The organism is Larkinella terrae (genome assembly GCF_009668025.1).
Lineage (GTDB): Bacteria > Bacteroidota > Bacteroidia > Cytophagales > Spirosomataceae > Larkinella > Larkinella terrae.
On sequence record NZ_WJXZ01000013.1, the window covers coordinates 173,015 to 230,685 of the forward strand.

At 51.0% G+C, this 57,671-nt stretch carries 51 protein-coding genes (2 of these 51 running past the window's edge); 28 read left to right on the top strand and 23 right to left on the bottom strand.

Annotated elements, in window-relative coordinates:
* Positions 1-75: the 5' end (the start) of a mandelate racemase/muconate lactonizing enzyme family protein gene (locus GJJ30_RS21230; RefSeq protein ID WP_154177199.1), read on the bottom strand. The gene continues 1,167 nt to the left of window position 1, outside the view; 75 of the gene's 1,242 nt are visible here — the first part of the coding sequence; its start codon is at positions 73-75; its stop codon lies beyond the left edge, outside the window.
* A gap of 68 nt (positions 76-143) precedes the next feature.
* A complete protein-coding gene (locus GJJ30_RS21235) occupies positions 144-1,181 on the bottom strand; it encodes a LacI family DNA-binding transcriptional regulator (protein WP_154177200.1) in 1,038 nt (345 codons plus the stop codon).
* A gap of 184 nt (positions 1,182-1,365) precedes the next feature.
* Between GJJ30_RS21235 and GJJ30_RS21240 the strand changes: the two genes are divergently transcribed.
* The 4 genes from GJJ30_RS21240 to GJJ30_RS21255 all read left to right on the top strand — a co-directional run bounded on the left by GJJ30_RS21240 (position 1,366) and on the right by GJJ30_RS21255 (position 6,192).
* A complete protein-coding gene (locus tag GJJ30_RS21240; RefSeq protein ID WP_154177201.1) occupies positions 1,366-1,995 on the top strand; it encodes a (2Fe-2S)-binding protein in 630 nt (209 codons plus the stop codon).
* Positions 1,992-2,990, top strand: a complete 999-nt coding sequence (locus GJJ30_RS21245; protein WP_154177202.1) for an FAD binding domain-containing protein — start codon at positions 1,992-1,994, stop codon at positions 2,988-2,990. Before GJJ30_RS21240 ends, GJJ30_RS21245 begins: the two co-directional genes overlap by 4 nt.
* Before the next feature lie 12 nt (positions 2,991-3,002).
* Positions 3,003-5,240 carry a xanthine dehydrogenase family protein molybdopterin-binding subunit gene (locus tag GJJ30_RS21250; RefSeq protein ID WP_154177203.1) on the top strand — a complete coding sequence of 746 codons (2,238 nt, stop codon included), beginning with the start codon at positions 3,003-3,005 and terminating at the stop codon, positions 5,238-5,240.
* Between the two features lie 112 nt (positions 5,241-5,352).
* The gene (locus tag GJJ30_RS21255) at positions 5,353-6,192 is read left to right on the top strand and encodes a hypothetical protein (protein ID WP_154177204.1); all 840 of its coding nucleotides are present in this window, start codon (positions 5,353-5,355) and stop codon (positions 6,190-6,192) included.
* Between the two features lie 236 nt (positions 6,193-6,428).
* Here the strand turns inward: GJJ30_RS21255 and GJJ30_RS21260 are convergent, their stop codons facing one another.
* From GJJ30_RS21260 to GJJ30_RS21270, 3 genes are all read right to left on the bottom strand, one after another.
* Positions 6,429-8,180 (bottom strand): alpha-L-rhamnosidase-related protein, encoded by a 1,752-nt coding sequence (locus GJJ30_RS21260; RefSeq protein ID WP_154177205.1) that lies wholly within the window; start codon positions 8,178-8,180, stop codon positions 6,429-6,431.
* Between the two features lie 137 nt (positions 8,181-8,317).
* Positions 8,318-10,396, bottom strand: coding sequence for a CehA/McbA family metallohydrolase domain-containing protein (locus GJJ30_RS21265; protein ID WP_154177206.1), 2,079 nt, complete (start codon positions 10,394-10,396; stop codon positions 8,318-8,320).
* A 34-nt stretch (positions 10,397-10,430) separates the two neighbouring features.
* Positions 10,431-11,045: an HAD family hydrolase gene (locus GJJ30_RS21270; RefSeq protein WP_154177207.1), complete on the bottom strand. Its 615-nt coding sequence runs from the start codon at positions 11,043-11,045 to the stop codon at positions 10,431-10,433.
* A gap of 191 nt (positions 11,046-11,236) precedes the next feature.
* Here GJJ30_RS21270 and GJJ30_RS21275 point away from each other — a divergent pair, with 191 nt between their 5' ends.
* The 4 genes from GJJ30_RS21275 to GJJ30_RS21290 all read left to right on the top strand — a co-directional run bounded on the left by GJJ30_RS21275 (position 11,237) and on the right by GJJ30_RS21290 (position 15,148).
* Entirely contained in the window at positions 11,237-12,148 is a 912-nt protein-coding gene (locus tag GJJ30_RS21275) for an NAD(P)/FAD-dependent oxidoreductase (RefSeq protein WP_154177208.1), read from the top strand.
* A 107-nt stretch (positions 12,149-12,255) separates the two neighbouring features.
* Positions 12,256-13,122: a hypothetical protein gene (locus GJJ30_RS21280; protein WP_154177209.1), complete on the top strand. Its 867-nt coding sequence runs from the start codon at positions 12,256-12,258 to the stop codon at positions 13,120-13,122.
* 59 nt (positions 13,123-13,181) lie between these two features.
* Entirely contained in the window at positions 13,182-13,853 is a 672-nt protein-coding gene (locus GJJ30_RS21285) for a response regulator transcription factor (protein ID WP_154177210.1), read from the top strand.
* Positions 13,850-15,148: a sensor histidine kinase gene (locus tag GJJ30_RS21290; RefSeq protein WP_154177211.1), complete on the top strand. Its 1,299-nt coding sequence runs from the start codon at positions 13,850-13,852 to the stop codon at positions 15,146-15,148. Before GJJ30_RS21285 ends, GJJ30_RS21290 begins: the two co-directional genes overlap by 4 nt.
* Before the next feature lie 3 nt (positions 15,149-15,151).
* On the opposite strand, the gene GJJ30_RS21295 is transcribed toward GJJ30_RS21290, so the two are convergent.
* The gene (locus tag GJJ30_RS21295) at positions 15,152-17,122 is read right to left on the bottom strand and encodes a glycoside hydrolase family 127 protein (RefSeq protein ID WP_154177212.1); all 1,971 of its coding nucleotides are present in this window, start codon (positions 17,120-17,122) and stop codon (positions 15,152-15,154) included.
* 181 nt (positions 17,123-17,303) lie between these two features.
* Between GJJ30_RS21295 and GJJ30_RS21300 the strand changes: the two genes are divergently transcribed.
* Together GJJ30_RS21300 and GJJ30_RS21305 are read left to right on the top strand one after the other, a co-directional pair.
* Entirely contained in the window at positions 17,304-18,038 is a 735-nt protein-coding gene (locus GJJ30_RS21300) for a glycoside hydrolase family 19 protein (protein ID WP_154177213.1), read from the top strand.
* Between the two features lie 255 nt (positions 18,039-18,293).
* Complete coding sequence (locus GJJ30_RS21305; protein WP_154177214.1) at positions 18,294-19,796, top strand: ATP-binding cassette domain-containing protein; 1,503 nt, start codon at positions 18,294-18,296, stop codon at positions 19,794-19,796.
* 107 nt (positions 19,797-19,903) lie between these two features.
* Here the strand turns inward: GJJ30_RS21305 and GJJ30_RS21310 are convergent, their stop codons facing one another.
* Complete coding sequence (locus GJJ30_RS21310) at positions 19,904-20,995, bottom strand: glycoside hydrolase family 130 protein (RefSeq protein WP_154177215.1); 1,092 nt, start codon at positions 20,993-20,995, stop codon at positions 19,904-19,906.
* A 182-nt stretch (positions 20,996-21,177) separates the two neighbouring features.
* Here GJJ30_RS21310 and GJJ30_RS21315 point away from each other — a divergent pair, with 182 nt between their 5' ends.
* Together GJJ30_RS21315 and GJJ30_RS21320 are read left to right on the top strand one after the other, a co-directional pair.
* The gene (locus GJJ30_RS21315; protein WP_170299241.1) at positions 21,178-21,924 is read left to right on the top strand and encodes a head GIN domain-containing protein; all 747 of its coding nucleotides are present in this window, start codon (positions 21,178-21,180) and stop codon (positions 21,922-21,924) included.
* A gap of 278 nt (positions 21,925-22,202) precedes the next feature.
* Positions 22,203-23,825: an ABC-F family ATP-binding cassette domain-containing protein gene (locus tag GJJ30_RS21320; protein ID WP_154177217.1), complete on the top strand. Its 1,623-nt coding sequence runs from the start codon at positions 22,203-22,205 to the stop codon at positions 23,823-23,825.
* A 122-nt stretch (positions 23,826-23,947) separates the two neighbouring features.
* Here the strand turns inward: GJJ30_RS21320 and GJJ30_RS21325 are convergent, their stop codons facing one another.
* The gene (locus GJJ30_RS21325) at positions 23,948-26,392 is read right to left on the bottom strand and encodes a TonB-dependent receptor (protein WP_170299242.1); all 2,445 of its coding nucleotides are present in this window, start codon (positions 26,390-26,392) and stop codon (positions 23,948-23,950) included.
* A gap of 628 nt (positions 26,393-27,020) precedes the next feature.
* On the opposite strand from GJJ30_RS21325, the gene GJJ30_RS32070 reads away from it, so the two are divergent.
* Positions 27,021-27,680 carry a sensor histidine kinase gene (locus GJJ30_RS32070; RefSeq protein ID WP_170299243.1) on the top strand — a complete coding sequence of 220 codons (660 nt, stop codon included), beginning with the start codon at positions 27,021-27,023 and terminating at the stop codon, positions 27,678-27,680.
* Positions 27,677-28,387, top strand: coding sequence for a LytR/AlgR family response regulator transcription factor (locus GJJ30_RS21335; RefSeq protein ID WP_154177220.1), 711 nt, complete (start codon positions 27,677-27,679; stop codon positions 28,385-28,387). The genes GJJ30_RS32070 and GJJ30_RS21335 overlap by 4 nt, the downstream gene beginning before the upstream one ends.
* Here GJJ30_RS21335 and GJJ30_RS21340 read toward each other — a convergent pair.
* The 4 genes from GJJ30_RS21340 to GJJ30_RS21355 all read right to left on the bottom strand — a co-directional run bounded on the left by GJJ30_RS21340 (position 28,351) and on the right by GJJ30_RS21355 (position 31,973).
* Complete coding sequence (locus GJJ30_RS21340; RefSeq protein ID WP_154177221.1) at positions 28,351-29,370, bottom strand: NAD-dependent epimerase/dehydratase family protein; 1,020 nt, start codon at positions 29,368-29,370, stop codon at positions 28,351-28,353. The two genes, GJJ30_RS21335 and GJJ30_RS21340, sit on opposite strands and share 37 nt — an antisense overlap.
* A complete protein-coding gene (locus GJJ30_RS21345) occupies positions 29,367-30,161 on the bottom strand; it encodes an SDR family NAD(P)-dependent oxidoreductase (RefSeq protein ID WP_154177222.1) in 795 nt (264 codons plus the stop codon). Before GJJ30_RS21345 ends, GJJ30_RS21340 begins: the two co-directional genes overlap by 4 nt.
* Positions 30,162-30,202: 41 nt before the next feature.
* Entirely contained in the window at positions 30,203-31,030 is an 828-nt protein-coding gene (locus GJJ30_RS21350; RefSeq protein WP_154177223.1) for a sterol desaturase family protein, read from the bottom strand.
* 151 nt (positions 31,031-31,181) lie between these two features.
* Positions 31,182-31,973 (bottom strand): SRPBCC family protein, encoded by a 792-nt coding sequence (locus GJJ30_RS21355; RefSeq protein ID WP_154177224.1) that lies wholly within the window; start codon positions 31,971-31,973, stop codon positions 31,182-31,184.
* A 206-nt stretch (positions 31,974-32,179) separates the two neighbouring features.
* Here GJJ30_RS21355 and GJJ30_RS21360 point away from each other — a divergent pair, with 206 nt between their 5' ends.
* From GJJ30_RS21360 to GJJ30_RS21375, 4 genes are all read left to right on the top strand, one after another.
* Complete coding sequence (locus GJJ30_RS21360) at positions 32,180-32,296, top strand: 30S ribosomal protein THX (protein ID WP_154177225.1); 117 nt, start codon at positions 32,180-32,182, stop codon at positions 32,294-32,296.
* 90 nt (positions 32,297-32,386) lie between these two features.
* Positions 32,387-34,351 (top strand): tetratricopeptide repeat protein, encoded by a 1,965-nt coding sequence (locus tag GJJ30_RS21365; protein WP_154177226.1) that lies wholly within the window; start codon positions 32,387-32,389, stop codon positions 34,349-34,351.
* A 44-nt stretch (positions 34,352-34,395) separates the two neighbouring features.
* Positions 34,396-34,977 carry a Uma2 family endonuclease gene (locus tag GJJ30_RS21370; RefSeq protein WP_154177227.1) on the top strand — a complete coding sequence of 194 codons (582 nt, stop codon included), beginning with the start codon at positions 34,396-34,398 and terminating at the stop codon, positions 34,975-34,977.
* Positions 34,978-34,997: 20 nt separating this feature from the next.
* A complete protein-coding gene (locus GJJ30_RS21375; RefSeq protein WP_154177228.1) occupies positions 34,998-35,570 on the top strand; it encodes a pyridoxamine 5'-phosphate oxidase family protein in 573 nt (190 codons plus the stop codon).
* Here the strand turns inward: GJJ30_RS21375 and GJJ30_RS21380 are convergent.
* From GJJ30_RS21380 to GJJ30_RS21410, 7 genes are all read right to left on the bottom strand, one after another.
* Entirely contained in the window at positions 35,559-36,740 is a 1,182-nt protein-coding gene (locus GJJ30_RS21380) for a T9SS type B sorting domain-containing protein (RefSeq protein WP_154177229.1), read from the bottom strand. The two genes, GJJ30_RS21375 and GJJ30_RS21380, sit on opposite strands and share 12 nt — an antisense overlap.
* 17 nt (positions 36,741-36,757) lie before the next feature.
* Positions 36,758-37,849 carry a Gfo/Idh/MocA family protein gene (locus tag GJJ30_RS21385; protein WP_154177230.1) on the bottom strand — a complete coding sequence of 364 codons (1,092 nt, stop codon included), beginning with the start codon at positions 37,847-37,849 and terminating at the stop codon, positions 36,758-36,760.
* A 90-nt stretch (positions 37,850-37,939) separates the two neighbouring features.
* Positions 37,940-38,566, bottom strand: a complete 627-nt coding sequence (locus GJJ30_RS21390) for a gluconate 2-dehydrogenase subunit 3 family protein (protein ID WP_154177231.1) — start codon at positions 38,564-38,566, stop codon at positions 37,940-37,942.
* A gap of 110 nt (positions 38,567-38,676) precedes the next feature.
* Positions 38,677-40,419: a GMC oxidoreductase gene (locus GJJ30_RS21395; RefSeq protein ID WP_154177232.1), complete on the bottom strand. Its 1,743-nt coding sequence runs from the start codon at positions 40,417-40,419 to the stop codon at positions 38,677-38,679.
* 144 nt (positions 40,420-40,563) lie between these two features.
* Positions 40,564-41,802 (bottom strand): RNA polymerase sigma factor, encoded by a 1,239-nt coding sequence (locus GJJ30_RS21400; protein ID WP_154177233.1) that lies wholly within the window; start codon positions 41,800-41,802, stop codon positions 40,564-40,566.
* Between the two features lie 87 nt (positions 41,803-41,889).
* On the bottom strand, positions 41,890-42,243 hold the full coding sequence (locus GJJ30_RS21405) for a YciI family protein (protein WP_154177234.1): 354 nt from the start codon (positions 42,241-42,243) through the stop codon (positions 41,890-41,892).
* 187 nt (positions 42,244-42,430) lie between these two features.
* Positions 42,431-43,006 carry a hypothetical protein gene (locus GJJ30_RS21410; protein WP_154177235.1) on the bottom strand — a complete coding sequence of 192 codons (576 nt, stop codon included), beginning with the start codon at positions 43,004-43,006 and terminating at the stop codon, positions 42,431-42,433.
* Between the two features lie 206 nt (positions 43,007-43,212).
* On the opposite strand from GJJ30_RS21410, the gene GJJ30_RS21415 reads away from it, so the two are divergent.
* Complete coding sequence (locus GJJ30_RS21415) at positions 43,213-44,172, top strand: L-threonylcarbamoyladenylate synthase (RefSeq protein WP_154177236.1); 960 nt, start codon at positions 43,213-43,215, stop codon at positions 44,170-44,172.
* A 61-nt stretch (positions 44,173-44,233) separates the two neighbouring features.
* Here GJJ30_RS21415 and GJJ30_RS21420 read toward each other — a convergent pair whose 3' ends face one another.
* Complete coding sequence (locus GJJ30_RS21420) at positions 44,234-46,378, bottom strand: M56 family metallopeptidase (protein WP_154177237.1); 2,145 nt, start codon at positions 46,376-46,378, stop codon at positions 44,234-44,236.
* A gap of 4 nt (positions 46,379-46,382) precedes the next feature.
* Entirely contained in the window at positions 46,383-46,754 is a 372-nt protein-coding gene (locus GJJ30_RS21425) for a BlaI/MecI/CopY family transcriptional regulator (RefSeq protein WP_154177238.1), read from the bottom strand.
* Positions 46,755-46,985: 231 nt separating this feature from the next.
* Here GJJ30_RS21425 and GJJ30_RS21430 point away from each other — a divergent pair, with 231 nt between their 5' ends.
* The gene (locus GJJ30_RS21430) at positions 46,986-48,449 is read left to right on the top strand and encodes a leucine-rich repeat domain-containing protein (RefSeq protein ID WP_154177239.1); all 1,464 of its coding nucleotides are present in this window, start codon (positions 46,986-46,988) and stop codon (positions 48,447-48,449) included.
* A gap of 47 nt (positions 48,450-48,496) precedes the next feature.
* On the opposite strand, the gene GJJ30_RS21435 is transcribed toward GJJ30_RS21430, so the two are convergent.
* The gene (locus GJJ30_RS21435; protein ID WP_154177240.1) at positions 48,497-49,030 is read right to left on the bottom strand and encodes an acyl-CoA thioesterase; all 534 of its coding nucleotides are present in this window, start codon (positions 49,028-49,030) and stop codon (positions 48,497-48,499) included.
* Between the two features lie 155 nt (positions 49,031-49,185).
* On the opposite strand from GJJ30_RS21435, the gene GJJ30_RS21440 reads away from it, so the two are divergent.
* From GJJ30_RS21440 to GJJ30_RS21460, 5 genes are all read left to right on the top strand, one after another.
* Positions 49,186-49,635, top strand: a complete 450-nt coding sequence (locus tag GJJ30_RS21440) for a DUF2147 domain-containing protein (protein ID WP_154177241.1) — start codon at positions 49,186-49,188, stop codon at positions 49,633-49,635.
* A 121-nt stretch (positions 49,636-49,756) separates the two neighbouring features.
* A complete protein-coding gene (locus tag GJJ30_RS21445) occupies positions 49,757-49,942 on the top strand; it encodes a CsbD family protein (protein WP_154177242.1) in 186 nt (61 codons plus the stop codon).
* Positions 49,943-50,258: 316 nt separating this feature from the next.
* The gene (locus tag GJJ30_RS21450) at positions 50,259-50,645 is read left to right on the top strand and encodes a hypothetical protein (RefSeq protein ID WP_154177243.1); all 387 of its coding nucleotides are present in this window, start codon (positions 50,259-50,261) and stop codon (positions 50,643-50,645) included.
* Between the two features lie 29 nt (positions 50,646-50,674).
* On the top strand, positions 50,675-50,860 hold the full coding sequence (locus GJJ30_RS21455; RefSeq protein ID WP_154177244.1) for a hypothetical protein: 186 nt from the start codon (positions 50,675-50,677) through the stop codon (positions 50,858-50,860).
* Between the two features lie 139 nt (positions 50,861-50,999).
* Positions 51,000-51,914, top strand: a complete 915-nt coding sequence (locus GJJ30_RS21460; RefSeq protein WP_154177245.1) for an EamA family transporter — start codon at positions 51,000-51,002, stop codon at positions 51,912-51,914.
* Positions 51,915-51,926: 12 nt separating this feature from the next.
* Here GJJ30_RS21460 and GJJ30_RS21465 read toward each other — a convergent pair whose 3' ends face one another.
* Positions 51,927-52,685 (bottom strand): SDR family NAD(P)-dependent oxidoreductase, encoded by a 759-nt coding sequence (locus GJJ30_RS21465; RefSeq protein WP_154177366.1) that lies wholly within the window; start codon positions 52,683-52,685, stop codon positions 51,927-51,929.
* 214 nt (positions 52,686-52,899) lie between these two features.
* Between GJJ30_RS21465 and GJJ30_RS21470 the strand changes: the two genes are divergently transcribed.
* The 3 genes from GJJ30_RS21470 to GJJ30_RS21480 form a co-directional block, all read left to right on the top strand.
* Positions 52,900-53,973, top strand: a complete 1,074-nt coding sequence (locus tag GJJ30_RS21470; RefSeq protein WP_229313308.1) for a sensor histidine kinase — start codon at positions 52,900-52,902, stop codon at positions 53,971-53,973.
* Positions 53,974-54,103: 130 nt separating this feature from the next.
* A complete protein-coding gene (locus tag GJJ30_RS21475; protein WP_154177246.1) occupies positions 54,104-55,177 on the top strand; it encodes a sensor histidine kinase in 1,074 nt (357 codons plus the stop codon).
* Between the two features lie 73 nt (positions 55,178-55,250).
* Positions 55,251-57,671: the 5' portion of a hypothetical protein gene (locus tag GJJ30_RS21480; protein WP_154177247.1), read on the top strand. 450 nt of this gene lie beyond the right edge of the window; the window shows 2,421 of its 2,871 coding nt (coding positions 1-2,421); its start codon is at positions 55,251-55,253; its stop codon lies beyond the right edge, outside the window.

Below are 57,671 nucleotides of genomic sequence, written 5' to 3' on the forward strand. Positions count from 1 at the left end.
ACTCATCAAAGGAAAACCGGCCAGCACGGCCCCTGAGCCCAGCACAGCAGATTTTAGGAAATTTCTTCGTAACATAGAATCCAGGTTAAAAATGAAAAAGTATTTGTTTAAACGATTAAGCAAGCACCAAAAAAGAATAACGGTCAGCGAACCGGCGCTTTGGGTCGGGACGAATCCCGCGCCATCAGCTTCGCTTCCATCAGGATCTGTTTCTTTTCGCTATCCGGTTTTTTCAGTTTTTGAATGAGAATTTCGACGGCGGTTTTTCCCAATTCATGCATCGGTTGCAGGACGTACGTAATCGGGCAATAGTATAAATCGAATGCCTCGGCCTGACCAAAACTGACAATTGCCAGATCTTCAGGGACTTTTAATCCCAATGAATTGATGTATTTCAAGCCCGTAATGGCCAGCCGATAGGTTGCAAAAATCAGGGCGTCAACGGCATATTCGGAAGCCAGCATATCATCAATACCGACTTTGATTTCCTCTTCAATGGTGTTAAACCCGACTTCTTTCAGCCATTCCGGGCGAAACGGAATCCGGTGATCCTCCAGCGAAAACCGGTATCCCCGGATTCGCTCCTGCATGTGAAAAAGTTGAGATTGGTACGCAATCAGCCCGATATTTTTATAACCGCCCCGAATCAGGTGTGAACCCGCATCATAGGCCGCTTTGAAACTATTCAATGACACAAAATCCGTTGGGATTTCGGGAAAATGGCGGTCCAGCAGCACAAAAGGGACATTTCGCTCGATCAAATAGTGAATCTGTTCCTCCGAATTTTCCGACGAAACGATGATAAAACCGTCAACCTGCCGGTTCAGAAAAACCGTAATCAGATCCCAGGACTTCTCCGCCGTCTCGTCCGAACTGCCGATGATCACCGTGTAGCCATTTTTCTTGGCTTCGTCTTCCACGATTCGGGCGATATTGGCAAAAAACGGGTTCGAAATATCGGCAATGATCAACCCGATGGTCTGGGTTTTTCCGCTCCTTAAACTTTTCGCCAGGTAATTCGGCTGGTAATTAAGCTCCTTGGCAATCTGTTTGATCTTGACGGCAATCTCGTGCCCCACCCGACTTTCTTTTTCTTTCCCGTTCAGCACATAGGAGACCAGGGCAGTTGAAACCTGGGCTTTTTCGGCGATGTCCTTAAGGGAAACTTTCTTCTTGTTCATGCGTACAGTTACGACCGTTTCAAATGTATGTTTAATCGATTAAACAAAAAACAAAATGGTATATTTTTTTTATTTAGTTTTATTATTTGAATTTGAATGAGAACGATGCCGGTCGCGTTCCTATCTAAATTTCATTCTTGCTACATTTGAATGACCATTCCGACCCTTAAACCTGAAATCATAAATGGACGAATTTCCAGGCAGTGAAGCTCATCCCGGCCCCGATCACCAGGAGGACCGTCGGTTGTTTCTGAAACAGTCGCTGGCGCTGGCGGGCCTGACGTTCACTCCTTTCCCGTTCCAGCAGGCCGACGGAGCAGAACCGCCCCTCGCAGATGCGGACAAAATTCCTCTTTCGTTGTCGATCAACGGCACCAAACGGCGACTTGCCATCGATCCAAGAAGCACACTTCTTGATTTACTCCGCGAGCAGCTCGGCCTGACGGGCACCAAAAAAGGCTGCGATTTCGGCCAGTGTGGTGCCTGCACGGTTCACGTGGATGGTCAGCGGGTGTTGTCCTGCCTGAGTTTTGCAATTATGCAGCAGGGTAAAAAAATTATGACCATTGAAGGACTTTCGAATGGCACGCAACTGCATCCCTTGCAGGAATCGTTCATCAAACACGACGGTTTCCAATGTGGGTATTGCACACCCGGCCAGGTGATGTCGGCGGTTTCGTGCATCCGCGAGGGCCATGCCAACTCGGAAGCCGAAATTCAGGAATACATGAGCGGTAACCTGTGCCGGTGCGGAGCTTATCCAAACATCGTAAAGGCTATTATGGACGTCAAAACCGGAGGCCAAGCCGTATGAAACCGTTCCAGTACGTCCGACCTACCCGACTGAAAGACGCCATCGAAGCCGTAGCATCCGACCCCAACGCCCGGTATATTGCCGGTGGTACCAACCTCATCGACCTGATGAAACGCGGCATCGACAGCTCCGAAAAACTGGTCGATATCAACGGTTTACCGCTCAAAAAGATTGAGAAAAGGAATGGATTTCTTCGCATCGGAGCGCTGGCGCTAAACAGTCAAGTGGCTCAACACAAGCTGGTTCTGGAAAATCACCCGCTGCTGGCTCAGGCTTTGAACGCGGGCGCATCGGGTCAGTTGCGCAACATGGCCACTGTCGGCGGCAACATTCTCCAGCGCACTCGTTGCCCCTATTTTTACGACCCGGTTTTTCCGTGTAATAAGCGAAAACCGGGGGCTGGCTGCGGAGCGCTGGAAGGAATCAACCGAACGCACGCCATTTTTGGAGTCAGCAAAAATGATCCGACGCAAAGCTGCATCGCCGTCCACCCAAGCGATTTCTGCGTGGCGTTATCGGCGCTGGATGCGACGGTTGTGGCGGTTGGAATACAGGGTGAACGACGAATTCCTTTTAGTAATTTTCACCGCTTACCCGAAAACCGTCCTGACCTGGACACGAATCTTGAAAAGGGTGAGTTAATCGTTGCGGTCGAAATACCGGATGCGGTTTTTACGAAGCACATTCATTACCTGAAGATCCGCGATCGGGCGTCGTACGCCTTTGCGTTGGTATCCGTTGCAACGGCCCTCGATCTCGAAAACAACCGCATTAAATCCGCGCGACTGGCTCTGGGCGGAGTAGCTCACAAGCCCTGGCGACTGCTCGAAGTCGAAAAATCGCTGGTTGGCCAGCCGGTTTCCGAAGCAACCTTCCGGAAAGCCGCCGAACTTGCCATGCAGGGCGCAAAAGCATTTGAGCACAATACCTATAAATTGACATTAACTCCAAACGCCATCATTCAGGCACTCAAAAACGCTGTGGCTCTGGTTTAACCGCGCTTTCCTATGTCAAACGCCAATTTGCCCGAACCCTCTTTAGATCGCGTCGATGGTCGGCTGAAAGTTACGGGGACCGCGACGTACTCGGCTGAATACCAGTTTAAAAATCTGGCGCATGCGGTTTTGGTCACGAGCAAGATTGCCAAAGGTCGGATTACTGGTTTGGATTCCAAATTAGCTGAAGCGGCACCGGGTGTGCTGGCGGTGATCAGTCATCTAAACTCGCCCGGCGTTCCGGGTTATCCGTCCGTCAAGCAACCTGCCGAACGGGCGCCCATCGGAACGGCGTTTCGGGTCTTTTACGATGACTTCGTTTATTTCAGCGGCCAGCCTGTTGCGGTGGTGGTTGCCCAAACGCTGGAGCAGGCCCGTCATGCGGCTTCGCTGGTCCAGGTCAATTATCAGACAGAAAAACACGAAACCGATTTCGAAGCGAACCTAGCGAAAGCTGCTGTCGCGCAGAGTGTCCAACGCAATAAAACCTCGCCTTTTCAGGATTATGACCGGGGCAATCCCGACGCGATAAAAACCGCTGAAGTCAAGCTCGAATCAACCTACGTTTTTCCGACCCAGCATCACCAGCCACTCGAGCCACACGCCATCATTGCGGTTTGGGAAGCCGACGACAAGCTGACGATTTACGATAAAAATCAGGGCGTTAAATCCGCCCAGGGCAATCTGGCATCGACCTTTAAACTGCCGCGCGAAAATGTGCAGGTCAACTCGCCCTTTATCGGTGGCGCCTTTGGGTCGGGCATCCGGGTCTGGCCGCATACCATCGCGGCCGTGTTGGCGGCAAAGAAGGTAAAACGGCCCGTCAAGCTGGTTTTAGGGCGGGAATTGATGCAAACCTCGGTGGGCTCCCGGCCTTTTACGGTGCAAAAGCTGGCGATTGGAGCGTCCAAAGATGGTTTGTTGACGGCCATTACGCACGAAGGAATCGGGCAAACGTCTACCTACGAAGAACACCTGGAACGCACGATTCTGGCGACGCGGGCAATGTATGCCTGCCCCAATGTGTCGACTCGTTACCGCCTGCTCAATCTGGATGTCAATACGCCAACCTGGATGCGCGGCCCCGGCGATGCGACGGGCATGTTTGCCCTGGAATCGGCCCTCGACGAAATGGCTCACGAACTTAAAATCGATCCGCTGGAGTTCCGGATTCGGAACCACGCAGACCGAGATCCCGAGCGAAATTTGCCGTGGTCAGCCAAATCGCTGAAGGAATGTTACCGCATCGGTGCCGACCAATTCGGCTGGAATAAACGAACACTCGAACCGCGCTCAATGGAGCGAAACGGCTTGCTGGTCGGTTACGGCATGGCGTCGAGTCTGTACGGTTTTCACCGTCATCCTTCCAAAGCGAAAGCCATCATGCTGGCCGACGGTTCGGTGGTGGTGCAGAGTGCCACGATGGACATTGGACCCGGCACCGGGACGGCCATGACCCAGATTGCCGCGAAAATGCTGGGCGTGACTCCGCAGAAAATCCGGTTCGATCTGGGGGATTCCAGCTTGCCCGACGCACCCGGCCAGAACGGTTCGGCGACGATTACGAGCGTTGGCTCCGCCGTTCACGTAGCTTGTGAGTCCCTGAAAAAGAAGCTACTGGCGCTGGCAGCTGCAATGCCCGGTTCGCCACTCGCCAATAGCCGTTTTGAAGATATCACCGCAAAAACCGGTCGAATTTTTCCGATTGCCAATCCGTCAGCAGGCATTTCCTATTCGGAAATTTTAAAATACCATCGGTTACCGCAGGTGGAGGTCACGGAAGAATCAAAACCGGGGCCGGAGCGCGACCAGTATTCGATGTATTCGTTCGGCTGCCATTTCGTTGAGGTACAGGTCAATCCGCTGACGTTTGAGGTTCGGGTAACGCGGGTGGTCACTTGTGCGGATGTCGGAAAAATCATCAATTACAAAACCGCCCGCAGCCAGTCCATCGGCGGCATTGTGGGCGGAATCGGCATGGCATTGATGGAAGAATCCGTAATGGATCACCGGTTTGGACGCTACGTGAACACGGATTTTGCTGGTTACCACATCCCCGTTCACGCCGATATTCCGCAGATTGAGGTGTATTATGTGGATCAGCCGGATGTATACGTAAATCCGATTGGCTCCAAAGGACTGGGCGAAATTGCGATTGTCGGGGTGGCGGCTGCCGTTGCCAATGCGGTTTTTCACGCGACAGGAAAACGGGTTCGACAGTTGCCGATTACAGTTGATAAGCTGGTGTAACATCGGCGAATGGCCTGTTCAAATAACGGTTCTGTTCATTCGCATAAATGGATGCGACCGGCATCCGTGACGGTCCGTAGGTTTGTGGTGACCAACACAAATCACACCATCCATGCGAATAAAATCACTAAGAAAAGCGGTCGCCAGCCTGCTGATTGGCCTTGCGGCACTGAGCGTCACCAACTGCAAAAAATCCGAAATTGATCCGGCTGATTTGGCTGCAACTTGCAAACTATCGGAAGTCGACCGGGGCAACGGCACCAGGCAACAATATGAATACAACGCGGACGGTTATGTCAGCAAATGGACGATCAACTTCACAGAATCCGCTGAGAAACACACGTTTGTTTATCTATTTGGCTACAACAACCGCCATCAGATAACGGGGGCAAAAATTACAATTGACGGGAAATCGCCTGACGAGATAAGTAAATGGTCGATCGGTAACAAAATTGAGTGCAGCTGGACGAACGGCAAACTGACGCAGGTTCGGGATATGGTCGATGAGGACGTCTATTTTACTACTTCGCTCACGTACGATGCTTCGGGACGAATCACCCGCTTACTTTGCGAACCTGCCGACCGGAGTCAGACGTCGTTTGAAAAAACGTACACCTATGATGCTGACGAAAATTTCAAATACTACTACCTGGACGATGGCGTAAAACTGGATTATGATGACATTACAGTAGATAAAACCAGTCAAAGTGCGGAATCGCTCCTGGCGAATCGGGGCCTGCCTTTTGACTTTTTCAACCTGATTCCCTGGCGGACGTACAATCTCAAAAAATACGATTCCTATTATTTTGACAAAACCGGCAAACCGGTTTTAGCCAGATCCTACCAGATCACCAACCTCGTTAAAAACAAGCATAATATCGTCACTTCCCAAACAGTGGAAGAAGGTGGTAACAAGCGAGTGAATACTTTTTCGTTGATGGATTGCGATTAAGATATCTTGTAAAGAATCTTTATTAGTCGCGTAGCGACGGAATGTTTGTAGAAAATAAAGCTTGCTTATTTTACCTAGGTCGCGTAGCGACCCAACAAAACTTTACATTAAATCGCTACGCGACCCACCTTTGGTATGCATTGGCTATGGGCTACAAACATTCAGTCGCTACGCGACTTATAACAGTTAGAGCTTACTTTTAATGGCAAAAAGAAGCGACTCTATAAAATTTCTCCTTAGCGAATAATCCGCACCTCTTTCGGACCTGAAACATCAGTCTGAATTTTGCCGCTGGCCAGTTTGGTGTGTTTCACTTTGACAATTCCGTAGGGCGTTGGGAATGTGCCTTCGGCAAACGTTAAATCTTCCAGATGCGGCTCAATTTTGATGGCTTTGCAACCCGGTTCCACCACTTTGATGCCCAGCACGTGCTCCGTCAGCCAGGGTGTCGGGCCGGACGCCCAGCCGTGCGCCAGACTGTGCCGAAAACCGACGTAGCAATAGGCTCCGCAATCGCCGTGGATATCTTTCTGACCTTCTTTGACCAGTTCATCGATGCGGCCGGTGTTCTTCACCCAATCCAGGTTAAAGTCCTCCCAAAACGATGTAGCGCCCAGGTTGAGCATACCGCCCCAGAACTCGCGGATGTTGGCCAGAGCGGTTTTGTAATCCCCCGCCTGGGCCTGCGCCTGAAGCATGTAATACCCATAAAAGGTTGAGAAATTGTGCGCACCGTTCACGGCCAGAACGTCTTTGTTGGCTTTTTCGGCAGGCACCAAACCGGACAAGGCAAGCAAAGCCGCGCCCTGCTTGGAGTTGTTTGGATCGGGAACGTACTGCTTCAATCGGGCGACGGCCTCCGTACATTTTTTAGCCGTTGCCGGGTCGTTCAAAATGCGACTCAGCTCCCCGGCGGCATTCAGCGAAAGCACCATCATCGACTGCAATCCGGCGTGAATGCCCTTCGGATTCTCGCTCGACGGCCAGTCCAGAAACCGTGTTCCGTCCAGTTTTTCACTGTTTTTATCGTCAATTTTCTGAATCAGCAGATTCACCAGTTTGACCAGATACGGTTGCTGCTGTTTCAGGTAATCGAGCTTGCCATTGTGCAGATACCAGTCTTTCTGAATCAGAATCCACCACATCGAATACGTGCTGATGCCGTTCATCCAGCCGGGCAAGGGCGTGATGTCGCGCGCCAGATCCAGGCTTTTCGGCACGACTTCGTTGTACCCAAAAACCGCATTGATGGTCGAAACTTCGGGATGCATATCACCCACCCACACCAGCCGGTCGCGCTTGATGCCGTCCCAGAGGTAGTCCTGCATGTTGAGGTGGACTGTGTAAGCGCCGGTTGCCCAGATTTTATTCAGCAGGTCGTCGCTGCTGTGAAACGAGCCGAGGTAGGGAATATCCCGAAAAACAAAAATCGCCCGTATCTCTTTCAGTAACAACTCCGTATCACCGTCCACGAGGTCAATGCGAACGAAGCGAAAACCGGTATTGCCGATTTCGAGTTTGCCCAGCCACGGCACCTGCACCGTTAGATCCCGGATGGCGTGGTCGTTGGTCGCGTTTTGTTTCGGTTCGATGGTCGACATGGCCTCACTGGCCGATTCGCCAAACCGGATGCGGACCGTGATCGGCTTGCTTTCTTTCCATTGGCCCGTCACAATCTGCAAACCGCCGTGCAATTCCCGCCCAAAATCGAGCAGCAGACTCGGTTTGCCAGTCCCGTCGCTCTTCAGCGAACACATGTCTTTCCCCGACAGATCGGCCTGGCCATTTCCCACTTTCAGCAGTCGTTCGGCATTCCGAATGGTACCAGTTTGCCATAAAATACGGACGGGCGACAAAAACCGCCGAACCGTGGCTTCCGATTGCGCCTGCTGCGCGCGGGAGTTTTCAAAAATCGGTGGAAGCTGGGCCTGAGAAACTCCGGTCAGGGCAAGGCAAAAGAAGAAGAGAAGCGAGTACGTTTTTTTCATAGTAGTTACTAAAGGGCACTTTTGGATTTAGGGACAAAAGTAATTGGTAAACATGGACGATTGACCATCGACGGCCGACCGCCGACCATCGTCAATGGTCAATCGTCAATGGTCAATCGTCAATCGTCAATCGTCATTCACTCCAGCCAAACCTGCTGCGTAAATGCTCCATTCACTGCGGCATCCCAGATTTCCACGCGAACCCATTTTTTGCCTTTCAGATTCGTGTTGAAGGTAAATTTCTGTTTGCCAAACGGCAGCGTTTTGGTCAGATCGATTCGTTCGCGGAAAACCGCTTTGCCATCGCCCGAGACGATTTCGGCAAACGTTAGCGGGAACGTCCAGTCCACGTCCAGTACGATGTCGGTTTTTCCATCCGCCGGCAATCTTACGGCTTCACCGGCCCCTTTTCCGTTCACCGAAAACGCCGGAAACAGCACCTCGCCGGTGGTCACGAAGAACTTGCCCTGCTTCATCGCATCCAGAATCGGCTGCCAGCCCTGACTGAATTCCGGCAGTTTATCCAGTTGCAAATAGTTGACGTTGAGGTGGGCATAGGTTTCATTTTCCGGTTCCATCGTAAAAATATCCGACTCGGCGATGACGTGCTTTTTGTGTCCCCAATTCGCCATATCGTCCATCAAATCCAGCACCCGGCGACTCAGGCGTGGTTCCGACAAATCGGCCGGAATGTTTTTCCAGGCGGCCCCAAAGAAATGATCGGATTTAAAAAACTCCTCTTCCTTGTATTTATCGGGATAACCGGTCGAGCCTTTCGTACGGGCGTGAGCGGTCCAGGCTAAGCCGTTTTCTAATTGCAGCAGTTTCAGCATGTCGTCTTTATCGGCAATCCGGTACACTTTTCCGTAGGTCGGGTCCTGCGTCATGAACGGCATTTCCGGTTTTCGCGACATGATCCAGTAAATTGGTTTCGGGAAAAACTCCAGCCAGTGACCGCCGAAAAAGTTGTTGGGTTCTTCGCCCGGAAGCAGCAGAAAGTCTTTGGTAGACAGCCGTTTACATTGCTCAAATAATGCCTTCAACTCCCGCAGCCGCAAACTATCCGGACCTTTGGGGTGGCCGGGTCCATGAAATTCCGCCAGGTGGACAATGTCGACCCCCGAGTTTTTGAACACATCCACGAAGGCCGGTTTTTCGGGAATCGGTTTGTTCGCCAGCACCACGCTCATCGTGAATTCATTATGAAAATGGCTCGACATGGTTTTGTAACCGGCCACCTTCGGGTACTTGTCGTTGTGCGTAAATTTCTTGACTTCGTCCAGCGTTTTGCCCGGATCATCGGTACTTAACAGACAGAAAAAATTGAGCCGCTGGCGGGTTTTCGGCGGAGCGTTGACCCACGGAACCCAGCGCCGGTCGCCCATCAGATCCTGTCGAATTCCGATCCCGAAATCCGGAACGAGACTGCGGTAGCCGGAACCGTGCCAGGTAAAATCCAGGTTAAACGCTTCGTCCAGCGGATAAAAATACTGATGGGGCGCCGGAAAAACCGCCAGACTACCCTGATCGCTGACGCCGATGATGGTGCGGTATTTGACCGTCTGCGCTTTGTTGGGTTCTTTCAAATCGGCTGGAATACGTTGTAACTTATTTTCAGTATCCGACCACGCGATGTTTTTCCAGACCGGCACTTTCGTAACCAAGCCGGCATCGTACAGAATGGCCGTCGAATCCACCTCCGTCGCCATCACGGCGGCCACGTTGAACAGCGGGCTGCCGTTGTAAACCGTAATTTCAATATCGCCTTTGAACGTAGCCGCCTGGACTTCGGAAATCCGAACGATGGTGCGCGTCCCGACGGTTTTGACGCTCGCGCTCCGTTTGTCGAGCGCCACGGCGTACGACTTGTGGGGCAGCCGATTGGTTTTGTCGAAAAAGATGTTCCAGCCATTTTGGGAGATCAGATCCCGTTTGCCCACGGTCAGTACAAATGCCGGATCGAGCGCTTTGGCAATCTCTTTAAATGCTCCCTGCTGCGAAAGCTGAATGCTGTTGAAGAGCGGTTTTTCCTTTTCCAGATTAATCACCAGCTTCCCTTTTTCCTTCGCAGTAGCGGGCCAGCTTACCACCAGATTAGTGCCCTGCCTGACAACGGTGGCGCCGTCATGTTTCTGAAAACCGGTCATATCTACCCGCACCTGGGCCTGCGTAATCAAACCGGACAGGGCGAATAACAAGAAAAGATATTTTTTCATAAACGGAGGTTTAGGATAGTGAAAATCAGACATTTTAAACCGTTTCGACCGGAATGCCGTACTCAATCAACTGCGGTTTTAACGCATCGACGTGGGTAAAATGAATGGCGTGGATTCCCAGCTGTTCGGCGGCTTTGATATTTCGAAGATTGTCATCGATGAAGAGAGCTTCGTCCGGTTGGATCGAATACCGATTCAATAAGGTTTGGTAAAAGGAAGCGAACGGTTTTCGGTCTTTTTCAACGCCGGAAACGACAATTCCGTCAAACCAGCCTAGAAATTCAAACCGCTCCTGCGCAATCGGAAAGGTCTCGGCCGACCAGTTCGTCAGCGCGTACAATTTATACTTACCGCTGGCTTTAATCGACTGAAGCAGCTCAACCATTCCGGGAATTTCGCCCTGCAACATTTCCGCCCAGCGATCGTAAAACAGCCGGATATTCGCTTCGTGTTCAGGAAATTGGGCCACCAGCAAATCCGTCGCTTCCTGCAGTGGCCGCCCGCCATCCTGCTCTTCATTCCAGGCGGGGGTGCAAACGGTTTCCAGAAAAATCCGCATCTCCTCTTCCTGAAAAACCTTACTGTACAGGTAGTGGGGATTCCAGTCAATTAAAACCGCACCGAGGTCGAAAATAATTGTATTGATCATGAAGGTAACGAATGAGTAAACGTCCGATAAAGGTAATGCACTTCAAAGGTAGATCAATTTTAGCATCCAAAACCATATTTGCAACATAGTTGCATAAATAGAAAAATAGCCATTACTTTGCCGAAGAATGCTCCTAAACCACAAGGGAAGAAAATAAATTAAGACTTACACCATCATTTGCATCCTCAAAAATGACCCCATCAACTTCTCACTTCGATGTCATCATCATTGGCGGCAGTTATGCCGGACTCAGCGCGGCCCTGCTGCTGGGTCGTGCCCTGCGAACGGTTCTGGTGCTCGACAGCGGCCAGCCCGCCAACCGGAAAACACCTCACTCCCACAGTTTCCTGACCCGCGACGGCGAAACACCCGCCAAGCTTTCGGCAATTGCCCGCGAACAGGCGCTGGCGTATCCTACGGTGCGGTTTTTAAGCGCGACGGCAACATCAGCGACTCGGGATGAAACCGGTTTTCGCGTAGCGACTCAGGCTGACGAGACTTTCTTTGCCAAACGCATCATCTTGGCGACGGGTCTGGCCGACGGTTTTCCGCCCCTGCCCGGTTTTGCCGAGTGTTGGGGTATTTCGGTCTTGCATTGCCCGTTTTGCCACGGTTACGAGGTGAAAGATCGGGTGGTGGGTGTGTTGGCAAACGGTGAAACCGGTTTTGAAATGACCAAACTTATTCACCACTGGAGTCCGGGTATGACGTTGTTTACCAACGGACCATCGACCTTGACAGACGAGCAGACCGCCAAATTGCAGGAACACACTATCCCAATTATTGAAACGCCCATTTTGGCCCTTCAGCACCAGCAAGGGCAGTTGAAAGCGTTGAAACTTGCCGACCAGAAAACCGTTCCCATCGACGCGCTTTACAGCCATTCCACGCTCAGTCAGACCAGCGATCTGGCCACGCAGCTGGGTTGTCAACTGGACGACAAAGGATTTGTGATCACCGATGGATTGGGCAAAACCAGCGTCAACGGCGTCTACGCGGCTGGTGACACGCAGACGATGATGCGACAGGTCCTGATTGCGGCTTCCAACGGCATGAAGGCGGCCTTGGGAATTTTTCGGGAACTGCTGAACGAGGAATTCTGATCAAAACCGGCTCATAACCGTATGAAGAAAAATTAATTTCAGTTTCAGGCCGGACTCAGGACGCGTTTCTAGCTTTGTTTCATAATCAACAGTAAATGACATTGACAATGAAAAACAACGCAAAAATGATGACCAGCCTCCTGCTGATGGGCAGCCTGATTACGCCCCAACTTCACGCGCAAACCGCTCCGACTCCTCCCCTGAACGCTCCCGATGCCGCTGCGGAAGCGCCAGTTCCCCCCATCGAATTGCGGGCTGGTCGCGGTCATCGGGGTGGCTACCCGGGCGGACAGTTCCGCGACTCCAGACATTCTTCGGATCGGCGGGAAGAATTGGGGGATTCACAAGGTCCACGGGGCCCCCGCGAACCGCGTGGTCCGCGCGAACGCGGGGCATTGACCGCCCTGACGACGTTGACCGGAACGGTCGGTGAGTTAAAAGGAAATGACGATTTTATTCTGGATGGTTTTCTGTTAAAAACCGCGGCAGGTTCCACCACCCTCGTCAAGTTTCCGGCTCATCTCGGGCAATCGATTCAACAGGCCGTTAAATCCGGCAATTCGGTGAGTATAAGCGGTATTTCGGAAACGGGCCTTGACGGTGAATCGATCTTCCGGATGACGAGCCTCACGGCCGGGAAAACGACCATTCTGGACGCTCCGCCAACTCCGCCGACCACTCCTCCGGCCGCTCCGTCGGCAGCAACCGTGACAGGTAAAATAGCTGATTACCAGCTCGATCGCGCGGGCCGCGTCAATGGGTTTACGCTAACGGCTTCCGGTGACGCCAAAACGATTATCCGCATTCCGGCCGATGTGGCTTACCAACTGACGAATCTGGCCACGAAAGGAAGTACGATTACCGTACAGGGATACCCCAAAATCCTGCGGGAAGGGCAGGTTCAACTCGAAAAAGTGAATATCTTGCGCCCTACAATTCTGACAATCAACGGTCAGCAATACCTGATCCGGTAATCAACTGCCAGCAACCGCTCCGGATTTTGACCGATCCGGAGCGGTTTTGTAATTGATATATGAAAATTTTAGTGATCGAAGACGAGCGTAAACTGGGCCGGTTTATCAAACAGGGCCTGGAACAACACGGCCATGTCGCCGACCTGACGCATTCCGGCACCGAAGGACTCGATCAACTCGCCGGTGGCCTTTACGATCTGGTGTTGCTCGATCTGATGCTGCCGGGCCAAACCGGTTTCGACGTCCTGAAAAACCTGCGGGCCTTCCGGCTGGCGGTTCCGGTCATGATTCTTTCGGCGCTGAGTGATCCGGCCACGGTGGTGCAGGGACTGGATCTGGGCGCCGTGGATTACCTCCGCAAGCCCTTCGATTTCGATGAACTGCTGGCCCGAATCCGGATTCTGCAACGCCGAACCGCTACCGGCGACAGCGTGGTGTTGCGCGTGGCCGATCTGGAAATGCATCTCATTTCGCACGAAGTGATCAAAAGCGGCAAGAGTCTGAGCCTGACCAACCGCGAATTTGCCCTGCTCGAACTGCTGATGCGCCGGACCGGACAACTGGTTACCAAAAACGAAATCGCGGAAAAAGTCTGGTCGGCGGATTACGACATGGGCAGCAATGTCATTGAAGTCCACATTTATCAACTGCGCAAAAAGCTGGATGCCACCGGCCAGACCGGGCTGATTGAAACGCTGGTCGGTCGCGGATACCGGCTGAAAAACCAATGAGTCTGCGCAGTCGGATTGTGCTGGCGGTAATGGCGGTTTTCGCGGTCGTGAGTGGTTTGGCGGGCTACCTGATGCTGACCAGGGCAGAAACCAGTCTGCAACAGGCGTTCGACCGGGCCACGCAGGTGCGGGCGGGTTGGTTACTAACCCTCGTCAGCGTCGATCCGGTCATTATTCCTCTCCCAAACGGAACCGAGCGAATGCGCGTGATCTACGAAAGTTATGGTCAAACGCGCGAGCTTTTCCGCAGCCCCGGTTTTCCCGACCTTACAAGCGATCCGGCACCTTCCTACCGGCCAATTACCGTTCAAGCGTCGCCCGAGCAATACCCGGCTGGTCGGTTAAGTCTCACGCTGGCGATTCCCGATGAGAGTTTGCGAACGGATATCAAACAGTTGCGCAAGGTGTTCGGGCTGGGTTGGTTACTGAGTCTCCTGCTTGCTTTTGGCGCGGGGTATGGCATCGCCGGTTGGCTATTGCGGCCCATTCAACTGATTGTCAATCAGGCCGAAGCGATCAAAACCGCCGATCACGCCGAGCCGCTTGCCTTACCGAAAACCCGGGACGAATTGTATCGGCTAACCGAAACCCTAAATCGCATGCTGGCGCGAATTCGCGAAAGTGCGGAGGGACAACGCCATTTTTTTGGAGCGGCCGCACACGAACTTCGCACCCCGCTGACGGTGATGAAAACCGGTCTTGAGGTAACGCTCCACCGGGGGCAGGTGGACCCTCAAACGCATCAATTTCTGATGGGGCAACTCGAAGATGTCAGCCGCCTGACCCGATTGATCAACGAGTTTCTAACCCTGAGTCAACCTGATAACCTGGCTCCGGTTTTGAAAAAAAGTCCGATTACCTTGTCAGATTTGATTGAAAAATGCCTGACGCAACTCGCATCACTCACCATCGATTACAATGTAACGACGACGTTTGAACGAGCGGTTTTTCCCGAATCACCCCTGACGACCGACGCCCTCAAGCTGGAGCATATACTCCTGAATCTGATCGAAAATGCGGTAAAATACGCCGTTTCCGGCAGTGTCGTTACCGTCAAACTGCTGCAGGAGGAAAACTGGATCATTCAGATTCAAAACCGCACCCTGCGCGAAAGCGGCCCAACGATCGACCTGCGGCAGCCGTATTTTCGGGCCGATCCACTCAAGGAAGGCCACGGGCTGGGCCTCTGGATTACTCACCGGTTAACTGTTTTGCTGGGCGGAACGCTGAATCTGACCTGGCAATCATCGACTTTCACCAGCGAGTTGATTCTGCCCGCCGACACCGTTTACTGATCGTTAATCGACGAGCTTCACCTGTTTAGCTTTGGTCGGCAGCCAAACCTGCATCGGGCTTTTGCCCCGATTGGCCCAGACGTAATACGGAATCGCCGTTACTTTCTTTTTTTCCGTCACCACACGCGACCCATCGGCGGAGGGGCCAATTACCGGCAAATCGGCCTGAATAGCTACCACCGGTTCGGTGCTCACCTGATACAATTGCGTTGTAAACGTCGTTTGATCAGGCACTAACAGGTTCCAGGCCTGGCCGTTATTGTCGATACCTTCCACGCAATAGACCAGCGGCCCGCGCTGAATGGCAACCCGATCGTTGGCGGCAACCACCTCTTTTTTGGCGACAACCCGCTTCACTTCCATTGGTAATTCCAGCTCAACTACATCGCCTTTTTGCCAGGTCCGTTCCAGAACCGCATACCCGTTTTCTTCCCAGAACGCAATCGGTTTCCCGTTAAGCTTCAGGATTGGGGCGGTTTTTCCGGCTTCCGTAAACCGGTATAAATCACCGGGAACCGGCACATTACTGACCCAGCCCGGTATCCGCAAATGCAGGGCGTAAGGCGTCTTTTTCGCCGGATTCACCGTCAATCGGACACTACCTTCCCAGGGATAATTGGTTTCCAGTTTGACCGGCACTTCGCTTTTGCCAATTTTCAGCGTCGTATTGCTCCCGATGTAGAGATTCACCCAGATGCCGGAATCGTTTTTGCCGTAGATATAATCGCCGAGCGACGCCACCAGCCGGGCAATGTTCGACGGGCAGCAGGCCGTTCCGAACCACTCACTGCGGGCCGTTTTCCCACTGGAAGCCAGCGGATTTCCGTAGAAAAACCGGTCGCCACTCAAACTCAGGCCGTCCAGCGCGCCATTGTAAAGACTCCGCTCCAGGACATCAACGTACTTGGCCTCGCCCGTGAGCAGGTTCATGCGCTGGTTCCAGAACACCATTCCGACCGATGCACAGGTTTCGCAGTAGGCGGTTTCGTTCGGCAGGTCGTAATCCACGGAAAATCCTTCGTTTTGCCCCGACGATCCGATGCCGCCCGTAATGTACATATTTCGGTAAACGACATCTTCCCACACGGTTTTCATGGCAGTCATGTAACCCGCGTCACCGGTGCTGGCGGCCACGTCGGCCGCTCCGGTATACTGGTACATGGCCCGAACCGCGTGTCCGGTAATCTCCTTCTGTGCTTTCACGGGCTCGGCATCCTGGGCATACGCCGGATTCTTCCAGTCATCCCAGATTTTCCCTTTGCCGAAACCACGGCCACGCTGGTCGAGAAACCAGTCGGCCAGCTTCAGATACCGGTCGTTTTTTGTCTGGTGATAGAGCTTCATCAGGGCCAGTTCAATTTCCTGATGGCCGCTGACCCAGTGCCGGTTAGGCTGCCGAAACGTCGCGTCGATGTGATCGGCAAACCGGATAGCAACATCCAGTAATTTTCGTTTTCCGGTGGTATTGTAATAGGCCACAGCGGCTTCGATGAGGTGACCGGCGCAGTAGTCTTCGTGTTTCTCCATATCGGTCCAGCGTTTGTCCAAACCAACCAGGGTATAATACGTATTCAGATATCCGTCAGGCAGTTGAGCCGCTGCAATCTTGTCAATCCACTCATCCGCCTTCTTTTCCAGTTCGGCATCGGGGCGGTTTTTTAGGGAATACGCGATGGCCTCCAGTGCCTTGTACACATCGCTGTCGTCGTAGTAAATTCCCTCGTGTTTTTCGTGTTGCCCGCGCTTTACTTTTTCGAAATTCCGGATGCGCCCGGTCTTTTCTTCCGTCTGGTAAATACAAGCCTGCAAGGTAGCCGTCGCCACTTTATCGAGCTTCGGACGCCAGAAATGGTCGGTAATATCAACCTGCGAAAAGCTGACCGGTTCAAACCGTTTGACCGGTATCTGCGCATCGACGGCGAGCGAAACCGCTCCTGCCAAAAGGGGGGCAAGAAATTGAATTCGAAGGATCATCAGGTTATGGGTTTTACGACTCGTTTTCAAAAATAGCCGTTGTCGCACAGAATTAAACCATCGTCGCAAAGTTTATCCATCGCGGGCGGTTTTTCGCGCAATACCTACCGTTCAATAAATACATAAATGTGCCCATCCAAATTACCAGTACCTTATTATCCGTCCCTTTTCCTCTAAAACCATGCGTAATTTTAACCGAAAAAAATTCTTCGACTCCTACCGCACCCGCTTCGGAAAATTGACTCAGCCCCTGGTGGATGCCGTGGACTTCCTGATCGATCAGATCGAAAACGACGACCGGTTTTCCGAATCCGAAAAAGACCGCCGTCAGCTCGCCTACTGCCTGGCTACTTTTAAATGGGAAACCGCCCATACGATGGCGCCTATCGACGAATTTGGCACCGACGATCGTTTCAACAAAAAATACGGGCCGGGAACCGCCGTCGGGAAAATGCTCGGCAATACCCAGCCGGGCGACGGAGCGCGGTTCAAAGGTCGCGGTTACGTGCAGTTAACCGGTCGCGCGAATTACACCAGGGCCGGCAAATTCCTCCACGTCGATCTGGTTACCAACCCCGATCTGGCCAAACAACCCGATCTGGCGTATCGAATTGCGGTGCAGGGCATGAAAGAGGGGTGGTTTACCGGCAAGCGACTCGATCAGTTCATCAAAGACAACGTTCCGCCGGAATACGAAAAAGCACGCAGTATCATCAACGGATCGGACAAAGCCCAAACCATCGCCGATCTGGCCCGCCGGTTTGATGAAGTTTTGCTGTCCGCCCTGCCGGTTGCGACTCTCATTGGTCGCGGATTGGGACCGATGGATTTTCCTAAAAAACGGGCACCCCGCAAGAAGAAAACCGCTACTACCAGAAGGAAAAAAGCAAGTTCGATTGAGAAAGCTGAAGGGTAATTGCCGGATCCACTTTGCCCCCAACCTCCTAAAGGGGGCTTTAATCGGCATTTCAAAGCCCGGCACCGGCCGCCCGGCCTTTAGGGGGTTGGGGGCAGACCGAAAAAGGAAAATTTTGAATTTTAGACAGGCTTTACCATTTACATCATTATAACTATCAATCAGCACTTTAAACCATAACCATTAAACTTTAAACCCTAAACTACTTTTTATAATGGGTGGTCTTGTAAGTTTGGGGCTTAAACCTGACTGCGAATGTCGTTTGATCCCCTATTATCCTTACAAAACGCTACCGTCCGCCGTCCCACCGGCCTTGTTCTGCAACACCTGAACTGGTCGTTGAAACCGGGTGAACACTGGGCGGTTTTGGGTCCAACCAGTTCCGGAAAAAGCTCGTTTCTGGATACGCTTGGTGGTCGGCTGCCGGTTTTGAGTGGCCACTACATCCATCCGCCGGGCCAGTTGCGGAATGTGGTTGAACAGGTCGCCAATGATTACCAGTTTGACCGGCAGGTAGCTTCATCGGCCCGGTATTACCAGCAACGTTTCAACGCCGATTCAGCCGAAGAATCCCCGACGGTTTGGGAGGTTTTGCAGCATCGGATCAAGCCGACGGGAACCGTAAACGAAAACTCCGTTGAGTTACCGCCACCGGCTTATTCGGAGGAATGGCTCGCGGAAGTGGCTGGCTGGGTGCATATTATCCATTTGCTGGACCGCCACCTGACTTCGCTTTCCAATGGCGAAACCCGCCGGACGTTGTTGGCCCGCTCCCTCCTCCGCCAACCCCGCGTTTTATTACTGGATAACCCGTTTGGCGGATTGGATACAAGCAGCCGCGAACGTTTGCACGGTATTCTAAACCGCATTGCCGCCGAAGGAACTACCCTGGTGCTGGTGACAACCCCGCGCGAAATACCGGCTTGCATCACCCACGTCCTTGAGCTGTCCGACGGCCAAATTAGCTGGCAGGGACCGAAAGCCGAAATGCCGACCCTGCCCGATCCGGCCCCCGAAACCCTGACCGATCCCGCGTTGCTGGCCCGTTGGCTGAACACCTCCGCCATCCCGTTCAATTTTGCCGTGCGGATGCAGCAGGTAACGGTTTCCTACGGCGAGAAAATGGTGCTGGATTCGATCAACTGGGAAGTCCGGCGCGGTGAAAAATGGGCGGTTTTAGGCCCGAACGGCTCGGGAAAATCCACCCTGCTAAGTTTGATAACGGCGGACAATCCGCAGAGTTACCGCAATCAGTATGAGTTGTTTGACCGAAAACGCGGAAGCGGTGAAAGCATCTGGGACATCAAACGTAACATCGGATTTGTATCGCCGGAGCTCCACCTCTATTTTCCCCGTGAACAACCCGTCTGGAAAGTCGTGGCTTCGGGCCTGTTCGATACGGCGGGTTTATTCCGCAAACTGACGCCGGAGCAAACCGATCAGGTTGAATTTATGCTGAATTTACTGCGCATTCAGCACCTCCGGGAAAAACGACTCGCCCAGCTTTCGACCGGCGAGCAACGCTGGGTGCTGCTGGCCCGGGCGCTAACGAAAAACCCGCCCCTGCTCGTACTGGACGAACCCTGTCAGAATCTCGATCCGCCCCACATCGCGCGTTTCCGGGATTTGGTCGACGAACTTTGCCAGACCTCCGAACGAACGCTTTTGTACGTTTCGCATTACGCCGAGGAAATCCCAGCCTGCGTTACGCGGGTTTTGCGGCTGGAAATGGGGAAAGGAACGATTGGGGAAATGTGAATTAATGATAAATGTAAAATGTAAGGGACTGTCTCTAAGAGTGCTTTAATACCATAACCTTTTCATTCGGCGTCCATCATTCTACATTTATCATTAATTTCAAAATATTACTTCGCCGGGGCCGTGGCTACGGCAATTTTGGAATCGGCGGTTCCGTAATACAGAAACCACTTGCCTTTGTAGGGCACCATGCCTTCGATAAAACAGACGTTATTGACCTGACCGACAATCTCATACGGCTGATCCGGTTTCATGAAATACGTTTCCGAACGGTCGAGGAGTTTGGTGGGTTCGTTGGCATCGAAAAGCAACTGACCGGCCGCGTAAGTTCCATCCGGCAAATCGCGGTCGCCTTCCTTTCCGTTGTTCATCCCGTTATACAACAACACAATGCCATTTTTTGTCAGCAAGGCCGGTGGGCCGGGTTCCAGCAAGCGGTAATCGTGCTTGTCCTTGCGGTACTCGGCTGCGGCAAACAACTTGCCGTCGGCGGTTTCGACGGGTGTCCAGTGAATCAAATCGGGCGACGATGCGCAGTAAAGCTGCGGCTGATCGCCCCAGTACATCCAGTATTTTCCATTGATCTTTTGCGCAACGATCCGGCTGCCAATCCGCTTGCACACAATCGAACCCGATTTCGACCATTCGTTGCGGTATTTTAAATCATCGAACGCCAGCCCCTGTTTTTTCCAGTTGACCAGATTTTTGGAGGTTGCCACGCACAGCCGGGCTTTGTCGCCATCGTACGAGGTGTAGGTCATGACGTACACCCGGTTTGGACTTTCCACAATCCGCGGATCTTCACAGCCTCCCTCCCATTCGTACATTTTCATGGCGTCGTTGTCGGGGTAAAAAACCGGTTTGGGTAGTCGCTTGAAATGAATTCCGTCGGTACTGGTCGCCAGGCCCAGCCGCGAGGTTCCGGCGTGTTTCCCAACGGTGTCTTCGGCCCGGTAGATGAGGCAGATTTTACCGTTTCGAACCACTACCGCCGGATTAAAGACGTCTTTCTCCTCCCAGCGCACCGACTCACCCCGCACCGGGCAGTTGAAGGTTGTAGTATTTTTGGCATCCAGCACCGGATTGGCCGCATTTTGTTTGACAAACTCGCCAATCATCCACGCTTTGTAGGGCGATTGAGCGAAGACTTGAACATTGAAAAATAAAACGACAATCGGTAAAAGGGTGCGACGCAGCATAGGTTCGGGTTTTATATTAATCTCCGTTAAATCTAGTTTCAAGTTAGTGCCAACTTACCAGAATTTGCTTTAAGAACAACTATTGTACGGTTCAGGGCCCAAAATCGCCAGTTAAACCGGTTTTTTCTGGTCCGGATGCCGGATCAGGCCCAACTTTGATGCGAATTAAACAACAAGAACCGATGAAACGTTTTGTGATTTTACTGGCCGCTTTTACGGCTATCCTGCCCTTTTTGTCCAGTTGCAACCGGGAAGATGTCGGCCCGCTTCAGGAAGGAGAAAAAGCATTCCTGCTGACGGGGTTCGATCAGTTGGAATTGGGCAGCGGTTTTGACGTCTCCGTGGAAGCGGGGCCGGGTTTCAAAATTATGGCCAAAGGCGATCAACGCAACCTTGATGAACTGGATGTCGTCGTCCGCAACGGCACACTTACCGCCAAGTATCGCACGAACAAAAACCGGAAGTACACCACGGGCTTCACAATTACGATGCCTACCCTGCGGGGAGCCAATTTTTCGGGCGGTGTTCACGCAACTGTGAAAGGCTTTACAAACCTGAGCGATCTCAACATTGAACTCTCCGGCGGAACGCACGGAACCTGGGAAGTAATTGCCACGCGGACAAACGCCATTGTTTCCGGCGGATCGAAACTGCAACTGACGGAATCAAAAGTCACTACCGGTGATGATGCCGGAACCAGTCTGATCAATCAGCTCAGCGTGGATGTGTCGGGTGGCTCCCACGTCGAGGCATTTGACTACGCAGCCCGGGACGTAACTGTGAAGGCATCAGGTGGCAGCCACGCCAACATCCGGGCCAACAAATCACTGACCGCCGAGGCCAGTGGTGCCAGCAAGATCAATTACAAGGGCAACCCGGCCAACGTCAACCAAAGCGCGACGGGTGGCAGCAAAGTCGAGCCTAATTAACCAAACCCTGTCAGCGGTCGCAGACCCTGACAGCGGTTTCTTTGGTAGGCCCTTAAAATCCATTAGCGGTTTCTCCATTAGTGGTCTAAGAATCCAACAGCGGTTAAAAATCCCGTCACCGATTATACTCCACACCAACGAATCAACCATTTATAATCCGTAAAAAACGAAAACCGCTGACAGGGTCTGCGACCGCTGTCAGGGTTTTCGTTTTTATCTGGCGAAAAAAGCCAAATTTCCGTACCTTTGCACCTTCATTTCTATAAGGAGAGCAATCCATGATTTCAGTTCAAAACGTCTCACTCCGCTACGGCAAGCGGGTTTTGTTCGACGACGTCAATATAAAGTTTACCGCAGGCAACTGTTATGGCGTTATTGGCGCCAATGGAGCCGGTAAATCAACGTTTTTGAAAATTTTGTCGGGAGAAATCGAGCCCCAGACGGGTTCAGTCGTAATTACCCCCGGCGAGCGGCTTTCGGTCCTGAATCAGAATCAGTTTGCCTATGACGAATTTCCGGTTTTACAAACCGTCATCATGGGTAACAAACGCCTGTATAACATCATGCAGGAGAAGGATGCGCTCTACGCCAAAACCGAATTCACGGATGCCGACGGCGAGCGGGCAGCCAACCTCGAAGCCGAATTTGCCGAAATGAACGGCTGGGATGCCGAGTCGGATGCCGCTACGTTGCTGAGCGGTTTGGGCATCAAAGAAGATTTGCATTACAGCCAGATGGCGGATCTGAACGGTTCCGAGAAAGTTCGGGTCCTGCTCGCGCAGGCGTTGTTTGGCAACCCGGATATTCTGCTGCTCGACGAACCGACCAACAACCTCGACGTGGAATCAAGTCTGTGGCTGGAAAACTTCCTCGCCAACTTTAAAAATACCGTCATCGTGGTTTCCCACGACCGCCACTTCCTCGACCAGGTCTGTACGCAGGTCGTCGATATCGACTTTTCGAAAGTGCGGTTATTTGCCGGAAACTACACCTTCTGGTACGAATCGAGCCAGCTGGCGTTGAAACAACGCCAGGATCAGAACAAGCGGACGGAAGAAAAACGCAAGGAACTCGAAGAATTTATCCGGCGGTTTTCGGCCAATGCTTCCAAGTCGAAACAGGCAACCAGCCGTGCCAAGTTACTCGAAAAACTGACTCTCGACGACATTGCGCCCTCGTCGCGGAAATACCCCTATATAAACTTTAAACCGGAGCGCGAACCGGGCGATCAGATTCTGACCGTTGAAAACCTGACGTACACCAGCGATGATGGAGCGCGCCTGTTTACGAATCTGTCGTTTTCGATGCGCAAAAGCGACAAGATTTTCTTCTTCAGCCGCGACGGTCTGGCCGTGACCGCCCTGTTCGATATTCTTTCGGGCGAGCGCAAAGCCGATTCGGGCGAGTTCAAGTGGGGTGTGACGATTACGCCGGCTTATTTCCCCAATGATACGGGCCGCGATAAATTTTTCCAGAATGACCTGAACCTGGTCGACTGGCTCCGTCAGTTCTCCGCCGAGAAAGACGAAAGCTTTATCCGCGGTTTTCTGGGTCGAATGCTATTTTCGGGGGAAGAATCCCTGAAGAAATCGACGGTTTTGTCCGGGGGGGAGAAAGTACGCTGCATGCTTTCCAAAGTAATGCTTTCCGGTGCCAACCTTCTGACACTGGACGAACCCACCAACCACCTTGACCTGGAATCCATTACGGCCCTCAACAACGGCCTGATCGACTTCAAAGGACCGGTTTTGTTTACATCGCATGACCACCAGTTCGGCGAAACCATCGCGAACCGCATTATCGAAATTGCCCCCTACGGCCACCTCGATAAACTGATGACGTACGATGAATACCTAACGGATGACAAAGTGAAAGCCCAGCGGGCAGAGCTTTATAAATAAGTTTACGGTTTCCAATAATCGGTTTACGGTATTCGTTGGCTGGCGCACGATCTTGTGTTCATTTTTAATAGTTCATTTCCATTGCGCCAGCCACCGCAAACTGAAAACCGTATACCAAAGCCTTAATCCACTCTCCCTTTCTCCGAATCGGCGCCATTATCGGTATGGCGACGTTTACGGGCGAAAGTTTCCTTTCCAAACCGATACGTGAAGGCCATGCCAATCCGGCGGGTATCGGTCACATTGGTGTGAAAGGCTTCCGCCTGTTTCAGACTTACTGTCCGATCGTTTTGGATCCACGAATGAAAGATATCTTCCACGATCAGACGAACACTGCCTTTGTCATTTAAAATCTTCTTTTGAACAGCCGTATTGATCCGGTAACGCGGATTTGTTATTCGCTGGCCATTCAGATCTTTGGTCACAAAAAAACCGGTTATCTCGCCATTCCAGCCCTTATTAAATTTCAATTGGTTGATCAAATTCATTCTGGCTTGATTTATTCCCGGGTTTAGCTTTTCCGAATAAGCCATTCCATTCAATTGCATATTAGAAAAGGTTGCGTTGGCATTTAATGTCCACCATTTTGTGAGTGGTTGGGTTAAATTGGCAGCCAGCGCTATAATACGGCCTCTTGCCACGTTGTTCGGACTGGTGATGAAAATGTTATCGATAGCTTGCGTCGTCTGGAAAATCACATCGGTAAATTGATTAAACTGAAAAGCAATGCCAAAACTGTTTTTATATTGGTATTTCAGTTCGTACTGGAGGTGATACTGTGGTTTAAGCAACGGGTTTCCTGCTGTATACGAATAGTTATCACGATAAAATAAAAAGGGATTCAATGACTGATAATTCGGCCGGTTTATTCGCCGGGCAATACTTATCGTCAGCGTATTACTCCCAACCGTGTCTAATTTATAACGAACAAAAGCCGACGGAAACAAGCGCGTATAATTTTTATCGAAAGACGTTTCTTTTACTTCGGTATTCCCTAACTGATGGCCATTAGCGATGGTATTTTCGAGACGGAAACCAAGCTGAGCAGCAATTCGACGCCACTCCTTCCGGGAATTTATGTAAACAGCATTAATATTTTCACGGTAAATAAAATGATTGGATTTGCCGTAATCGGGTAGGTAGGCATTATTTACCACCTCAAAGTATTGTGAATTATTATCCGTATTCACCAGACTGGTTTTAAAACCAGCCTCCAGCGCTGCTTTGTCTTTAAACGGATGCGTATAATCAGCTTTAGCGGAATAAATTGAAATGTCGGAGGGCAAATCATAGAAAAAATCGTTGCGGTTACTAATCCTGCCATCGGCTGTACGCATGTATTGCGTTAGGTTCTGGTTGCCATCGGTATGATAATTTAAATAGTTTATGTCCGCCGTAAGTTCTCTTCCCGCAGTATTGAATTTGTGTTGGAAATTGACATTGGCACCCACATTTCTCCAATTGAAATCTCCCAAGGTTTTTCCATTTCCAACCGAATCCAAAACCGAGCTGGAGTTAAAATTTAAACTTGAATAATCGAGTCTTTCCTGCCTGGGTTGGTTCTGGATATTCAGGACAAAACCGTAGGTTGATTTCGGAGAAACCGCATAATCCATTCCAATTCTTCCCGTGAAGCCGTGGCTGGTATAACTGGACTTATTTTCCAACCGGACCGAGGAATGGACGGAAGAATTTTCATTGAAAAATGTTCGGTTATACCGATCGTCCGAATAGTTTGCGTCTTTGTTATATCCCAGCCCTCCGAACAGATTTATTTTTTTATGGTTAAAATTTAAACTGACTGCATTATTACTTCGTCCCTTCACGCCCTGATTATAACTCGTCGAAACATCTCCGGTAAAACCCTGAATCCGGTTTCTTTTCAAGCGAATGTTGATAATGGAAGTCCCGGCTGCGTCGTATTTAGCAGGCGGGTTGGTCATGAGTTCGATTTTATCGAGCGAACCGCCGGGCAGTGATTTCAGATACGATGCCAGATCCTGCCCCGACATATAGGTGGGTCGTCCATCGATCAAAACCAGCACCCCGCTTTTCCCATTCAGACTAATGTCACCGTTGATATCGACCGTCACACCGGGCGTTTTTTCCAGCACTTCGAGCGTGTTGCTCCCGGCGCTCCCGATCATCGCGTCCACATTCACGATGGTTTTATCGATTTCCTGCTCCACCACCGGCCGTTTGGCCACCACAACAACTTCTTTCAGCATCGTTTTTGAAGGAGTCAGAATAACCACCGGCAACTCGATAATTGGATGAAGATCGTCGATCGTCAGTTTTATGCTTTCATACGTATTGTTGCCCACGCTGGTCACACGGAGGAAATACGTATTGTTTGGCAGGTTGTTAAGTTCAAACTTGCCATTCCCGTTGGTGATTTCACCTACCGCCAGCGTCGAATCTGTTGAACGAAGCAAACTGATCGAAGCACCAGGTACGGTTTCATTCTGGCTATCTTTTACCACTCCGCGAATGATTTTGCCGGATGTCTGGGAGAAGGCCGGACTGGTAAACAGGAAAAGTAAAATGAGGACTGAAAGAGATTTCATGTTTTCGTAAGTTGTAGGCATCTTTTCGACGCGACCGTTCAAATATTGCCGTCGGGGGAACGGCTTACAACAAATGATGATGGATCAACCCGTTAGGGAGACAGAAGGCGGTTTTAGGATGTCAAACCCGTTAGTCCGCCTTTCCGGGGTTTCTGTCAGCCGAATGGAAGCGTTCAGCCGGTCGGTTTTTCGGAATAGAAAGCATTGATCAGCTTTGGGGATTAAACCAGCCCAGGTGGGTGCAGCAAGTATGAAAAGAGGAGAGAATACGGACTTTGCGGGATTAACAAACCTTCAAAAACACATCGTTTTTTGCATTATCGCGGCCATACCGATTTATTTGGCAACTAATTTATACACTCAATCCATTGTTACCCGTGACGACGAAGAAGCGGCCCTGGCGGCAACAATTTTCTTTCTAGGGGGAATTTATATTGGTCGGTATATATCTCAATTATGGACATCTAAAAATATACCGGCCTGGTTGTTTGTCTATTTAACGTTGATCAGTATAATCTGTTTTATCTGGATCTTTTTCCACGCTGATTTCCCACTTCAGGATACTCGGGTTTTCCTCAATTTGATGCTGTTTTACTTGCCATTATTTATTGCCAGTATCGCGATCGGCATGTTGATCAAATTAAGCCGGATGACGGTTACGAATCAGTTGCAGGAAGCCAAAGCGCAGGCGATACAAAGTCAGAGCGAATTGCATTTACTACAATCACAGTTAAGTCCCCATTTTTTATTCAATACGCTCAATAACCTGTACGGAATCTCCATTACGCAACACGAAAAAATACCGGCACTATTGCTTAAACTGGCGGATTTACTGCGCTATTCGGTGTACGATACCAAGGAATTGTTTGTGCCATTAAAAGATGAACTGGCGTATATCAACAACTACATCGACTTTGAGAAAATCCGGGTGGGTGAGCGACTGGCCCTGACAACGTCTATTGAAGATTTTAATCTATCTGACATTCGGATTGCGCCGATGTTATTGATTGTTTTTATTGAAAATGCGTTTAAACACTCGAAAAACACAACCGACCAGAAGATTTCGATTGAAATTACGCTGAAAGTCTGGGGAAATTCCATCTTGTTTTCCGTGCGGAATACGAAAGGCAAGTCACCTGACGAAGGCAGCATTTCGGAAAACAGCAGCGGTTTAGGTTTGGCCAACGTAAAGAAAAGGCTGGATTTGGTTTATCCGAATGCGCACGATTTGAAAATTGATAATGAGGACAGTTATTACCTGGTGATGCTCCAACTAAAAGTAAAATGAATCGATTCAATTGCCTGATCGTTGACGACGAACCCATTGCCCGGGAAATAATCCAAACGTACTGTAATCACTTACCTGAATTAAACGTTGTTGCATCCTGCGAAAACGCAATTGAGGCCAAAACTGAATTTCAGAAACACCAGATTGATATCCTTTTCCTGGACATTAACATGCCGGTTTTAAGTGGTATATCCTTTCTGAAAACCCTCAGGTATAAATCGCAGGTTATTTTCACTACAGCTTACAAAGAATACGCGCTGGATGCGTTCGATCTATCGGCGGTTGATTATTTATTAAAACCGTTTTCGCTGGAGCGGTTTATCGTTGCTGTGGACAAAGCATTGGAACGATTGCAGCCGCAATTACCAGTCGTTAATGAGAAAGCCGATTCAAAATCGGAAGATTATTTATTCATTAAAACCGAAGGAAAAATCTATAAGATTCTCCATTCTGATTTGTTGTACGCAGAAGCCAGTGGCAATTACACCAAAATTGTAATGACTCAGCAGACGATTCTTCCCGGCATGACTTTTTCCAGTTTTGAAGAGCTTCTTCCAAAAGCGGTTTTTCTCCGTATCCACCGGTCGTTTATCGTCAACAAATCGAAAATAACCCACATCGAGGGTAACCGGGTTTTCATCGACAAAACGGAAATTCCGATCGGGAGCAATTACCGCGATGGTTTTTTAAGGTCGTTGGGACTGTAAAAATCAGCCATTGAAAACCATTCCATTGCCTCCTCAATTGCCTTGCTCAACGAAGCCGTTGGCATTCGCAGCTCCAGGCGGGCTTTTTCGCCGGAATAATAATTGTCCTGCGTCAATAATCTTGCGTTGATCGCATTGATGGGCAACGGCTTCCGAAGCACCCGCTCGCCGACCGAAGCCATCGTTCCGGCGAATCGAATGAGGGATTTGGGCAGGGGAAGCATCGTCTTTTTCTTTCCGCTTATCCGCGCCAGACGTTGGAAAAACCGGTCGTAAGGCAGGTTTTCGTTTGCCAGCAGATAGCTTCCTCCGGCCCGACCCAACCGCAGGGCGTTGACCGTAGCACGGGCCGCATCCCGAACGTCGATGAAACTCTTTCCTCCCGATCCAGGGTAAATCAACAACCGGTTTTGCATCGCATATCGAATAACCGCACCCGAACTCGGTTTGAAATCATACGGCCCCAGCATGAAAGCCGGATTCACAACCACAGCGTTAACACCCTGATCAACAGCCATTAATACCCGCTGCTGCGCTTCGTATTTGCTGGCAATGTAACCCGAATCCATTAAATGAAAAGCGTACGGACTCTCCTCCGTCGCGGGGTTCTCCAGCGTACCCGGCCTGAAAACCGACGCCGTACTGACGTACACCAGCCGTTGAACGTCCCACTTTCGAACGGCCGCCAGCATGTGTTCGGTACTGGCAATGTTCGCGTCGTAATACGCGGACAGGCTGGTTGGGTACGGATCGGTGCGCGCGGCTGCGTGAATAACCGCCTGACAGTCTTTCATTGTCCTCCGAACATCCGCCGGCTCCGTGATGGCGGCTTTTGTCCAGTCAACGTCCTTAAACCAAGGCAGTTTGTTTATCTGCGCTGGAAATGAACGATATACGGCTTTAACCTCATAACCCTGATTCAGCAATTCTCCGGCAAGATGGACACCCAGCAAACCGGTTGCACCGGTCAACAACACTTTCATACTGACGGACTTAGTTCTTTCCGAAGCATCGAAACCATCAGCGGTCGGCGCCACGACCACGGCACCCAGCGCGACACCCAGTAGCCGAATTTGTTGGTCCAGCCCGGAATGATCACCGATTGTCCCCGCTGCACCTGTTCGAGGGCAATTTGGGCGATAACTTGGAGCGGCACGGTCAGCATCCGGCCCAGGCGACCGTGTTTTTGCAAACGCGCCTGATTCTCGGGCGAATGCGGCATCGGGCCGGGATGAACGACGCTCACCTGCACGCCCAATGCGCTCAGTTCGGCCCGCAATCCCAGCGAAAAGGAATAAATAAACGCTTTGGACGCCGGGTAAACCGTTTTATACGGAATCGGGGTAAAAGCCGCCATGCTCGATACATTCAGAATATACGATTGCGAGAATTTCAGCAAAAAGGGCAGCACCAGGCGGGTCAATAAAGCCGTGCCAACGATATTTAACTGAATGATGCGTTCGATCCGTTCTGTATCAGCCAGTTCAAAAGCCTGAGAACCGCCGATTCCCGCATTATTGATCAGGTAGAAAATCTCGAATTTCGAGGCACGGAGCCAGGTAACCAGCGCTTCAATATTGGGTCGGGTGCACAGATCGGTTTCGTAAAAAGCCACCTTTACATTGCAGGAAATCCGGATTTGCTGCGCCAGCTCGGCCAGATTTTCGTTGGGTAACGACACCAGAATCAGGTTATGACCCTGCCGGGCCAGCTCAATGGCCATAGCTTTTCCCAACCCGGCACTGGCGCCGGTAATTAAAACGTACTTTTTCATAACGAAATAGAATGAGAGGTGATTTAACCCGACTTGGGTACTTAAACCGGAGGTCCAAACAGAATATTCCAGGCTTCTTTGATAGACTTCGCTCTCTGCAAATCCCGGCCGATATCGACCCAGACGTGGAAATTCAGGTACACCGGATTGAAGGATTCGACCGGTTTTGTCAGGCCGTAAACCGGCGTTTCGTCCTCTTCCTGAAACGTGCCAAACATCCGGTCCCAGATGATGAGCGACGAGCCGAAATTCTTATCGATGTACCGGTCATTGCTGCCGTGGTGAACGCGGTGGTGTGAAGGAGTTACGAAGAAAAACTCAAACCAGCGCGGCAATTTGTGGATCATTTCCGTGTGAATCCAGAACTGGTACAGCAAATCGATCTGGTAACAGGTCAGAATCACAACCGGGTTAATGCCCGTAATCCAGGCCGGAATAAAGAAAATCAGTTTCAGATGCTGCGTCCACGAATTGCGGAAAGCCGTGGAGAAATTGAGGTGTTCCGACGAATGGTGGGTCACGTGGGTAGCCCACCAGACCCGCTGTTTGTGCGCAATGAAGTGCGCGAAATAATTGCAGAAATCGATCAGCGCGTACGCCAGAATCCAGGTCCACCACCGGGTTTCGATTCGCCAGGGAACGAGCTTATAAAAAAACAATGCCAGTCCAAAAACGGTAGTTTTCAGAATGGCATTGATAACCAGACTGCCCGCGCCAATTCCGACCGACGACCAGAAATCCTGGCTTTGGTAGCGATGTTCCTCGTCGTGGCGGGTCAGCCAAAATTCCAGAAGGACGGAACCCAACACCACCGGAATGGCATAGGTTGTCAGAGGGAGTAATTCCCGTTCCAGTTGTTGCAAATCCATTAGTTCGTTGTCTACTGTTCGAACTAATGACAGCCATCGGCGGCTTTCCCCCTACTCCTTTTTGAAAAAATTAACAATGAATAATGGACAATGCGAATTTATGGCAGAAAACCGCCTATGAATTGTTCATTATTCATTGTTAATTCAAGATCTAAAGCTGTGCGGTTTCAGTCGTTGAAGCGGGCAACAATCCCTGAACGGCCGTCGACCCATCGGACTCAATCACTTCTTTAAACCGGTGCAGGTCTTTTTCGATGAGATGCGTAAAGGTGGAATTGAACATTTTCATGAACGCACTTCCCAAATGTCCGACCGGCGGGCGGTACTGAATCGTTGCGTGGATCTGGGTGCCAAAACCGTCGGGCGAATCCATAAACCGAACTTCGCCGGCGTTGTCGATTCGCGCGTTTTCCACTGATTTCCAGACCAGTCGCTCGTTCGGCGTTTCGTGAATAATCTGCGCATCCCACTCTACCGTACCCAAAGCTTCTGCCAGGGCACCGTCCGAAACCTGGGCAATCCAGTGCGAACGTTTTGAATCGAGCTGACGAACTTCCTTCAAATGGGACATAAACCGGGGCAGATTTTCCAGTTGCCGCCAATACTGGTACACCTCATTCCGCGGCTTGTAAACGACCTGACTTACCGAAATCTCGATGGGCCGGATGGTCGTCGTTTCGCCTTCCGCCGTGTTGCGTCCGATGGCCTCGCTGATCGGGCAATTTCCCGACATACCCCGGTACGTTAAGTAGCTTCCCACTGCCGCCAGCAACATGCCACCGATGGAGGCTCTTTTTAGTCCGTAGGTGAGCAGCAATCCTCCGCCGACGGTCGACCAGACCCGCTCTTCCTCTCCCACATTGATCCGGCTCGAGCCGCTGATTTCCGGCTCCAGTTGTCCGATTCCGGGTTTATCCCAAACCGGGGTGTTCTTGTTTGCCATAACTCTTTTAGCGTTAATTTCTGTACCGGTAACCCGCAGGGATTGGCAGATGTTTGGAAATTTGAGGTAGCGGAATGATAAACCGCAAAAGTGGAATTGAAAACAATGACCTTTGATTATTGCGATTAAATGATTAACTATGATTTCTTATTGATTGCCGATCCGTTTTTTGAATCTTTTATGTCTGTGTAATTAACTACTTGAACATGGGAAAAGGAGATGTTAAAACCAAGCGCGGTAAAATCTGGCGCGGGTCCTACGGGGTGAAACGCCCGAAACTGAAAGATCAAAGAGGGAAAGTTGCGAAAGTTGTCAAAGAATAACCGCCTTTCCAGGAAAAGCCCCACAATTCATCCGGTGGGGCTTTTTTATGGTATGTCTTTTGCGGATTTATTGCCGAAACCATTTCTTGTATGGCTAAACACAAATCACCCAATCAACGACCGGTTCCGCGTCCAACCCCCGCTCCAGTTCCCGCAAGGCCGGTTTCCAGCCCGGAAAAACCTGCCCTCAAAGCCCCCCTTTCGCCCGTTCAGCCAGGCTACAAAATGTACCTCTGGCTCAGCCTGATCCTGCTGGCGATTTTTGTCATTTACGCCCTGGGCTTCAAAAACGGCTTTGTGGACTGGGACGATTCGGAGTACGTTTTTGGTAATCAGTATATTCTCGAACCAACCGGCGCGAATATTCGAACGCTGTTGAAGTCGGTGGTGGCTTTGAATTATCACCCGCTAACAATGCTGTCGCTGGCAGCCAACTCGGCGGTTTTCGGGCCGGGAGCTACGTCGTTTATCGTCACCAACACCGTTATCCATCTGCTGGATACCGCGTTGATTTTCTTTTTGGCTTATCGTTTAAGTCATAATAATCAGTGGGTTGGCCTTTTTGTTGCTGCGTTGTGGGGAATGCATCCCATGCATGTCGAGTCCGTTATCTGGGTTTCGGAGCGGAAAGACGTGCTTTATGCATTTTTCTTCCTGTCGGCCTGTCTGACTTACCTCCAGTACCGGAAAACCGGCGGAAAAATCTGGTTGACTTTTACTTTTTTATTGTTTGTAGGATCATGTTTCGCTAAAGCGATGGCGGTTGTTTTGCCTTTTGTGTTGCTGCTGCTGATCGACTATTGGAAAGGTGGAAATCAGGAATTAACAAAGGTGCTGAAACCGACTGTACTGATCGAAAAAATACCATTTTTGCTGGTAGCGGTTTTCGTTGGTTTAATAGCGATGAATGTTCAGGCGGGGGGTGATTTTCACGGCTGGCTGTTCCGGATCGCGGAGAAAAAAGACGCCGTTGGTCAGGAACCGTTTGCCGCCCGCTGGCTGGTTTACGGCAGTTACGGGTTTATGATGTACCTCGTCAAACTGGTGGCGCCATTCCGGCTTTCGGCTTTTTACCCCTACCCCGAAAATGTCAAAAACATCGAACCCCAGCACTGGTTGGGACCCATTGTGTTTGGGCTGACTGTCGGGTTTGTAATCTGGCAACTCCTCACCGGCAAATCCGAGCGGCAGCGATTGGTAGTCTTTGGCATCGGCTTTTTCCTGATTACGATTATTCTGGTACTGCAATTCATGACGGTAGGGGCAGCTATTATGGCCGATCGGTACAGTTACCTCTCCTATTTTGGATTGATCTTCCTGATTGTCTATGGCTTATATCTACTAACCAATCAGTCAGCTTCGGCACTTCGGCTCTCTACCATTGGTCTTGGCTTCTTTGCGGTTTTGTGTTTTTACCTGACGGCCCGACAGGTTCGGGTTTGGAAAAATACGGAAACCCTCTGGCTGCATGCGCTGCAATTTTACCCCGAAAATGATCAGATACACGAAGGATTGGGGGATTATTACGGGAAAAATAACCGCATCGACGAAGCCATGCAGCAGTTTCAGGCGGCTGTTCAGAACGGCAGCAGCCGGTATCACTGCTACGAAGGGCTTGGCAATGCCTACGGCTTGAAAAATGACTTTCCAAAAGCATTGGAAATGTACGACCAGGCCATCCGAATGGATTCGACTAAGAGCGATGTTTACTACAATCGCGGCTTAACGTACAACAAAGTCAACCGGTTTCCGGATGCGCTGCGGGACTTTAACCGGGCCCTGCGGTTGGTTCCCGGGATAGATACGACCGTTTTGCCCGCCCGGGGTTTCACTTATCTGCAACTGAAAAAGTACAGAGAATCACTCGCCGATTACGACCGGTATCTGCGCATAAAGCCCGACGATCCGACGGCTTTGCACAACCGGGGAGTCGACCGGTTTTACCTCGGCGACCGGACCGGCGCCCTGGCCGACATTCGCCGGGCGGTGGCCCTTAAACCGGACTACGAAGAAGCCAGGAACAATCTACGGCAACTGGAACAGGTGGGCCGGTAGTCTTTTTTTGGTATATTTACTTACCAACACGCATTCAACGAGCAATGGAAACGATTGATGTGCCGAATGAGGCTAAAAAAATTACGCCGAATTATGCCGGCTTTTCGATGAGCAAAACCGACTTTCTGGACTGGTCACCCGACGACGGTTTTGTTTACGAATGGTCGCACGGCGTGCTGGAACCCACCCACGGAATGAAACAGGACGAATTATACATTATCCAACGAATTACCCGACGATTTACGCAAACCAGTTCTTATCAACAGTTTGCCGAGTTGGTTTCAGAAATCAATTGCTGGGTGACCGATCAACAGATGCGCCGACCTGATTTAGCCCTATATACGGCAGAACAAATTCGGGAAACTGCTTTGGGGCAGGACGTCATTCCGGCCTTTGTGATTGAAATCATTTCAGAATATGATGAGGTTCGGAAAGTGGAAAAAAAGCTGATTGAATACTTCCAGGCTGGCGTTCAGGTGGTTTGGCGTATTATCCCCGAAATAAAAACCGTTTCGGTTTATACTTCCCCCAAAACAGTAACGATTTGTACGGATACTGACCTTATCTCTGCCGCGCCCGTGGTTCCTGACATGACGCTGACCGTCAATGAACTGTTTAAGATTTAAAAGAGTGATTTCCTACTAAAATGGGCAAATTTCACGATTCCATAAAATCTCCGCACCAGGCTTTTATCAAAAAACAGCACATTTTCTTCGTGAGTACGGCTCCGTTAAGTGCAGACGGTCGGGTTAATCTATCGCCCAAAGGTCTGGATTGCTTCCGGGTTCTGTCCGAAAACCGGGTTGGTTACATGGACCTGATTAGCAGCGGGAATGAAACATCGGCGCATACGCTGGAAAATGGTCGCATCACCATCATGTTTTGTTCCTTTGAAGGCGCTCCCCTCATTTTGCGGTTATACGGAAAAGGCCGGGCAGTTTTACCGGATTCGAAAGAATGGTCGGAACTTGCTCCGAATTTTACGATTTACCCGAGTACCCGCCAACTAATCATTGCCGAAATTGATCTGGTGCAAACTTCCTGCGGTTTTGGCGTTCCACTGTTCGACTATGCCGGTGAGCGCGACATTCACTTTGACTGGGCCGCGAAAAAAGGAGAAAAGGGTCTTCAGGAGTACATGGAAGAAAAAAACCTGACGAGTCTCGACGGTTTACCAACGGACCTGGGTTTACAAAAACCGGCCAAACTACTTCATTAAAATCACCGCCCCCCGCTTTTGTGATCGCTCCCCGGTTCGTTTTTCCAGATCCAGAACGTAGGAATACGTACCGGGCGGCAGGTTCTGATCGCGCTGCTTGCCATCCCAACCGGTAATCGTATCTTCGGTCTGAAAAACCACTTCTCCCCACCGATTAAATACCGTGAGTCGGGCGGTGCCACTGAGGAGTCCTTTTAGCTGAAACCGGTCGTTAATTCCGTCGGCATTGGGGCTAAAGGCTTCGGGCAAAAACACGGTCGAATCCGGGACCGGCAATGGATCGGGCGGTTTCGGTGGCGTATAACAAACTTCAGCTGAGGGAGTTGCCAGCAAACACGAATCGGCCAGCACCAGTCGGAAGCAGGCGGATTTCGAGGTGTCGGCTTCTATGTTAATCGTCGCACTGACAGCATCCGAACGCTGATTGGTTCTAACGTACGCTCCATTTGCCGACCGCTGTTCAACCCAATAGCGATTCCCATTCGGATTGCTGATTGATAAGGCAAGAGTGGTTGCACCGGCTGGCTGCACATTATCGATTACGGGCGGGATGGCTTTCGTATCGGGCCGAAACATGACCTGCGTTGTCCCACCGCAATTCCCGTAGAGGTGTACACCTTTAACAAAAATAATCCGCTGACTATCATCCGGATATGTATGGACGCCAATCGGAGTCTTTCCGTCGAGCTGTTCACGGGTTCCATCGCCCCATTCGACCGTGTACCAATCGTACTGGTATTCAGCGGCTTTCGGAATTTTGAGAATGAGACGCGTTAGGCAAGGTTCCAGTACGACCTGAGGTTGCAGCGTGTCGTAAACCTGGACAATGGCACAGGCCCGGAGTTGCCGCCCATCCTGCTCGGAATATTGAAGAACCCGGAAAAGTCCGGGCTTGGTATAAGTGAAAACCGAATCGCTGACCAGTTCGGAATCTTTTACTGCACCTCCGTGGTAATCAAACACATAGCGAACATTCTTTACATTGGTTAAACCGCTGGTGGCTTTAACTTTGAGTGGCAGACACCCAACGCCAATGTTTATCTGAAGAGCCCCGGTAAACTGACCGGGAGAAGGGGTGCACTGATCCTGAGCAAAACCGGAGAATGAAAGCAGACTAAAAAAAACGACGCACGAAATCCCGAAAAAATACTCCACCTTCGCGCGTCCCATCAAACAGAAGATTAAAATTAGGTCAACTTCACGGACTGACCGGATTTTGCTGCCCGGTAAATCGCTTCCACAATCCGAATATCACGCAGTCCTTCCTCTCCGGGCGCAATCAATGGTTTGTTGTTCATGATTGCATTGGCGTCATCGTCCATTTGCAGGGCCTGTTGCCGGGGCACTTCATACGGATGCTGAATTTTTACTCCTCCCGAAGCCTCGCCGTTCTGGCCGTTATAGGCAGAATACGGTTCCATTTTCAAGAAACCCTTTTCTCCGGTCACATGAAGGAAATTCATGTTCATGCCGTAGCTGGTTTGCACAGCAGCCCGCGCCCCGCTTGGAAATACCAGTTGAGCCATCGTGGTTTCGTCCAGACCATCCTTGTACACATCAAGCCGGGTTGTATACTGTTGGGCTGTCAGCGAAATGGGTTCTTCGCCCGTTGCCAGCCGCGCGCCCTGCAACACGTAAACGCCCATGTCGTACATTACCCCACCGCCCATTTCCTTTTTCTGCTTCCAGTGGTTCGTCCGGGCATCGTAGTATCCCGCTGAGCAGCTCACCATTTTGATTTTGCCGATCTTGCCTTCCCGCAGAAACTTGATGTATTCCTGCGTATTAGGCTCATGCTGAAGACGATAACCAACGGCCAGCAGTCGCTTGTTCTGCTTACAGGCATCGATCATTGCCTGGCATTCTTTCTCCGTAACGGCCATCGGTTTTTCCACCCAGACGTGTTTGCCCGCCTTAGCCGCCCGCACAACGTATTCGCGGTGCATCGACGGCGGCAAAACAACGTAGACGACGTCAATGTCCGGATTATTGGCAATTTTGTCGAAGTTCTCGTAATTGTACACATTCTTTTCGGGAATGTTGTACTTCTTTATCCAGGTCTCGGCTTTCGAAGGCGTACCCGTTACAATGCCGGCCAGGTAGCAATTTTTGGTCTGTTGCAGAGCCGGAGCCAGCAGGTCCGTGCTGTAATAACCCAGCCCGACCAACGCCACGCCAAGGCGCTCTTTCTTTTGAGATTGCGCAATCGCCAGGGGCGAAAAAGCCAGCGAAGACGCAATCAAACCGGATTGTTGGAGAAAAAAACGCCGGGAAGCCATAAGTGAAAATTAAATTAATAATGAACAATTAACAATGAAAATGAACTTGAGCGGCAGCCATTCATTGTTAATTGTTCATTGTAAATTCATTTACTCCTCGTAACTCAAATTGTATTGCTTCAACACATCGGCGGGGACGCCTTCCCATTGGTTGGGGGTGTTGCCGACGTAGCCGAGGTCGGCGATGCCCATCTTGCTGGTGAAAAAACCGGTGGCTACCAGGCCGCGCATGGAATTGAAAAACGCGACTCCCTGCGACATCTCCGGTTTTGCTTTGGCCGGATAAGCGATTTCGTCGATGATCTCAATTTGCTGGGCTTTCAGGCAATCGGCAAATTTCTTGTCGAAGCGCTTCATGCACACGTTGTCGAGCCACCGCAACCCACCGCGAATCGGCGTCTGCCACTGGGGTTGGTCTTTCATCATGAACTCGATGAATGCCGGGGTTCCGGCCTGCGAAGCGCTGCCGGATTTGGCATCGGCCGGAATGATAATGTCTCCCAGAATGGTTACGGTTTTCAGCTCGTGGGGCGTGAAAAACTTGTCCGCATTCAGTTTGGCATCCCGTTCCGCTTCAAACTTCTGCCGACCGCCGGGAACTTTCAGCGGTTTGACATCGGGCGGGGTAATCGACTCGGCAGCAGCGATCTGCGGGTTCATCCCGGCAAATCCAAGGCTACTCAAGGTTATGGCTTTGAGAGAATCTCTGCGTTTCATAGTCTGAGATTTTCTCCGCTTAACTCTTATTTTCTCTGCTTAACTCTGCGAAAAAGCTTTTAAAATTGTTTCGCAGAGTTAAGCAGAGAAAAAGGAGTTGAGCAGAGGGTTTAGATATTCTTCTGTTTTACCTGATCGATGATGTAGTCGGAAGTCCGCCAGGAGTTGGCCAGGATCGTCCACGTTACGTTTTTATCACCTTGTGACGGGAAAGCCGCAGCATCCACGATGAACAGGTTTTTCACGTCGTGGGCCTGCGAGTATTTGTTCAGCACCGAGTTTTTCGGGTCATTACCCATCCGCGCCGTACCGATTTCGTGGATAATCTTACCGGGGGCTTCCAGACCGTAGTTGGTTTCCGGACCCGGTTTTTTACCCAGCGGAATACCGCCCATCGCGTGGATAATTTCCTCGAAGGTATCCTGCATGTGCTTGGCCTGCCTGATTTCGGCATCCGCCCATTTGTAGTTGAAACGCAGGGTTGGAATACCGTATTTATCAACCGTGTTCGGGTCAATTTCGCAGTAGTTGCTTTCCAGTGGGACGGGTTCTCCGCGACCGGCCATCCCGATATTGGCACCGTAGAACCGGCGGAAGTCGTCTTTCAGACTGGCACCGTAACCGCCCGCTTCTTTCGGTTTTCCGTCACGACCCGGCACGAGGCTGTTGCGGCCTTCCATGCCGAAACCGAAACCGTACATCGGCATTCCCATACCGCCACCGTATTCGATGTGATAACCGCGTGGGAAATCCAGTTTTTTGTTATCCAGCCACCATGGCGAGTAGACGTGCGCACCGCCCACGCCATCTTCGTTGTACCGCTTCCGATCCATCAGTGCCGGAATGAAAGCTCCGCGCGATGCACCGGTTGAATCGTTGAGGTATTTACCCACAACACCGCTGGAATTGGCCAGACCGTTGGAGAAACGGGCCGACTTGGAGTTGAGGAGCAATCGGGCGGTTTCGCAGGTACTGGCGGCCAGAACGACCACTTTCCCCATCACCGACTGTTCTGTCATGGTAGGTACATCGACGTACGATACGCCGTTTGCCAGACCGGTTTTGGAGTCGGTAAGGACTTCCCGGCACATGGCACCATTAATCAGCGTAACCCGACCGGTTTTTACGGCCGGAATACACAAAACCGATGACGACGAGAAGTCAGCATACGCCTGACAGGCCCGACCGCACTGCGAACAGTAGAAACACCCACCACGATCGTGAATGGGCTTGGTCAGGATGGAAAGCCGCGACGGAATTACCGGCACGCCAATGCTTTTCCCGGCCTTTTTGATCATTATTTCGTGAAGACGCATTTTGGGTGGCGGCAAAAACCGACCATCCGGAGCGTCCCGCAGCCCTTCTTTTGAACCAAAAACCCCAATCAGATCGTCCACTTTATCGTAATAGGGCGACAGGTCTTCGTAACCGATTGGCCAGTCTTCACCAATCCCGGTCAGACTTCTCCGTTTAAAATCATCCGGACCCATCCGCAGCGAAATACGGCCCCAGTGGTTTGTTCTGCCACCGAGCATCCGCGAACGAAACCAGTGGAATTCAGTGCCTTTCACGGCAGAATACGGTTCACCTTCAATTTCCCAACCACCCCAGGCGGCATCGAAATCACCAAATGCGCGGGTGGTTCCGGCACCCCGGCGTGGCGATTCATAAGGCCATTTAAGCTGATTAATATATTTAGGATCGGCAGGATCAAAATAACCACCGGCTTCAAGCAAGGCCACGGTGGCGCCAGCTTTGGAAAGTTGATAAGCCGCCATTCCGCCCCCGGCTCCTGAGCCAACAATGACAACGTCGTAAACTTTCGCTGCCTTTTTTATTTGTGGAACATCCATTGAATTTTGGTTTAGTGAGTAGGTCACTGTAACGTTTTACGTAAATAAGCTGCTAAAAGTAATACCGAATGGGTTAAATATCCATTTTTTTATCAGAAAAGCAAATATTCTCTTTAGTAATTACTTCTAAACCAATGATGAAGACTATGGCAATTGCCCGATTTTTTTCTGCAGCAGCAGCTTTTCAGCCGAAGAAGAGGTCAGGTGAATGGCCTGGTTGTAGTGCTGACGGGCGAGGTCGGTCTGGTGAAGCTGCGCGTAAAAGTCGCCCAGAATAGCGTGGTAATACTGGTTAGATGCCAGTTCTATAATTTTCAAAACTGCCCGCAAAGCTTCCTTTGGTCCTTCGACTTCCGCCAGCGCCACCGCCCGGTTCAGAGCAACGACCGGGCTGGGTTTCCGTAGCAGCAGGAGATCATAGTACCAGAGAATGTCAGTCCACCTCGTTGCGGCATAGGTAGGCGCCATGCAATGCTGCAGCGCAATGATGGCTTCGAGGTGATATTCAGTCAGTTCGCTGCCTTCCGCCGATTGCGACAATTGCTGTTTGCCGCGCGTAATCAGCGCCCGATTCCATTTGGTCCGGTCCTGGTCTTTTACCAGAATAATGCCACCGTCGGCATTCATCCGGGCGTCGAACCGGGCTACCTGAAAACACATAAGCGCGAGCAGGGCGTGAGCCGCCGGGGTGGTGGTTTGCGGGTTTTGGGTGAGTAAAAACCCCAGTCGCATGGCTTCTTCGCACAAATCCTGCCGAATGAGCGTATTCGGATGTGAGGAATTATACCCTTCGTTAAACAGAAGATAAATACTTTTCAAAACCGCAGCGACGCGAACCGGTAATTGCGGGCCGGTCGGCACTTCCAGCCGGATTTCGCTCGAACGGATCTTTTCTTTCGCCCGGTAAAGCCGCTTGGCAATGGTTTCTTCGTTGGTGAGAAAGGCATTGGCAATTTCCCGCGCGTTCAAACCGCACAGGATTTTCAGACACAGCGCCACCTGCGACTCGAATGGCAGCGACGGATGGCAACAGGCAAACAGCATCCGCAACTGACTGTCAATCACCTCCTCCTCTTCAAAAAACCGCTCTACCTGTTGTTCTACCTGACTTTCAAGAATCAATTCGCCACTGATTTGACGGAACAACTTTTCGCGACGAATTACATCCAGAGCCTTGTTTTTTGCCACCCGGTACAGCCAGGCCGAAGGGTGTTCGGGAATGCCCTGAAACGGCCAGCTCCGCAGCGCCTGAACCATCGCATCCTGCACAATATCCTCCGCCAGTTCGATGCGATCAAAACCCAGCATCGTTGCCAACACCGAAACCATCCGGCCCGCTTCGTGCCGGAAAAGATGTGCAACAAGCTGGTTGGAATCGGACATAAATAAAATGATGATGGATTATGAATGATGAACGATGATTGGACAAGTGGATTATTTCATCGTCCATCATTCATAATTCATCTTTTTCTACCCAAAATTCTGAATCTGCCGTACTTCAACTTTTCCGCCTGTAGAGAAAATCGGGCAGCCCTGAGCCAGGGCAATCGCTTCGTCGAAGCTGTTGGCCGTCAGGACCATGTAACCGCCCACAATTTCTTTGCCTTCCGTGTAGGGTCCGTCAGTCACCACGGTTCCGCCATTGCTCAGGACTTTTCCGGTGGGCAAAAGACCTTCCGTTCCGATCAGTTTTCCCTGAGCAGCAATGCCGCCGATCCAGGTGTTCCATTTCTCGATTTCGGCCTGAAAATCTTCGGGCGACAGTTCCTGAAATTGGGTCTCGTCCATTTGGAGTCCGTGGAAGATGAACATGAATTTTTCCATTTTGGGATGTAAAGTTTGAGGTGATAAATTGATTTTTGACCTTAAGACGAACGGGGAAACGGAAACCGGACAGGAATTTTAAAAAATATTTGGGAGTTTTTCCAGCACTAGTCGCCTGCGATCACCGGCAACAAAAAGCCGGGCTGGATTCTGCCCGGCTTTTAACGACAATAAGAAATTGGTTTGCTTACTTTTTACCCCCGCCCAGGTCGAGTCCGATTTTAAACCCGACATAGTTATTGGTTGCTTTCAGCGGGTCACCGTTGATGGTGTATTTAGAAGCTGAGACCATGTTGTATTCCACGGCGGCATTAATATGACCGAGTTTAAGGCCGGCCCGGATCATCCCGCCGAACCGCGTGCTTGGATCAAAATCTACTCTTTCACTTTCGGGAATATCGCCAAACGTAACCCGGCCAAACTGGTACAGACCCACACCGGCACCAATATACGGACGTAAACCGGCACCGGTCAGATAAAAATTACCGGTTAACAAACCGGACCCGAAAAATTTGGCTTCGGACTTCTGCTGCTGACCGTTGATCTGTAAAAGCCGTTGGGCACCCGCAGCCTCCAGCCGCAGCCCAAGATCAAAATAGTTGGATTTTCCATAGCGCGGCTCCACCGACACCAGAAATCCGCCTTCAGATTTTCCGGAAATCTGTGCTTTACCGGCAGAGATATTTACCTTCAAAGGTTTATAATCCTGGGCTGAAACAGCGAACGAAATGAGCATAGCTGAAAAAATGGTGAGTGTTTTCATGACTTCACTGGTTTAATTTTAATAAATCAAATAAAGTTTAATTGTACATACAACATTATTTTCTGATGAATGTTTGTTTTTTGTGACGATCCGATTTTCATCGGTGGGATGAGTCGAAGCGAGATTAGAACAGGTGGAGTACAAGTAGTCCCCCTTTATGAGATTTTCAACAGTCTCCTACGCCCAAAAAAACGTACCTTTGCTGCATGGCACAGATTGGAACGGACGTTCAAAAGGCAAAAGAATATCTGGAACAGGGCGAGGTGGTCGGTATGCCAACCGAAACCGTGTATGGCCTGGCGGGAAATGCCCTGAATCCCGATGCGGTTTTAAAAATATTCAAGGTTAAAAACCGCCCCTCCTTCGACCCGCTTATCGTTCATACCGATTCGATTGACAAGGCTGAGACCTTTGTCAAAACCATTCCGGAGCCTGCCCGTCGTCTTGCCGAACGGTTCTGGCCCGGTCCGCTGACGGTTTTATTCCCCAAAGAATCCATTATTCCTGACCTTGTTTCGTCGGGCCTGGACACCGTTGCGATCCGAATTCCCCAGCATCCGCTGGCGCTTAAATTGCTCGCGTCGCTGGATTTTCCGCTGGCGGCACCGAGCGCCAATCCGTTTGGTTACATCAGTCCCACCACCGCCCGGCACGTTGCCGAGCAGTTGGGCGACCAAATTCCGTACGTGCTGGACGGCGGTTCGTCGCAGGTAGGCATCGAATCCACCATCATTGGTTTTACGGAAGGTGGCCCGATTGTATACCGTCTGGGCGGTATGTCGCTCGAAAAACTGGAGGCAATTGTGGGGAAAGTTTCCGTGCGCAGCCATTCGACTTCCAATCCGAAGGCACCGGGCATGCTGAGCAGTCACTACGCACCCCGAAAACCGCTGTTGCTGAAAACCCCGGCCGAAGTGCTGGCGAGCCATAAACCGGAACGCGTTGGGGTGCTGGCATTCGAAGAAATTACGCGACTGATTCCCGTCGAGCAGCAACAGATTCTATCCATTTCGGGCGATATTTCCGAAGCCGCCAAGAATTTGTTCGCGGCCATGCGGGCCCTCGATGCCTTGAATGTCGACGTAATCGTGGCCGAACTCCTGCCCGAAATGGGACTGGGCCGGGCCATCAACGACCGGCTGCGCCGGGCCGCTTTTAAAGGGTAAAGGGAGAGAAAAAACCGCCCGGTTTCTTGCCCTCCCTTCTACTATCCTGCCGTTACCGACCCTATTTTTGAGCCTTTGCCGGTTTAGGCGCTTTCGACTTCAACTTGCTTTTCGACTTGGCTTTTTCGGCTTTCTTGCCATCACTGTACCAAACTCCTTCTCCGGGTTCAGGCGCAACGGCAGGCTCCGGTGGTACTGGAACTGCCACGACAACAGGGACCGGTGCGGAAACAGAAACCGGCGCGTCGGCGGGTACCGGTGGAACAGTGGTAACTGCGGGAGGTGCTGGTGGCGGGTATGCCGCGCGGGCCTCTTTGGGCATTTCTTCCGGGCTGTTGTACCGTTTGCCGTTATACCAGTAAGCACCTTTTACTTTTGCCGGTTTTGGCAACCGGCCAGGTCGGGGAGCCGGACCGGGAACCGGTGCAATGGCGGGAACCGGGCTTGGCACCGCTTCTAAAGCCGGCACGTCTGGCACCGCTTGAAAGCCGTCAGCCCGGGCACGCAGGGTATCCAGCAGGTACAACTTTTCCTTCAACCGCAGCATTTCAACGGCGTGTAAGCTGGCCATGTTGGCAAGTTTGGCGGCTTTGGCATTGAAAACACTCATCGAATCATTCAGCAGCCGCAAGGATCCTTCGGTGAGTTCCTGCAATTTCTGGTGCGACTTTGCAAACGCCTGTTCGTTGAGCTGTTCGAGTTTCTTTTGCATTTGCTGGGCATCCTGCTGGGCCTTTTCCAACCGACGGGTTTCTTCCTGGCTCAGTTTGCCATTCAATTGGGCCCGTTTCTGTTCCAATTCTACGGTTCGCTGTACGTTGCGTTCCAGATCGAGCTGCATTTTCTGCAACTGCATAGTTACTTTTTCCTGCTCGAGATCAGCCAGTTCCAATGCGTTATTTTTCAGTGCCAGTAGCTGTTCGTGCTCGAACTGGGGGGTTAGTTTGCCCATTTCCCGCTCAAGTCGTTTCATTTGCTCCGTGTGGTATTCCAGTTCTTTTTCCAGCCGGATTCGGGTCACGGGGTCGATCGTGTCAGTAGCCGCAAACACAAACGGAGGTTCTGATTTGTCCGGCACCGATAGCGTTATCTCCTGTGGTTCCGACAATTCAACAAGGGTGTCGGTTTTGGATTTCCACGCATTGATTGTGATGGAATCGCCGTGTTGCGGCCTACCTTTGACAGGGCGGTACAGATGTTGGCCGGTTACCAGGCCCGTAATCAGTACCAGACATCCGGCCACCAGCAAACCGTTCGGTTTGGCCGTCGATTGCTGGTCATTCACCCCAATCACCCGTTTCACCCGCTGAACAAACGTTTGTTTGCGGGCGCCGAACGCCATTGCCAGCGCAGGAGTGGCCAAAACCGCCTGTCGTCGTTCTTCGATGTGAACCAGTGCCTGCGCCAGACTCGCCCGCTCTCCACAAAATCGAATGGCGACATCGTCGCAGCAATGCTCCCGCTCTTCGCGCACCCGCGCCGACAGCCACCAGATTGCCGGATGAAAAAACAGCACGATTTCAACCGCCGATTGAATCAGATTTACGAGATAATCGTAGCGTTTGATGTGGGCCAGTTCGTGCGCCAGAACCGCTTCCACCTGCCGGGTCGACAGGCCCGTCAACAAACCGATGGGCAACAAAACCACGGGTTTGAGCCAGCCAATCGTCATCGGCACCGCGATTTCCGCCGATTCGATCAGCCGTACGGTTTTGCCAATCCCCAGTTGGTTACTTAACTGATTGAGATACGATTGCCAGGCTTGCGCCACCGGATGGACGTTCCGCCGGGTTAATCGCTGCACTAAAACCCAACCGCCGACCAACCGCACCATCAACAGGGCCGCTCCGCAAAACCAGGCCGTTACGAGCAAAGGAAAATGCGAATTCAGCCAGCTTGTCAGTTCACCGGTCCAGTTGCCAGTTGTGGAAGGCGTCATGACCAGCGAAGGCTGTTGCTCACCACTGATCTGCAAAGTCGCCCGAACGGGTTCGTAGCAAATCCACACGGTCAGCAAAAAAGTCAGGAGTTGCAGGGCAAGGGCACCAATAGAAATACCGTAACGTACGAATGAGGAGCGGTTTTGGCTAACTCGCAATGCGAGCGCGGCCGCAGCGGCAAAAACCGTTCCCTGCCACAAGGTATGCACCAGGGCCCAGCCCATTGCATTGGTAAAAGGTTCCGGGAATAAGTTAAAGGATGTCATCAGCTTAGTTGTTTTCCGGATTAAGATTGTCGATTAGTCGCTGTAATTCAGCCAGTTCCTGCGGTGTGGCCTTGCTGTTTCCCAATGCCTGCATCACCAGTTTCATGGCCGAGCCCCGAAAAGCCGTATCCACAAACCGGTCGAGCAGGTGCTGCTGCGTTTCCTCTTCCCCAATCAACGCCTGATAAACGTGATAACGGCCTTCTTCGGTCCGACTGAGAAGCTCCTTGTCGTGCATGATCTGCATGAGCTTCAGCGTGGTGGTATAACCGACCTCTTTTGACTGACTCAAATGCTCATTTACCTGCCGCACGGTGCTGGGACCGTTGGCCCAGAGCACTTGCAAAATTTCCAGTTCAGATTCTGTTGGTTTCATTATTTCCTGTTTACTGTTCGAATCGGCAACTTAAAGTTAAAGATAGAATCCTTGCGCAACGACAATCTACGAATTGTTTCGTAGCAAAGATATACGAATCGTTTCGTAGAAGTCAAGTGTTTACTACGAAATTTTTCGTAATAAATGTTAAGCAGGATTTTTTAGGTCGTCTCCAATTTTCAACTATATTTACCGTTATTCACCTAAGCTATACGTTAAACCCGCTGCACAATGCATAAATCCCTTTTACTCATCGCATTTGTATTCCTCACAGGAATTGCTGCCGGGCAGACGGTCTGCCTAACCCAGGCACAGTATGAGACAACTGCCAAAACGCTGGCGAAGGAATATACGCTGGTCGACGAGATTGTTGACCCCGGTTTCAGGAAGCGCCAGCCCGGTTTCCGGACGGAAGATGAAATGGAACCGGGTGAAAAGAAACGACTGGAATTAAATAACCAGTTCGGTCGGGACCTCAACCAGGCGTTAAAACAGGCCAATAGGCTACAGGACACGACCTGCTATCTGGTGGTCAGTCTTTACGCCAATCCCGACGGCTCCGTCAACCGGGTTTATTACCGGTATGGCTTTGATATCATGCGGTTACGCTCGGACAGTATCGCTAATGCGCGAATGAAAGAGCGCATGGATCCATTTCTCTGCCAGTGGTTTTCGACTTACCGTTTTCCAATTACCGGCGACAAACCATATCTGTTCTCAACCAGTTTAGCCATCGGTAAGCTTCCCTCCAAACGGAAACTGCGCCGGGGAAAGGGCATTATGACGACCCTTGCTGAAGCCGAAAAAACCACCCGACCGGATACGGTTAAAAACCTGGTTCTGAATACGTTGGAATTAAAGGAAGTGCCCGAAGTGATTTACCGGTTTCCGAATCTCGAAGTGCTGGATCTGAGCATTAACAACATCAGCGAAATCCCCGAACGCGTGTTTACGATTCCGAAGTTAAGTCAGCTCAATGTTTCCAGTAATCCGTTGGGAAACGCAGGGCTGCGCGTGGCCCGGAATAAACACCTGAAAATGCTGAACATCCAATCGACAAAAATTACCGCGATCCCGCAAACCGTTACCAAAAACCGCCGACTGGAAAGTCTCTGGGTTGGCCTGAACGATTTTTCGGCCGGTTTGAATACTGCTCCCCTGCGCCGGATGCGTCGATTGAAAGACCTAAACTTATACCGAGCCCGGCTGAACGAACTGCCCGGCGCGATCAGTCGGCTGAAACGGCTGGAAGTGCTGGATCTGTATTACAACAACTTACGGGTTTTACCGGAACGGCTTTGCCGGCTGAAACGGCTGCAACAACTGGCGATTTCCAACAACAAACTCAATGAATTACCGCAGAATCTCGGTCGGATGCGGAAACTTCAGGTATTGTATACCCACCATAATTTCCTCGGCAATTTGCCCGCCAACTTTGAGAAACTCTATTATTTACGGATATTAGGTATCAGTCACAATGTTTTTGCGACGGTGCCAGAGTCAGTTTTAAAACTCCCGAATTTGGAAGAACTGGATCTGAGTCATAACCGATTAACTGATCTTCCCACCAATCTGCCGCAGTTAAACACGCTTAAAAAGCTGTATGTCCGGGGAAATCCCGTCAGCGAAGAAAAAACCGTCTCTACCATTCTGATCAAGCAACTGGAGAGCAACAAAACCGAAGTGTTTTATTAAAAAAGCAAAAACCGCTAAAAAAGGAATCGCTTCGGACTATTCCTTTTTTAGTCTCCCCGCACCCCTTCCACCAGCAACTGGTCCTTAATCTGCTTGATCCGGTCGTTAAAATTGAGGTTGTGGAAATCGACGTCACGCATGCAGATGGCGTCCAGAAACGCCATGACATCCGGGTCGTGCGGAATGCGTTTTCCGGTTACAACGCTGACGTATTTGGAAGTCATCCACAGGACATTTTTCAACTGTTTGCCGGAATCGTCGGTCATGTAATACTCCGTTACCATCGTATCCTCGTTGAAATAGATGATGCGCGATGCGATCCGGATCCACTCATTGACCAGCGCCGGACGCACGTAGGCAATCTGATGCTGGTAAACGACCCAACTCGTCTTGTATTCGCGAAACAACTGGGCCGGACTGAAGTTATATTGCGTAGCGACCTGATCTTCCCGCGCATTGAAATAATAGTCGAAATATTTGGCGTTGTTGAGATGCTGCAACGGATCACAATCCTGAAACCGGATGATCGTGCGCGACTCCGTTTCGTGCGGGTAGGTTCTGGTGGGATCTAATTTTATCATATCGAAGCAATTCGTGTAAAGTAAATGGTGGAAAATCCCCTGCAAAAATCAGCGTATTTCTCCAAACCACTGTAATTGAAACGCACACATTTTAGTTATTTTTACGTTCTATACCGTATATTATTGGGTATTTCCATCAACAGAATGAAAAGCTAATGAAATCGTTTCGTTTGATTGCAATTTTTTGTCTGCTTACCAGTTCACTAACGGCCTTTACTCCTGAGCACAATCCGGATGCGGTTTTGGGTACCTGGCTGAACGGAACCAAGCGGGGCCAGATCCAGATTTACAAGAAGGGTGATCACTATTTCGGCAAGCTCGTCTGGCTGAGAGAACCCACGGAACCCTCGACCGGCAAACCCCGAACCGACCTGAAAAACAGTCAGGCCAGCCTGCGAACCCGGCCGCTGCTGGGATTGGATGTGATGCAGGGTTTTGTTTACGACGGTGGTCGAGTCTGGGAAAACGGTAACATTTATAATCCGGAAGACGGAAAGGAATACAGTTGCAAACTGACGCTCAAAGACCCTAACACGCTCGATGTTCGTGGGTATGTCGGTATTTCGCTGCTCGGTAAAACCCAAACCTGGACGCGGGTGAATTAGTCATACCGCATTGCGGTTTCTGCTCCATTCATAAACATTTTCGATTTCTGCCGGTTATATGACTATGATTCTTCGGAATTGTACTCTTTTTATGTCACTCACGTTTTAACAATTTTCAATCATGAACGAGACAACCCTAAAAGGCAACTGGAACGAATTGAAAGGCAAAATTAAACAGGCTTACGGCGATTTGACCGATGACGATCTGACCTACTCGGAAGGGAAAGAAGACGAAATGTGGGGCAAACTCCAGCAAAAAACCGGTAAGACAAAAGACGAAATCCGGAAAGCCGTTGCTGATCTGTAATTCATATAGATTCGAGAAAAAACGCCGGGAGCTAATCGCTTCCGGCGTTTTTTATGCCCGTTACAAATGTTCACGTTATTCCAGTCACCAAATGATTGCAACCGGTTTGGATCATAAAATCAGCGGTTTCAGCAACACTTTCTCCTTACTTTCCAGACGATCAGTGGGATAGGAATGCGTTGCCCATCTTATTCAAAAAGATGATTAAAAACCGTGTTACTTTTTGGAGGGTCGTGCATCTAAATGGGTAAGAAATCGCTCGACCGATTTCCAGATACCTCCGAGCCCAGTAATTCACTGTAACACCGTTCACTGAATGTGTAACCAGGAAAAACCCAATCCGATTGATCATTTTAACCATTTATTACCCGAATGGGGGCAGGCAGCTGATGAAATCTATCAGAATTATCACTTCTTAAACTTAGCGCTGAGCCAGACCGACCGCTTGCTGATTCCAAAAGAAGCCTTGCAAAAACTGGTCAAACTGAAAGAACTGCTCGTAACAACGCTCGTGGATCTGGTTCAGGATTTGCCCGCGGCCACACACCGGCTTTCCAACGAAACTCGTCAGTCCATCGGTCGCTTTAATACGCATACCATTACCTTACAAAACATCAATCGCCAGACCGACGTCCTGTTTAAAGAGTTGCTACGGGAATATCCGTCGCTCAAGGCGTGGTTCGACTCGATTGATGATGAATAAACATCCCTTCACACTGTTCCAGGATAACAATGAATGACACGGTTTACGTAAACGAAATACTTCGGCGATTAAAAGCCGGCGAAGATCCCAGCCTGTTCGATGCCTTATTCACCCTGTACATTTACCGGTACCGGCAGGTGTTCAGCAACACGATCCAATTCACGGTAATCGAAAAGGCGCCCGTCCCGTTGCCGAGTGAACTTTGCTGCAACTAGATTCGTCGTTTAGTGCGTTTTTTGCCGTTTTCTAACTATTATTAAAATTAATCACTTCCATTAAAAAAATTTGCGGACCATCTCTGGAAATATTTCTATTTCTTTGGTGTTGCTTTAGGAAACAGAGCAATCAAGAGTTATGAATCCGGCACTGGTTAAGAAAGTACAACCATCTCGCGTAAGACTTTGGTCGGCGTTAATCTCCGTTTATATTTTGTGGGGCTCTACCTTCCTTTTTGTGCATTTTATGACCGAAAAGATGCCGCCCCTTTACATGGCTTCGCTGCGGCTGAGCACCGCCGGTTTGATTTTATATTTGTACGCCCGCTTCACCGGCACGCCGGTTCCGGCCCGGAAACAGTGGATTTCAGCCGGGATTATTGGCGTTTTACTGCTTACAATTGCCAACGGTTCCACGTCAATGGCGCTGCAATACGTGCCGTCGAGTATTGCCGCCCTGCTGGCTGCGCTTGTCCCGCTATTCATTATTCTGTTTAACTGGATTAGCTTTAACCATACGCGGCCCAGCAACCTGTCGCTGGCCGGTCTGGGCATCGGACTGGTGGGCGTGTCGCTGCTCGTGCAGCCAACGGACGCGAGTGCTTCGTCCGCGCACAACACCTGGATTGGCGTCGGATTAATTATGGTTGCCAATGTGGCCTGGGCCATCGGCACACTCCTCTCCGCCCGGCTTTCGTTGCCTTCCCAACTAATTTCCAGTGCCATTCAAATGCTGATCGGCGGTGGTGTGCTGTTTCTATTCAGTATGTTGACGGAAAACGTCAGCCTGGATAGCATCAGCGATGCCCCTACGAAAGCCATCGGCTCGTTGATATACCTCATCTTTTTTGGCTCCATCATCGGTTTTTCGTCGTTTGCCTGGCTGGCTCGCAACGCATCCCCGAGTCTGGTTTCCACCTATGCGTACGTAAACCCGGTGGTTGCCATGATCCTTGGCTGGGCCCTGGCCGGAGAAAGCCTGACGACCAATTCCATTCTGGCCGCCCTGATTATCCTGTCCGGCGTCGTTCTGATCACCTTTGGGCGGAAATGAAAACCGGCTATTCTAAACCGGCGGAGGACTCACCGCCGTCCAGCCACCATCGACAACCAGGCTTTGGCCGGTAATGTGCCGGGATTGGGGAGCCACCAGAAACAAAGCCGCATTGGAAATATCCTCCACCGTGGCCGGTCGTCCCATGGGCGTGATCCGCGACCAGATGCGCACGTAGGTCGGATCGTCCAGCGTCCGTTCGGTTTGAGTAGCACCGGGCGCAACAGCGTTGATGTTGATGCCGTAGGGCGAAAGATCGAGCACGAGGTTTTTCGCCAGCATTTCCAGGGCGGCTTTTGTCATGCTGTAAGCCGCCAGTCCCGGATGCGCCTGATGGCCGGTCACCGACGACATCAGCAAAATGCTGCCGCCTTCGTTCTGCTCGCGCATGTGCCGGGCCGCCAGTTGGGTCAAGAAGAAGCTACCGCGCAAGTTCAGATCAACGACTTTCTGAAACGCTTCGGGTTGATAATCGAAAAAATCGCCAAAAATGGTAATGCCCGCGTTGGCAACCACGATGGTCAGCTTGCCAAATTCGGCCACGGCTTTGTCAACCATTTTTTGAATAAAGGCAACATCGGACACGTCGCCCGCAAAAGCCAGACAGCGGCCTCCCTCCTGCCGGATGCGGTCGGCAGCCAGTTGGGCAACTTCTTCATCGAGGTCATTGAGTAAAACGGAAGCCCCCTGGCGGGCAAGCTGACGGGCAATGGCAAAACCGATGCCAATGCCCGCACCGGTAACAATGGCGGTTTGGGATTGAAAGGTCATGGGCAATAAGCGGGTGGCAAAATCGAACGGGTGCAAAGATGCCCCAAATTTGAAAAAAATGTCAACTTTCCGGCCGAACTCTTTTCGGAAGTAGTTGGCCCAACCATCCTTGAGTCCTTCCAAGTCTTTCAAATTCAGGATTGAATCATCATTTAAAAAAATGTACCTTTAGCTGTTATTTTGAAAGATCGGCAACCCGCGACGGCATCTGCGAATGGATCAAACGTTTTACCGGCGATTGACAACTTTTTTCTCCCGTTGGGAGCTTTGGTATCACCTCCTGATGATGCCGATTCTGTTTCCCATCGGCAATTATTATTTCGTCGGTCCGCGGTATTTCAGCGATTGGCGGGTGTTCGTGCTGGGAACAGCGGTGGTTTGTGTGCTCTACTGGGTCTCGGTCATTGCCCTGACCCTTGCCGTTCGGGGCGTCATTAACCGGTATCCGGATGTGCAGCGGGCTACGCTCCGAACCCTGATCATGCTCACAACCGTGGGTTTGCTCACCGTTGCCTTAGCGGTTTTGGATGTATTTACTTACAGCCTTTTTCCCATCCTCGGCGTATCTTTCACCTGGGAGGCCATTCGACCCATTCTGATTCTCGGCCTGATTTTCGACCTGTGTTTCTGCGTTGCTCTGAACGTTTTTTACACCTACAACCAGTGGCACCGCGACCAGACCGAAAACGAGCTACTCCGCCAGGCCACGCTTCAGCACCAGCTCGACACGCTGAAGATGAAAATCAATCCGCATTTTCTTTTCAACAGCCTCACGTCGCTTTCCTCCCTGATCGGCGAGGACCAGCAACTGGCCGAAGCGTTTGTCGATCGCTTATCAAAAGTCTACCGGTATTTGCTCCAGGCCAACACCCGCGAACTGGTGAGCCTGCAAACCGAGCTGGACTTTATCGCCAACTACGCCAGTCTTTTACAAACCCGTTACGGGTCCAGCCTGCAGGTTGATCAGTCAGCCGATGCGGTTTTTCTGGACCACGTGCTGCCGCCCCTGACGCTTCAGTCGCTCATCGATAACGCCCTCAAACACAACAGCATGAGTGCGGCCAAACCGTTGTCCATCGCGATTGAAACAACGCCGGACGGGCGGTTAGTAGTTCGGAACAACGTGCAGCGGAAAGTTACCAAAATGGACGTTTCTCCGTCGAAACTGGCCGATCTGATGGCCAAATACCGGCAGTTGAGCCGGGAAGAAGTTCAGGTTGACGAAACCGCAACGCACTTCGGCGTATCGATTCCGCTGCTGGTTTCCCAGCCGATTCAACCAAAATAACCCCGGTTTTCATCCGATTTACAATTCAAACGGTGTTCTTTGCAATTCAGGACGCGATTTTGACAATTAATCCCCAAAGTGCGTGTTCATAGAAACGCATTCGGTTATATTGAGCGGATACGATTGGAGTATGAAGTCGGCATTTTTACCATTTTTTCGTCGTTTTCCGCGCCTACGGAAACAGAGTCAGTGGCACTTTCTGCTGCTGTTTCCGTGGTTTATTCCGCTCATTACCTACTGGGTCATCGGCGACCGTTACCTCACGCATCCCTGGACATTCATCTCGGCAACCGGGCTAAATCTTGCCATCGCCAGTTGCTGTTTATTTACGCTCGATCAACTGACGCAATGGGTGGTTCGCCGATACCCGAACCTCGGCCAGACCTGGCAGCGGGTCTGGCGACTTCTCCTGGTTTTTATTCTGATCACGCCTTTTTTCATCCTGGGCGGGGTTTTTCTGTACGACACGTTCCACCTTTTTGGTTATCACCACGATCCGGGCTCAACCGGGCAGGTGTTGTTACTCAACCTGGCGGCCAATCTGGTGTCGGTGGGCATTGACGAGAGTGTGTATTCGCTGAACCGCTGGCGGGAAAACACGATGGAAAAAGAGCAGTTGAAAAAGGTCAACCTGCAAAGCCAGTACGAAAGTCTGAAAAGTCAGGTCAACCCGCATTTTCTGTTCAACAGCCTCAACTCCCTTTCCTCGCTGATTGCCGACGAACCGGAGCGCGCCGAAGAATTTGTCGATGAAATGTCGAAAGTATACCGGTATTTGCTCCAGACGAACCAGGGCGAGCTGACGACGCTGGCGACCGAACTGTCGTTCATCCAGTCGTATTTCCACTTGCTCAAAACCCGCTACGGTTCCGGGATTACGCTGGAAGTATCGGTGGCCGAACCGTACCTAACTTACCAGCTTCCCCCGCTGACCCTGCAGATGCTGGTTGAAAATGCCGTCAAACACAATGTCATTCACGCCAACAAACCGCTGCTGATCGAGATCAAAACCACTCAGGTGGGCCGTCTGCTGGTGCGGAACAACCTTCAGCAAAAAACCGGTCGGGTGGCTTCCAATCAGGTCGGGCTGACCAACATCATGGCCAAATACCGGCTGCTGGCCCAAAGCGATCCCATTGTAACGTCCGATAGTTCGTATTTCACGGTGGCACTACCCCTGCTCGAACCCAAAAGTTCCGGATAGCCGTTCCCTAAATTTCGGTAAGAGTCTATTGGCGAAATGGTTACCTTCATCGGCGTTCCAAAACCGTTTTGCTATGTCGGTCCCTTCTGTCGCATTCAATCCGTGTTACGACATTCACCTGCTCCGGGGTCAGGTCATCGAAATTGTCAACGAGGAAGACGAATACAGCCTGCTGGAGCTGAACGAAGAACCGGTTTTCGACTACATCGCCGATCATCCGGATGTTCAATGCACCTTTCGGTTCAGTTTTGAGGAAACCGATGCGGCAAATTTCGGCATTGAGATTACGCGCACCAATTTTTCGAATCCCGACCAACTCTATCTGGTTATCACGCTGCTCGAAGGCGAACCGGCCGACCCCAAAAACCGCATTCGGAATTTTTACCTTTTCGCGAAGGTCGAAGACGATGAGGAAGAGACCGAGATATGCCTCCGGATTCACATTCACAACAAAATCGAGGAGGTCTGGATTACCCCCAACCCAATCACGGTTTACAACCGCGTCGATTGCTCGCCGTATTTGCGGGCGCGTTACGACGATCAGGTGGTGGCCGAAATTGGAACGGTTTTCAAGGGCGATAACGGCGACGAGGTTTCGTACCACATCGAGCCCCGGCCCGCCATCCGGTGGAGTTCGCCCACGACTGATCTCGTCGATGAGGACGACGGAACCATCAGCGCCACCAATCAAACCGGCACGCACCGGATCAACGTCAGCGTTCGCTGGGGTCAGACGTTTGAAAACCAGGCGGAGGTGATTTTTTCGGAAAACCTGACCGACGCTTCATCCCTGCGCGCCGAACTGGTAGCCACCAGCCAGGGCCCCGGCCTGAAAGGGCTGGAAACGGCGACCAATATTCTGTTTCTGTCGGATGGTTTTACGGACGATCAGGAATACAGTTTCAAGATTTTCGTGCTGGAATACGTCAGCGATCTGGTGAATAAAAAAATCACCTCGCCCTTCGACCTGCTGAAAAAGTCGATCAATTTCTGGATGGTTTTTGTCCCTTCCCGGCAAAGCGGGGTGACGTACCGGGGCGAACTGTCTGTCGAAAAGCGAACCAAACCCAATAGCTTCGAGGAAATATTCGGCGTTGAATTCGACGAACCGATTGATCCGGGAAACCGCGATGTGTCGGAATGGACCATCCGAAACCTGTTTTACAAAGTAGGTTTGCCCGTTCGGGCGGAAGGCGACCCCGACGACCCAGCGGTTTTCAGTCAGCTTATCGAAAAATGGCGCGAAACCACTCTGCTAAACGGTGGGCAGGTCGATCATCTGGAATCCGACAAAACCCTCGTCCGGGAATGGCAGCGTTACGCCGACCGGCGGCTTCCCGATGCGGTCGACACGGCTTTCGGGATTACGGTCAACAATTACACGGCGGCTGAGCGCGACGGAGATTTTAATAGGATCAATTTCGACGGCAAACGAATTCAGCGCGGAGATCTGGATCGTTTCTTCCGGAACCTCCGCACCCGCGCCGAACCGCCCATTCCGGAAACCCTGATCGGACCGCGGTTTATTCTGGACGACAACGAAAATCCGGGTCGGGATTGGGATAACGTCGTCATTCTGACGGCCGCGCAGCAGGGAACCGCCCAGAATATCAACGGAAACATGTTCGCTCAGGTCGTCGAACTGGATCAACTGATCATGGCGGGCAAACTGACGGATTTACGAATGTCGGTGGCTCCCACCGAAATGCCGTTGCAAATGTCGAACTCGCTGAAGGCCACGGTGACGCACGAACTCTGTCATTCGTTCGGACTGGGCGACGAATACGCCACCAGACCGCCGAAAAAATTCAACAAAAAACCGGTCGATGACATTACCTGGGATTTTGCCATTTATCCGTCTCAGCCTTCCGTGCTGGATATTTACGGGAACCTTCAGGCCAAAAAAGATCTGCGCAAAAATCCGTCGAACGCCAACAGCGGGATCGATGCGCTCAAGATCAAATGGCGGTACCACCGGATTCAGAAATGCGGACTGGTTTCCACGATTGCCGTCCACCAGAACACGGTTTCGCTCACCTTGCAAAATCAGGTGCAATTATCGCGGTTTTCGACGGGGAACACGGTTTTTCTCCGAAAACGGCAATTGAAAGAGAATATTTACCTGCTGGTTTCTTCAACCGACGCCAATCCGTTCGTGGAAAATACCATCGTTCATCCGGAGTGGATTTCCTCCCGGTTTTTTGGCCGGGCCCAAATTACGGCGGTCGATGTACCCAACGATCAGGTAACGATTCGTTCGGCCCGGACATCGACCAACCTGACAGTAACCCTCCAGCCCGGTAGCGTCAATACCCTGAGCGTCCGACAGACGGTTTTTATTGAAACTCAAAGCACTAACCCGGTGCACACGATTTTCCGGACCGATCCCAACGAATTCACGCGGGCCGTTTCGCCCCTGCTGACGGTGACGGATGTCAACCTGGGAGACCAGACAATGAAGTTGTCCGTTCCGGCCGACGAAACGCTGATCGAT

Coding starts and splice junctions, on each gene's coding strand:
- GJJ30_RS21235 (WP_154177200.1), bottom strand. CDS start 1,181: ATGAACAAGAAGAAAGTTTCCCTTAAGGACATCGCCGAAAAAGCCCAG.
- GJJ30_RS21240 (WP_154177201.1), top strand. CDS start 1,366: ATGGACGAATTTCCAGGCAGTGAAGCTCATCCCGGCCCCGATCACCAG.
- GJJ30_RS21245 (WP_154177202.1), top strand. CDS start 1,992: ATGAAACCGTTCCAGTACGTCCGACCTACCCGACTGAAAGACGCCATC.
- GJJ30_RS21250 (WP_154177203.1), top strand. CDS start 3,003: ATGTCAAACGCCAATTTGCCCGAACCCTCTTTAGATCGCGTCGATGGT.
- GJJ30_RS21255 (WP_154177204.1), top strand. CDS start 5,353: ATGCGAATAAAATCACTAAGAAAAGCGGTCGCCAGCCTGCTGATTGGC.
- GJJ30_RS21260 (WP_154177205.1), bottom strand. CDS start 8,180: ATGAAAAAAACGTACTCGCTTCTCTTCTTCTTTTGCCTTGCCCTGACC.
- GJJ30_RS21265 (WP_154177206.1), bottom strand. CDS start 10,396: ATGAAAAAATATCTTTTCTTGTTATTCGCCCTGTCCGGTTTGATTACG.
- GJJ30_RS21270 (WP_154177207.1), bottom strand. CDS start 11,045: ATGATCAATACAATTATTTTCGACCTCGGTGCGGTTTTAATTGACTGG.
- GJJ30_RS21275 (WP_154177208.1), top strand. CDS start 11,237: ATGACCCCATCAACTTCTCACTTCGATGTCATCATCATTGGCGGCAGT.
- GJJ30_RS21280 (WP_154177209.1), top strand. CDS start 12,256: ATGAAAAACAACGCAAAAATGATGACCAGCCTCCTGCTGATGGGCAGC.
- GJJ30_RS21285 (WP_154177210.1), top strand. CDS start 13,182: ATGAAAATTTTAGTGATCGAAGACGAGCGTAAACTGGGCCGGTTTATC.
- GJJ30_RS21290 (WP_154177211.1), top strand. CDS start 13,850: ATGAGTCTGCGCAGTCGGATTGTGCTGGCGGTAATGGCGGTTTTCGCG.
- GJJ30_RS21295 (WP_154177212.1), bottom strand. CDS start 17,122: ATGATCCTTCGAATTCAATTTCTTGCCCCCCTTTTGGCAGGAGCGGTT.
- GJJ30_RS21300 (WP_154177213.1), top strand. CDS start 17,304: ATGCGTAATTTTAACCGAAAAAAATTCTTCGACTCCTACCGCACCCGC.
- GJJ30_RS21305 (WP_154177214.1), top strand. CDS start 18,294: ATGTCGTTTGATCCCCTATTATCCTTACAAAACGCTACCGTCCGCCGT.
- GJJ30_RS21310 (WP_154177215.1), bottom strand. CDS start 20,995: ATGCTGCGTCGCACCCTTTTACCGATTGTCGTTTTATTTTTCAATGTT.
- GJJ30_RS21315 (WP_170299241.1), top strand. CDS start 21,178: ATGAAACGTTTTGTGATTTTACTGGCCGCTTTTACGGCTATCCTGCCC.
- GJJ30_RS21320 (WP_154177217.1), top strand. CDS start 22,203: ATGATTTCAGTTCAAAACGTCTCACTCCGCTACGGCAAGCGGGTTTTG.
- GJJ30_RS21325 (WP_170299242.1), bottom strand. CDS start 26,392: ATGAAATCTCTTTCAGTCCTCATTTTACTTTTCCTGTTTACCAGTCCG.
- GJJ30_RS32070 (WP_170299243.1), top strand. CDS start 27,021: ATGTTGATCAAATTAAGCCGGATGACGGTTACGAATCAGTTGCAGGAA.
- GJJ30_RS21335 (WP_154177220.1), top strand. CDS start 27,677: ATGAATCGATTCAATTGCCTGATCGTTGACGACGAACCCATTGCCCGG.
- GJJ30_RS21340 (WP_154177221.1), bottom strand. CDS start 29,370: ATGAAAGTGTTGTTGACCGGTGCAACCGGTTTGCTGGGTGTCCATCTT.
- GJJ30_RS21345 (WP_154177222.1), bottom strand. CDS start 30,161: ATGAAAAAGTACGTTTTAATTACCGGCGCCAGTGCCGGGTTGGGAAAA.
- GJJ30_RS21350 (WP_154177223.1), bottom strand. CDS start 31,030: ATGGATTTGCAACAACTGGAACGGGAATTACTCCCTCTGACAACCTAT.
- GJJ30_RS21355 (WP_154177224.1), bottom strand. CDS start 31,973: ATGGCAAACAAGAACACCCCGGTTTGGGATAAACCCGGAATCGGACAA.
- GJJ30_RS21360 (WP_154177225.1), top strand. CDS start 32,180: ATGGGAAAAGGAGATGTTAAAACCAAGCGCGGTAAAATCTGGCGCGGG.
- GJJ30_RS21365 (WP_154177226.1), top strand. CDS start 32,387: ATGGCTAAACACAAATCACCCAATCAACGACCGGTTCCGCGTCCAACC.
- GJJ30_RS21370 (WP_154177227.1), top strand. CDS start 34,396: ATGGAAACGATTGATGTGCCGAATGAGGCTAAAAAAATTACGCCGAAT.
- GJJ30_RS21375 (WP_154177228.1), top strand. CDS start 34,998: ATGGGCAAATTTCACGATTCCATAAAATCTCCGCACCAGGCTTTTATC.
- GJJ30_RS21380 (WP_154177229.1), bottom strand. CDS start 36,740: ATGGGACGCGCGAAGGTGGAGTATTTTTTCGGGATTTCGTGCGTCGTT.
- GJJ30_RS21385 (WP_154177230.1), bottom strand. CDS start 37,849: ATGGCTTCCCGGCGTTTTTTTCTCCAACAATCCGGTTTGATTGCGTCT.
- GJJ30_RS21390 (WP_154177231.1), bottom strand. CDS start 38,566: ATGAAACGCAGAGATTCTCTCAAAGCCATAACCTTGAGTAGCCTTGGA.
- GJJ30_RS21395 (WP_154177232.1), bottom strand. CDS start 40,419: ATGGATGTTCCACAAATAAAAAAGGCAGCGAAAGTTTACGACGTTGTC.
- GJJ30_RS21400 (WP_154177233.1), bottom strand. CDS start 41,802: ATGTCCGATTCCAACCAGCTTGTTGCACATCTTTTCCGGCACGAAGCG.
- GJJ30_RS21405 (WP_154177234.1), bottom strand. CDS start 42,243: ATGGAAAAATTCATGTTCATCTTCCACGGACTCCAAATGGACGAGACC.
- GJJ30_RS21410 (WP_154177235.1), bottom strand. CDS start 43,006: ATGAAAACACTCACCATTTTTTCAGCTATGCTCATTTCGTTCGCTGTT.
- GJJ30_RS21415 (WP_154177236.1), top strand. CDS start 43,213: ATGGCACAGATTGGAACGGACGTTCAAAAGGCAAAAGAATATCTGGAA.
- GJJ30_RS21420 (WP_154177237.1), bottom strand. CDS start 46,378: ATGACATCCTTTAACTTATTCCCGGAACCTTTTACCAATGCAATGGGC.
- GJJ30_RS21425 (WP_154177238.1), bottom strand. CDS start 46,754: ATGAAACCAACAGAATCTGAACTGGAAATTTTGCAAGTGCTCTGGGCC.
- GJJ30_RS21430 (WP_154177239.1), top strand. CDS start 46,986: ATGCATAAATCCCTTTTACTCATCGCATTTGTATTCCTCACAGGAATT.
- GJJ30_RS21435 (WP_154177240.1), bottom strand. CDS start 49,030: ATGATAAAATTAGATCCCACCAGAACCTACCCGCACGAAACGGAGTCG.
- GJJ30_RS21440 (WP_154177241.1), top strand. CDS start 49,186: ATGAAATCGTTTCGTTTGATTGCAATTTTTTGTCTGCTTACCAGTTCA.
- GJJ30_RS21445 (WP_154177242.1), top strand. CDS start 49,757: ATGAACGAGACAACCCTAAAAGGCAACTGGAACGAATTGAAAGGCAAA.
- GJJ30_RS21450 (WP_154177243.1), top strand. CDS start 50,259: ATGTGTAACCAGGAAAAACCCAATCCGATTGATCATTTTAACCATTTA.
- GJJ30_RS21455 (WP_154177244.1), top strand. CDS start 50,675: ATGAATGACACGGTTTACGTAAACGAAATACTTCGGCGATTAAAAGCC.
- GJJ30_RS21460 (WP_154177245.1), top strand. CDS start 51,000: ATGAATCCGGCACTGGTTAAGAAAGTACAACCATCTCGCGTAAGACTT.
- GJJ30_RS21465 (WP_154177366.1), bottom strand. CDS start 52,685: ATGACCTTTCAATCCCAAACCGCCATTGTTACCGGTGCGGGCATTGGC.
- GJJ30_RS21470 (WP_229313308.1), top strand. CDS start 52,900: ATGGATCAAACGTTTTACCGGCGATTGACAACTTTTTTCTCCCGTTGG.
- GJJ30_RS21475 (WP_154177246.1), top strand. CDS start 54,104: ATGAAGTCGGCATTTTTACCATTTTTTCGTCGTTTTCCGCGCCTACGG.